The organism is Ensifer oleiphilus, from assembly GCF_013371465.1.
GTDB lineage: Bacteria > Pseudomonadota > Alphaproteobacteria > Rhizobiales > Rhizobiaceae > Ensifer > Ensifer oleiphilus.
In genome coordinates this window covers 114796-170759 of the sequence record NZ_JABWDU010000011.1, presented here as the reverse complement: position 1 = coordinate 170759, position 55964 = coordinate 114796, and the positions used below count along the sequence as shown (strand labels likewise).

Annotated in this window: 54 protein-coding genes and 7 pseudogenes; 39 read left to right on the top strand and 22 right to left on the bottom strand. The window is 59.1% G+C overall.

The annotated features are described in order from the left end of the window. Positions 1-45 precede the first annotated feature (45 nt). The 3 genes and pseudogenes from HT585_RS29195 to HT585_RS29190 form a co-directional block, all read right to left on the bottom strand. Positions 46-480, bottom strand: coding sequence for a hypothetical protein (locus HT585_RS29195; protein ID WP_176356278.1), 435 nt, complete (start codon positions 478-480; stop codon positions 46-48). 147 nt (positions 481-627) lie between these two features. Next, positions 628-704, bottom strand: a pseudogene (locus HT585_RS32330) (RidA family protein); the annotation flags it as partial. A 77-nt stretch (positions 705-781) separates the two neighbouring features. Continuing rightward, positions 782-1351, bottom strand: coding sequence for a TetR/AcrR family transcriptional regulator (locus HT585_RS29190; RefSeq protein ID WP_244611136.1), 570 nt, complete (start codon positions 1349-1351; stop codon positions 782-784). Between the two features lie 267 nt (positions 1352-1618). On the opposite strand from HT585_RS29190, the gene HT585_RS29185 reads away from it, so the two are divergent. Both HT585_RS29185 and HT585_RS29180 read left to right on the top strand, forming a co-directional pair. Next, positions 1619-2455, top strand: a complete 837-nt coding sequence (locus HT585_RS29185; RefSeq protein WP_210270611.1) for an alpha/beta hydrolase family protein — start codon at positions 1619-1621, stop codon at positions 2453-2455. Positions 2456-2548: 93 nt separating this feature from the next. Beyond that, positions 2549-3298 carry an SDR family oxidoreductase gene (locus tag HT585_RS29180; RefSeq protein WP_115422312.1) on the top strand — a complete coding sequence of 250 codons (750 nt, stop codon included), beginning with the start codon at positions 2549-2551 and terminating at the stop codon, positions 3296-3298. Positions 3299-3948: 650 nt separating this feature from the next. On the opposite strand, the gene HT585_RS29175 is transcribed toward HT585_RS29180, so the two are convergent. Further along, entirely contained in the window at positions 3949-4875 is a 927-nt protein-coding gene (locus tag HT585_RS29175; protein ID WP_176356276.1) for a LysR family transcriptional regulator, read from the bottom strand. A gap of 144 nt (positions 4876-5019) precedes the next feature. Between HT585_RS29175 and HT585_RS29170 the strand changes: the two genes are divergently transcribed. The 4 genes from HT585_RS29170 to HT585_RS29155 all read left to right on the top strand — a co-directional run bounded on the left by HT585_RS29170 (position 5020) and on the right by HT585_RS29155 (position 8529). Continuing rightward, positions 5020-6009 carry a zinc-dependent alcohol dehydrogenase family protein gene (locus tag HT585_RS29170; protein ID WP_176356275.1) on the top strand — a complete coding sequence of 330 codons (990 nt, stop codon included), beginning with the start codon at positions 5020-5022 and terminating at the stop codon, positions 6007-6009. 70 nt (positions 6010-6079) lie between these two features. After that, complete coding sequence (locus HT585_RS29165) at positions 6080-7066, top strand: LLM class oxidoreductase (protein WP_176356274.1); 987 nt, start codon at positions 6080-6082, stop codon at positions 7064-7066. Between the two features lie 111 nt (positions 7067-7177). Next, on the top strand, positions 7178-8200 hold the full coding sequence (locus tag HT585_RS29160) for a zinc-dependent alcohol dehydrogenase family protein (RefSeq protein ID WP_176356273.1): 1023 nt from the start codon (positions 7178-7180) through the stop codon (positions 8198-8200). Further along, positions 8197-8529, top strand: coding sequence for an antibiotic biosynthesis monooxygenase family protein (locus HT585_RS29155; protein WP_176356272.1), 333 nt, complete (start codon positions 8197-8199; stop codon positions 8527-8529). Before HT585_RS29160 ends, HT585_RS29155 begins: the two co-directional genes overlap by 4 nt. Positions 8530-8766: 237 nt before the next feature. Here HT585_RS29155 and HT585_RS29150 read toward each other — a convergent pair. After that, positions 8767-9007: pseudogene (locus HT585_RS29150) on the bottom strand (DDE-type integrase/transposase/recombinase); the annotation flags it as partial. Between the two features lie 232 nt (positions 9008-9239). On the opposite strand from HT585_RS29150, the gene HT585_RS29145 reads away from it, so the two are divergent. From HT585_RS29145 to HT585_RS29120, 6 genes are all read left to right on the top strand, one after another. Further along, complete coding sequence (locus HT585_RS29145) at positions 9240-10238, top strand: substrate-binding domain-containing protein (protein ID WP_176356271.1); 999 nt, start codon at positions 9240-9242, stop codon at positions 10236-10238. A 41-nt stretch (positions 10239-10279) separates the two neighbouring features. Further along, positions 10280-11584, top strand: a complete 1305-nt coding sequence (locus tag HT585_RS29140; protein WP_246708001.1) for an ABC transporter substrate-binding protein — start codon at positions 10280-10282, stop codon at positions 11582-11584. A 74-nt stretch (positions 11585-11658) separates the two neighbouring features. Then, the gene (locus HT585_RS29135; protein WP_176356270.1) at positions 11659-12591 is read left to right on the top strand and encodes a carbohydrate ABC transporter permease; all 933 of its coding nucleotides are present in this window, start codon (positions 11659-11661) and stop codon (positions 12589-12591) included. Continuing rightward, complete coding sequence (locus HT585_RS29130; protein ID WP_176356269.1) at positions 12584-13477, top strand: carbohydrate ABC transporter permease; 894 nt, start codon at positions 12584-12586, stop codon at positions 13475-13477. The genes HT585_RS29135 and HT585_RS29130 overlap by 8 nt, the downstream gene beginning before the upstream one ends. A gap of 2 nt (positions 13478-13479) precedes the next feature. Continuing rightward, positions 13480-15186, top strand: a complete 1707-nt coding sequence (locus tag HT585_RS29125; RefSeq protein WP_176356268.1) for a GH32 C-terminal domain-containing protein — start codon at positions 13480-13482, stop codon at positions 15184-15186. 13 nt (positions 15187-15199) lie between these two features. Continuing rightward, on the top strand, positions 15200-16246 hold the full coding sequence (locus HT585_RS29120) for an ABC transporter ATP-binding protein (RefSeq protein ID WP_176356267.1): 1047 nt from the start codon (positions 15200-15202) through the stop codon (positions 16244-16246). Positions 16247-16905: 659 nt separating this feature from the next. Here HT585_RS29120 and HT585_RS29115 read toward each other — a convergent pair. The 3 genes from HT585_RS29115 to HT585_RS29105 form a co-directional block, all read right to left on the bottom strand. Further along, entirely contained in the window at positions 16906-17862 is a 957-nt protein-coding gene (locus tag HT585_RS29115) for an NADP-dependent oxidoreductase (RefSeq protein WP_176356266.1), read from the bottom strand. A 186-nt stretch (positions 17863-18048) separates the two neighbouring features. Continuing rightward, the gene (locus tag HT585_RS29110; protein ID WP_176356265.1) at positions 18049-18504 is read right to left on the bottom strand and encodes a carboxymuconolactone decarboxylase family protein; all 456 of its coding nucleotides are present in this window, start codon (positions 18502-18504) and stop codon (positions 18049-18051) included. A 4-nt stretch (positions 18505-18508) separates the two neighbouring features. Next, entirely contained in the window at positions 18509-18925 is a 417-nt protein-coding gene (locus HT585_RS29105; protein WP_176356264.1) for a cupin domain-containing protein, read from the bottom strand. Between the two features lie 108 nt (positions 18926-19033). On the opposite strand from HT585_RS29105, the pseudogene pdxR reads away from it, so the two are divergent. Continuing rightward, positions 19034-20455: pseudogene (gene pdxR / locus HT585_RS29100) on the top strand (MocR-like pyridoxine biosynthesis transcription factor PdxR). 483 nt (positions 20456-20938) lie between these two features. Here the strand turns inward: pdxR and trxB are convergent. Then, positions 20939-21922 (bottom strand): thioredoxin-disulfide reductase, encoded by a 984-nt coding sequence (gene trxB, locus HT585_RS29095; RefSeq protein ID WP_176356263.1) that lies wholly within the window; start codon positions 21920-21922, stop codon positions 20939-20941. Positions 21923-22643: 721 nt separating this feature from the next. Between trxB and HT585_RS29090 the strand changes: the two genes are divergently transcribed. The 4 genes from HT585_RS29090 to HT585_RS31965 all read left to right on the top strand — a co-directional run bounded on the left by HT585_RS29090 (position 22644) and on the right by HT585_RS31965 (position 26633). Then, positions 22644-23594 (top strand): YeeE/YedE thiosulfate transporter family protein, encoded by a 951-nt coding sequence (locus HT585_RS29090; RefSeq protein WP_246708000.1) that lies wholly within the window; start codon positions 22644-22646, stop codon positions 23592-23594. A gap of 200 nt (positions 23595-23794) precedes the next feature. Continuing rightward, on the top strand, positions 23795-24523 hold the full coding sequence (locus HT585_RS29085; protein ID WP_176356262.1) for a hypothetical protein: 729 nt from the start codon (positions 23795-23797) through the stop codon (positions 24521-24523). 360 nt (positions 24524-24883) lie between these two features. Then, complete coding sequence (locus tag HT585_RS29080) at positions 24884-26014, top strand: oxidoreductase (RefSeq protein WP_176356261.1); 1131 nt, start codon at positions 24884-24886, stop codon at positions 26012-26014. 325 nt (positions 26015-26339) lie between these two features. Beyond that, positions 26340-26633 (top strand): hypothetical protein, encoded by a 294-nt coding sequence (locus HT585_RS31965; protein WP_246707999.1) that lies wholly within the window; start codon positions 26340-26342, stop codon positions 26631-26633. A gap of 74 nt (positions 26634-26707) precedes the next feature. Here the strand turns inward: HT585_RS31965 and msrA are convergent, their stop codons facing one another. The 4 genes from msrA to HT585_RS29055 form a co-directional block, all read right to left on the bottom strand. Continuing rightward, positions 26708-27223, bottom strand: a complete 516-nt coding sequence (msrA, locus tag HT585_RS29070; RefSeq protein ID WP_176356260.1) for a peptide-methionine (S)-S-oxide reductase MsrA — start codon at positions 27221-27223, stop codon at positions 26708-26710. After that, on the bottom strand, positions 27224-27667 hold the full coding sequence (gene msrB, locus HT585_RS29065) for a peptide-methionine (R)-S-oxide reductase MsrB (protein WP_176356259.1): 444 nt from the start codon (positions 27665-27667) through the stop codon (positions 27224-27226). It lies immediately after the preceding gene. Between the two features lie 126 nt (positions 27668-27793). Next, complete coding sequence (locus HT585_RS29060) at positions 27794-27949, bottom strand: DUF1127 domain-containing protein (RefSeq protein WP_176356258.1); 156 nt, start codon at positions 27947-27949, stop codon at positions 27794-27796. Positions 27950-28039: 90 nt separating this feature from the next. After that, the gene (locus tag HT585_RS29055; RefSeq protein WP_246707998.1) at positions 28040-28609 is read right to left on the bottom strand and encodes a YkgB family protein; all 570 of its coding nucleotides are present in this window, start codon (positions 28607-28609) and stop codon (positions 28040-28042) included. 235 nt (positions 28610-28844) lie between these two features. On the opposite strand from HT585_RS29055, the gene HT585_RS29050 reads away from it, so the two are divergent. Both HT585_RS29050 and HT585_RS29045 read left to right on the top strand, forming a co-directional pair. Beyond that, positions 28845-29483 (top strand): TetR/AcrR family transcriptional regulator, encoded by a 639-nt coding sequence (locus tag HT585_RS29050; RefSeq protein WP_176356257.1) that lies wholly within the window; start codon positions 28845-28847, stop codon positions 29481-29483. A 45-nt stretch (positions 29484-29528) separates the two neighbouring features. After that, positions 29529-30431, top strand: coding sequence for a LysR substrate-binding domain-containing protein (locus HT585_RS29045; protein WP_176356256.1), 903 nt, complete (start codon positions 29529-29531; stop codon positions 30429-30431). Positions 30432-30433: 2 nt separating this feature from the next. On the opposite strand, the pseudogene HT585_RS29040 reads toward HT585_RS29045, so the two are convergent. The 3 genes and pseudogenes from HT585_RS29040 to HT585_RS29030 all read right to left on the bottom strand — a co-directional run. Further along, positions 30434-31195 (bottom strand): annotated as a pseudogene (locus HT585_RS29040) (alpha/beta fold hydrolase); the annotation flags it as partial. Further along, positions 31191-31502, bottom strand: a pseudogene (locus tag HT585_RS29035) (helix-turn-helix domain-containing protein); the annotation flags it as partial. The pseudogenes HT585_RS29035 and HT585_RS29040, both read right to left, overlap by 5 nt. 246 nt (positions 31503-31748) lie before the next feature. Next, positions 31749-32120 (bottom strand): hypothetical protein, encoded by a 372-nt coding sequence (locus tag HT585_RS29030; protein ID WP_176356255.1) that lies wholly within the window; start codon positions 32118-32120, stop codon positions 31749-31751. Positions 32121-32511: 391 nt separating this feature from the next. On the opposite strand from HT585_RS29030, the gene HT585_RS29025 reads away from it, so the two are divergent. The 3 genes from HT585_RS29025 (at position 32512) to HT585_RS29015 (ending at position 34145) form a co-directional block, all read left to right on the top strand. Continuing rightward, the gene (locus tag HT585_RS29025; RefSeq protein WP_176356254.1) at positions 32512-32934 is read left to right on the top strand and encodes a SyrB-like regulator; all 423 of its coding nucleotides are present in this window, start codon (positions 32512-32514) and stop codon (positions 32932-32934) included. Between the two features lie 120 nt (positions 32935-33054). Then, positions 33055-33570 (top strand): hypothetical protein, encoded by a 516-nt coding sequence (locus HT585_RS29020; protein ID WP_176356253.1) that lies wholly within the window; start codon positions 33055-33057, stop codon positions 33568-33570. A 32-nt stretch (positions 33571-33602) separates the two neighbouring features. Next, entirely contained in the window at positions 33603-34145 is a 543-nt protein-coding gene (locus HT585_RS29015; protein WP_176356252.1) for a hypothetical protein, read from the top strand. 97 nt (positions 34146-34242) lie between these two features. Here HT585_RS29015 and HT585_RS29010 read toward each other — a convergent pair. Continuing rightward, a pseudogene (locus tag HT585_RS29010) lies at positions 34243-34389 on the bottom strand (cold-shock protein); the annotation flags it as partial. A gap of 474 nt (positions 34390-34863) precedes the next feature. Here HT585_RS29010 and HT585_RS29005 point away from each other — a divergent pair. Together HT585_RS29005 and HT585_RS29000 are read left to right on the top strand one after the other, a co-directional pair. After that, positions 34864-35799: an ArdC family protein gene (locus tag HT585_RS29005; protein WP_176356250.1), complete on the top strand. Its 936-nt coding sequence runs from the start codon at positions 34864-34866 to the stop codon at positions 35797-35799. 537 nt (positions 35800-36336) lie between these two features. After that, the gene (locus HT585_RS29000) at positions 36337-37248 is read left to right on the top strand and encodes a nucleotidyltransferase and HEPN domain-containing protein (RefSeq protein ID WP_176356249.1); all 912 of its coding nucleotides are present in this window, start codon (positions 36337-36339) and stop codon (positions 37246-37248) included. A 134-nt stretch (positions 37249-37382) separates the two neighbouring features. On the opposite strand, the gene HT585_RS28995 is transcribed toward HT585_RS29000, so the two are convergent. Genes HT585_RS28995 through HT585_RS28985 form a run of 3 tightly spaced genes read right to left on the bottom strand, consistent with a single transcriptional unit; the run spans position 37383 to position 40187 of the window. Beyond that, positions 37383-39050, bottom strand: coding sequence for a type IV secretory system conjugative DNA transfer family protein (locus HT585_RS28995; protein WP_176356248.1), 1668 nt, complete (start codon positions 39048-39050; stop codon positions 37383-37385). 42 nt (positions 39051-39092) lie between these two features. After that, positions 39093-39386: a mobilization protein gene (locus tag HT585_RS28990; protein WP_176356247.1), complete on the bottom strand. Its 294-nt coding sequence runs from the start codon at positions 39384-39386 to the stop codon at positions 39093-39095. Between the two features lie 9 nt (positions 39387-39395). Then, complete coding sequence (locus HT585_RS28985) at positions 39396-40187, bottom strand: NYN domain-containing protein (protein WP_176356246.1); 792 nt, start codon at positions 40185-40187, stop codon at positions 39396-39398. A 191-nt stretch (positions 40188-40378) separates the two neighbouring features. Between HT585_RS28985 and traA the strand changes: the two genes are divergently transcribed. From traA to HT585_RS28970, 3 genes are all read left to right on the top strand, one after another. Beyond that, positions 40379-43693 (top strand): Ti-type conjugative transfer relaxase TraA, encoded by a 3315-nt coding sequence (gene traA, locus HT585_RS28980; protein ID WP_176356287.1) that lies wholly within the window; start codon positions 40379-40381, stop codon positions 43691-43693. A 532-nt stretch (positions 43694-44225) separates the two neighbouring features. Beyond that, entirely contained in the window at positions 44226-44522 is a 297-nt protein-coding gene (locus HT585_RS28975) for a type II toxin-antitoxin system HigB family toxin (protein ID WP_176356245.1), read from the top strand. Beyond that, complete coding sequence (locus HT585_RS28970; RefSeq protein WP_176356244.1) at positions 44522-44917, top strand: helix-turn-helix domain-containing protein; 396 nt, start codon at positions 44522-44524, stop codon at positions 44915-44917. Before HT585_RS28975 ends, HT585_RS28970 begins: the two co-directional genes overlap by 1 nt. Positions 44918-44936: 19 nt before the next feature. Here HT585_RS28970 and HT585_RS28965 read toward each other — a convergent pair whose 3' ends face one another. Further along, positions 44937-45197 (bottom strand): WGR domain-containing protein, encoded by a 261-nt coding sequence (locus tag HT585_RS28965; RefSeq protein WP_343214110.1) that lies wholly within the window; start codon positions 45195-45197, stop codon positions 44937-44939. A gap of 615 nt (positions 45198-45812) precedes the next feature. Here HT585_RS28965 and HT585_RS28960 point away from each other — a divergent pair. From HT585_RS28960 to HT585_RS28930, 7 genes and pseudogenes are all read left to right on the top strand, one after another. Beyond that, a complete protein-coding gene (locus tag HT585_RS28960; RefSeq protein ID WP_176356242.1) occupies positions 45813-46211 on the top strand; it encodes a cupin domain-containing protein in 399 nt (132 codons plus the stop codon). Positions 46212-46239: 28 nt separating this feature from the next. Continuing rightward, positions 46240-47562, top strand: coding sequence for an epoxide hydrolase family protein (locus HT585_RS28955; protein WP_176356241.1), 1323 nt, complete (start codon positions 46240-46242; stop codon positions 47560-47562). A 202-nt stretch (positions 47563-47764) separates the two neighbouring features. After that, on the top strand, positions 47765-48499 hold the full coding sequence (locus HT585_RS28950; RefSeq protein ID WP_176356240.1) for a response regulator: 735 nt from the start codon (positions 47765-47767) through the stop codon (positions 48497-48499). 451 nt (positions 48500-48950) lie between these two features. After that, positions 48951-49169, top strand: a complete 219-nt coding sequence (locus HT585_RS28945; protein WP_176356239.1) for a hypothetical protein — start codon at positions 48951-48953, stop codon at positions 49167-49169. A gap of 190 nt (positions 49170-49359) precedes the next feature. Next, a pseudogene (locus HT585_RS28940) lies at positions 49360-49759 on the top strand (IS5 family transposase); the annotation flags it as partial. Positions 49760-49974: 215 nt separating this feature from the next. After that, a complete protein-coding gene (locus tag HT585_RS28935; RefSeq protein WP_176356238.1) occupies positions 49975-50232 on the top strand; it encodes a hypothetical protein in 258 nt (85 codons plus the stop codon). A gap of 721 nt (positions 50233-50953) precedes the next feature. Then, positions 50954-51586 carry a response regulator transcription factor gene (locus HT585_RS28930; RefSeq protein WP_176356237.1) on the top strand — a complete coding sequence of 211 codons (633 nt, stop codon included), beginning with the start codon at positions 50954-50956 and terminating at the stop codon, positions 51584-51586. Positions 51587-51614: 28 nt separating this feature from the next. Here HT585_RS28930 and HT585_RS28925 read toward each other — a convergent pair whose 3' ends face one another. After that, a complete protein-coding gene (locus HT585_RS28925) occupies positions 51615-51980 on the bottom strand; it encodes a response regulator transcription factor (protein ID WP_176356236.1) in 366 nt (121 codons plus the stop codon). Between the two features lie 459 nt (positions 51981-52439). On the opposite strand from HT585_RS28925, the gene HT585_RS28920 reads away from it, so the two are divergent. From HT585_RS28920 to HT585_RS28900, 5 genes are all read left to right on the top strand, one after another. Next, positions 52440-52910 (top strand): cupin domain-containing protein, encoded by a 471-nt coding sequence (locus HT585_RS28920; protein WP_246707997.1) that lies wholly within the window; start codon positions 52440-52442, stop codon positions 52908-52910. A 215-nt stretch (positions 52911-53125) separates the two neighbouring features. After that, positions 53126-53302 (top strand): DUF3311 domain-containing protein, encoded by a 177-nt coding sequence (locus tag HT585_RS28915; protein ID WP_176356235.1) that lies wholly within the window; start codon positions 53126-53128, stop codon positions 53300-53302. Further along, positions 53292-54788, top strand: coding sequence for a monocarboxylate uptake permease MctP (mctP, locus tag HT585_RS28910; protein WP_176356234.1), 1497 nt, complete (start codon positions 53292-53294; stop codon positions 54786-54788). Before HT585_RS28915 ends, mctP begins: the two co-directional genes overlap by 11 nt. Positions 54789-55001: 213 nt before the next feature. Further along, positions 55002-55430 carry a cupin domain-containing protein gene (locus HT585_RS28905; protein ID WP_176356233.1) on the top strand — a complete coding sequence of 143 codons (429 nt, stop codon included), beginning with the start codon at positions 55002-55004 and terminating at the stop codon, positions 55428-55430. A 3-nt stretch (positions 55431-55433) separates the two neighbouring features. Next, a complete protein-coding gene (locus HT585_RS28900; RefSeq protein ID WP_176356232.1) occupies positions 55434-55889 on the top strand; it encodes a carboxymuconolactone decarboxylase family protein in 456 nt (151 codons plus the stop codon). Positions 55890-55964 lie beyond the last annotated feature (75 nt).

Genomic DNA, 55964 nt, shown 5'->3' with positions numbered 1-55964 from the left:
CCTTCCCGCCTCCTGGATTTTCAGGGCATTCATGGGAGTGCTGACCTAGCGGACCATGCGGGGGCTCACACAGGCGAGCATCTTGATGACGTCGTCTTCCAGCTTCTGACAGAGATCCTCATATTCGGCCAAGATCGAAGGGTCTGGCGTCGGTTGCTCTCGTAACTCGTCGCGCTTTATTGCGGCCATGCCGTAGGCTTCCAGCAAATCGGTAATCGCCAAGAAGTTGGCATCAGAGATCTGCTTCCGGTGCCTCGGCAGCCGCATCATCAGGCGGGCCCGCCCGACCTTTTCGAAATCCATCGCCCGCTCCTCACTCCCTCGGACCAGATTGTCCTCCACCAAAACGAAAGTAGCAACAAGACCTTGAGCCGGCGGAACAATATTGCGGAACTCGCGCTCGTCAGGCCGAAAGCTGGGGGAAGAGGAGCAACTTGCCGTGCCTGAATTTCCTGGATCCCGGCCGTTGGCCGTCGCCATGCTGATCCTCCGAGACGAGGCTTTTAACCGACCAAACCGCGCGCGAACGGGCTCTGGCAGCAAAGCCGCCGGCGCTTGGTGCGCTGTGCGAAGGATCATCAGCGTTTCGTTACAGAAGATCGCATGATGTATCGAATGGGATGGGTCTCAACCCCTGGCTGGAATTCGAGCGATCACTTGATCTCAAAATCGAAACCGGCGAGCCAGTTGACGCCGATCGCCGAGCTGGATCAGGGATACCTGGCAGGACATTGAAGCCTCGCGGCGAGCCTTCGACGATTCCGGGCGAGATTGAGTGACGCTACGATGAGTCCCGGTTCGCCTTTGTCGCCCCATAGCGCAGGCCATCCAGCAGCAGCATGAGCATGCGTTCGGTATGCGCTGGTCCATCCTCCCCGGAAGCCACGGCGAGGTTTCCGATCGCGCGCAGCAGATCATAGGGCGCGACGTCGGCACGGACTTCGCTCGCATCGGCAGCGGCATCCAGCAACATCGACAGTGCTGGTTCAAACCGGCTGCGGAAATAGTCCGGCAAGGTAGCAAAGGCCGAATCGCCAGAATGGAGTGCAGCGGCCAATCCCCGTTTCGTGGCCAGGAAGCGTGTATAGAGCATCAGCCACGCGGCCAGCGCCTCGGTTGGACCCCGCTCGGCGGCAAGGGGCGCTGCCGCATCCGCGCAGGCATCGACCTCGCGGCGGAACACGGCGGCCACCAGGTCGGCACGGGTTGGGAAACGGCGATAGAGCGTACCCAGCCCGACACCCGCTTGTGCCGCGATCTCTCGGATCGGCGCATCAACCCCCGAACGGGCGAACACGATCTTAGCAGCTTCCAAAACCGCTTCCTCGTTCCTGCGCGCATCGGCACGCATTCGCGGTGCAGAGGGCTCGGCTTCGCCCCTTTTCCCTGACTCGGTCTCGGTCACATTCCGGGATTTGGGCACAGCCGGCTTCATCCTCTTGATAAACGGATCATCGATCCGTATATGATCTAGCGGATCATTGATCCGGTTCATAATTAAGAGGTTCGCGTTCCTATGTCCAGTTCGTTCGCTGAAGCCCCAACGCAGGCCGGTGCTTTACCCGCCGTTGTCTCCATCGCTCCTATTACCTTGCCGTCCCCGGGGCGGGGCGTTGACTTGCATGTCAGGGTTTCCGCGCCGATCGCCGGCGACTCGCTGCCCGTCATCCTTTTCTCGCATGGCAACGGCCAGTCGCTTCACGCCTATGGCCCCCTCGTCGAGTATTGGGCGGCCCATGGCTTTGTCGTGATCCAGCCGACGCATCTAGATTCGCGGATGCTCGGCCTTGCCCCAGACGATCCTCGCCGCCCGAATTTCTGGCGCTTCCGCGAGCAAGACCTTGCAGCCATTCTCGACAGGCTTGATCACATCGAGGGCGAAGCATCGATGATCCGCGGGCGGCTCGATCGCTCGCGGATCGCGGTTGCCGGGCATTCATGGGGCGGGCAGACCGCCAGTACCTTGCTCGGCGCCACCCATCCTGACCCTGAGAGTGGATCGGTGATCAATAGGACGGACAACCGGGTGAAGGCAGGCGTATTGCTGGCGGTACCAGGTAGCGGCAACGACCTCACTGAGCATGCAGCCCGTACCTTCCCGTTCCTGTATCCCGACTTCTCGACCATGACGGCGCCGAGCCTCATCGTCGCGGGTGATCAGGACCAAGGCGGCCTGACCATGCGTGGGCCAGACTGGTGGCGTGATGCCTACGATCTGAGCCCATCGCCAAAGGCGCTGTTCACTGTCTTCGGCGGCGAGCATGCGCTTGGCGGCATTCCCGGCTACGAGGCGCGCGAGACGACGGATGAGCGGCCCCAGCGTGTCGCCGCCATCCAGCGCCTTTCAACCGCCTTCCTCCGTAGTGCGCTCTATCCATGCAATCCCACATTCTCCGAGACGGTCGCCAAGCTGGCGGCCGATACCGCACCGGAAGGCAGCGTCGAGACAAAGTAGGCCGTCGGACGCACCTTGTTTCGGCCACCCGCGCAGCGCGCGCCAGCCCCTTCCACGGTCGCGCCATACCAGCACTGCAAACAGGAGTTTCACATGGACACGATCCTCATCACCGGCAGCTCGTCCGGCTTCGGGCTAGAGACTGCTCGCTATTTCCTCGATCGCGACTGGACCGTCATTGCTGCGATGCGCACGCCGCGCGCGGACGTACTGCCCAAATCCGAACGCCTTCGTGTCGTTGCCCTCGATGTGACCGACGCCCCTAGTATTGCCCGCGCCGTCGAAGAAGCAGGACCGATCGATGCCCTGGTCAACAATGCCGGCGCCGGCCTCATGGGCGCGCTTGAAGGCGTGTCTATTAACGCTACGCGCCAGATTTTCGAGTTGAACACATTCGGCACCATGGCGATGACGCAAGCCGTGCTGCCCGGTCTTCGTGAGCAAAGGTCGGGCGTGATCGTCAACGTGTCGTCGGCCGTGACGCTCAAGCCGCTGCCGATGCTGTCGGCCTATACCGCCAGCAAGATGGCCGTAGAAGCATTCAGCGAAAACCTTGCGCTGGAGGTGGAATCATTTGGGGTGCGCGTGCGGCTAGTCATCCCCGGTCGAGCGCCGGGAACGTCCTTTAGTGCGGCCGCCCGTGCCCGCTCGCAGACCAGTATACCCGAGGCCTATGCCGACTGGGCGAAACAGGTGTTTTCTGGAGCGTCGCAACAGCCGGCCGACATCACCACTGCAAGCGACGTGGCGGAGGCGGTCTGGCAGGCGGTGACCGATAGGTCTTCGCCGTTCCGCATACCCGCGGGCGCGGACGCGGTATCGCTTTATGCGAAAACTGCGTAACGGGTGATCTTCGACGCGACAGGCGACGTCCGCGCGCCTGAGAGGTTCAGCCTGAGTTTAGCAGGGTCGATGATAGCGCGGAAAATGGGTGTCGACATCGGCACCCAACGCTGCCGGCTGGTTGTCGATCCAGAGAGAGATAGCAAGCCGGGCGCCATTGCAGCAGCTTGTACCGTGAAGAAGGCATTTTTTCCCTGCCTGGCTGGACAAGCCCAGCCATGCCATAGTGACGACGAACGACCGGGTGATCAATCCTGACCTGCAGCGATCCATGTGCGCGCGCGGGCAGCATTGTCACCGAGGTCGATGCAGGCCACCAATCCGCTCTCCGTGCTACGAGACGTTCCGGTGCTTCATTGGCATGGCGATACATTCGACCTGCCGGGGGGGGGCGGCAGGGTCCTCGCATCGACATCGCTTTGCGTAAACCAGGCGTTTTCGCGCGGGCCAAACGTCCTTGGTCTGCAGTTGAATCCGGAAGTTCTGGGAATACGGTTCGAGCACTGGCTTTTGGGACACGCCAATGAATTGGCGGCAGCCGGCATCAGCCCCATCACGATGCGCAATGATGCGAGGCGATATGCCACCGGGCTGCTGATGTGGGGTGCAAAGGTCAATCACCTGGTGAAGATCCTGCGTGGAAGTGCGTGTCATCGACTGTTATCCAAGATCCTATCCAAGCCTTTGTCCCAGTACGGTTGATGTCCAAATCGGTCGACGAGCCAGTCGATGAACACCCTTACTTTTGGCGCCAGCTCGCGGGAACTCGGATATAGCGCCCAAAGCGTCTGGGTTGAGACCAGCGGGTATCCGGGAAGGGCTGGCACGAGGGCGCCCGATCGGAGCTCTTCCGATGCGCACCAAGTGGCCATCAGAGCGATACCAAGCCCAGCAGAGGCTGCGTCGCGCACGGCGCTGCCGTCATTGATGCGGAGGCTTGGGGTAACTCGCCGCTCGATCACCTCTGCATTTCTCCCTCGAAACGTCCAGAGATCGAGCGTGCCGACGACGAGGCAGGCATGTTCCGTTAAGTCGTCGGGGGTGTTCGGCCGCCCGCGTTGCTCGACATACTGGGGCGACGCAACCAGCACTCGATTGTCCGGAGCAAGCCGCCGAGCGACGAAGGACGTGTCGCTGGGCTCTGTATAACGAACCGCCACATCGAAGGCACCTTCGACGAGGTCGACGATGCTGTCCGAGATGCGCAAATCGAGCGCCAGTTCGGGATATTGTCTGCAGAACTGCGGCAAGCCGGGCACGATGTGCATCCGCGCGAACGAGGCCGGAGCCGCCACCCTCAGGGTGCCGCGCGGCGAGGCCTGCTCTCGCCCAAGCGCTGCTTGGGCGGACTCTGCCGCATGCACAACATTCTCTGCATGGGGCAGGAAGGCGAGGCCGTCCTCGGTCAAGGTCGCCTGGCGCGTTGTGCGATGGAGAAGCCTGGCGCTGAGCTTTCGCTCGAGTGCCGCCAGTCTGGCGCTGGCTCCCGCTGGCGTGAGACCCATGTCGCGAGCCGCGGCGCTGATGCTGCGCAGTTGGGCGATACGTACGAACAGGCGCAAATCGTCGACGTCCATGAGGTCGCTTTCAAAGGTTTGTTGAAACTGATCCTAAAACAGGTCTTCTACTCAAGGCAATCGAGATAAATCAAATAGGAGACATCGAGACGGCGCCATAGCCTATGGGGCCGTCAATACTTCTCCTGACGAAAGGATATCGTTATGGCCAACTCAATGAAGGCCGCCGTTCTTACCCGTTTCGGCGGCCCGGACGCATTCGAACTGCGCGACGTACAAGTGCCGGCGGTCGGTCCGCGCCAAGTGCGAGTGCGGGTGCATGCCACCGCTATCAACCCACTCGATTACCAGATCCGCCGCGGCGACTACACAGACTACGTGCCTTTGCCCGCAATCATCGGCCATGACATCTCAGGCGTGATCGAGGAGCTGGGCCCAGACGTTCATGAGTTCGCAGTCGGTGATGAGGTCTATTACACCCCGAAGATCTTCGGCGGGGCCGGCTCATACGCAGAGCAGCACGTCGCCGACGTCGAGCTCGTCGGCCGAAAGCCCCGGAACCTAACGCACCTTGAAGCGGCGAGCTTGACGCTTGTTGGCGGTACGGTTTGGGAGGCGTTTCACCAGCGCGCGCAGCTGGAGGCTGGCGAAACGATCCTCATCCACGGCGGTGCGGGCGGCGTTGGCACCATCGCGGTTCAGGTAGCCAAGGCGATCGGCGCACGGGTAATCACGACGGCGCTTGCCCGCGACCACGAGTTCGTACGCTCGCTCGGGGCCGACGAGTCAATCGACTTCACGGCGGAAGACTACGTGGAGGCCGTCGCCCGGCTGACCGGAGGGGAAGGTGTGAACGTCATTTTTGATACGATCGGCGGTGATACGCTCACTCGAAGCCCGCTCGCGCTGGCGGATGCCGGACGCGTGGTCAGCCTCGTCGATATCGCGCAGCCGCAGAACCTCATCGAGGCCTGGGGCAAGAACGCGGCATACCATTTCGTGTTCACCCGCCAAAACCGAGGCAAGCTTGATGCGCTCACAGATTTGGTCGAGCGCGGGCTGGTCAAGCCCGTGATCGGCGCCACGCTTCCGCTGGCCCGCATGGGTGAGGCGCACGAGCTGTTGGAAAACGGCTCCGCGCGGGGCTTGCGCGGCAAAGTCGTGATCGACGTGTCGGGTGAGGCGAGTGCCTAACTCGACATCCGGAACAGTGCGCGGGCGGTCGAGGATCAACCCGGCCGTCCGTTTCAGGAAGGAAAGAACGATGACTATCGCCCCATCGCCGGCCGAGAACGCCGGTCTGAACCCTTTCGGCCGCGGCTACGCGTCAATGTTCGCGCCCGAGCAGTTGACTGTCGGCGTCTATTTCCCGATCGAGTCTTTCGACGGACCCGAGCCGGCTATGCAAGACCAGATCGAGCTCGCCCAGCAAGCAGAGCGTCTCGGCTTTGCCGCGCTCTGGGCGCGGGACGTGCCGCTGAACGACCCGAGCTTTGGCGATCTAGGCCAGATCTACGACCCTTTCGTTTGGCTCGCAACGATCGCGGCGCGCACGTCTACCATCGCGCTCGCCGCAGGTGCCGTCATCCTGCCGCTCCATCACCCGATTGATGTCGCCAAGGCGGGGGCGTCGCTCGATGGTCTATCCAACGGACGCTTCGTGTTCGGCGTCGCTTCGGGCGACCGCCCGGTCGAGTACCCGGCCTATGGCCGCGACGCGAACCTGCGTTCCGAACTCTTCCGCGACGCGTTCGACTACGTGGAGGCGTTGCTCACGAAGCGTTTTCCGGTCCACGCGTCGGCGCACTATGGGTGGCTCGCGGGCGGCGGCGATCTCGTGCCCAAACCTCTCTCGCCCCGGCTGCCCACCCTCGTTACCGGGCAAAGCCAGCAATCTCTGGACTGGATCGCGCAGCGTAGCGATGGTTGGATCACTTACCCGCGCGGCGTGACTGAGCAGGCGCAGGTCGCCTCGCGTTGGCGCGAAGCACTCGACCGCCTAGGAGCAGGATTCAAGCCGATCGCTCAATCGCTCTACATCGACCTGGCCGCAGATCCGGATACGCCGCCCAGCCCCATCCATCTCGGATATCGGGTCGGACGACGTCGGCTGGCCGACCTATTGGACGACCTGCGAGCAAATGGGATCAACCACGTCGCACTGAACCTCAAGTTCAGCCGGAGACCGGTCGCTGATGTTCTCGATGAGATCGGAACTGAAGTCATACCGCATGGACGCTGTCAGCACTAAACCTTGGCAGATCCTCTGATCAGCGCCTGCAAATCTATCAGCAAGCCCCCCACTGCCAGGACGATGTCGGCAGTTTGCGATTTTTAGCTATGCCAAAACAAGGAGCCTACAATGAAAGCGATGACACTCAAATCTTTCGGCGGTCCAGAATCGTTTGAGCTCTCCGAAGTTCCAAAGCCCGTTCCGCAGGCGGGACAAGTCCTCGTTCGCGTCCATGCCACGTCGGTCAATCCCCTGGATTACCAAGTTCGGCGCGGCGACTATCGCGACTATGTACCACTGCCGGCCATTACCGGTCATGACGTGTCCGGCGTCGTCGAAGCCGTCGGTCCAGGGGGCAAGGTGTTCGCTCCGGGAGACGAGGTATGGTACACGCCGCAAATCTTTGACGGCCCGGGCAGCTATGCCGAGTACCACGTCGCGGACGAAAACATCATCGGACGCAAGCCCAAGTCGCTAAGCCATCTCGAAGCAGCAAGCCTGAGCCTGGTTGGTGGTACGGCGTGGGAGGCTTTGGTCTCGCGTGCGGCTCTCAGAGTAGGGGAAAGCATTCTGATCCATGGCGGCGCAGGAGGGGTCGGTCACGTGGCGATCCAAGTGGCGAAAGCCATAGGTGCGAAAGTGTTCACGACCGTCCGCGAAGACAACTTCGACTTCGCACGGAGCATCGGGGCGGATGTGGTCATCGACTACAGGAAAGAAGACTACATCGACGCCATCATGCGTGAAACGGATGGCCGCGGGGTCGATGTCGTGTTCGATACGCTCGGCGGCGATACATTAACCCACAGCCCAAAAGTGCTCGCGCAACTCGGCCGTGTCGTCTCCATCGTAGACATCGCACAGCCACAGAACCTCATCGAAGCTTGGGGTAAGAATGCAAGTCTTCACTTCGTGTTCACACGGCAGAACCAAGGCAAGCTCGATGAACTTAGCACATTAGTGGAGCGTGGTCAGCTGCGGCCGCACGTTGGCGCTGTCTATTCGCTCGCCGATCTCTCTCTCGCCCATGCTCTGCTCGAGACCCCGAACAACGGTGTCCGAGGCAAGATCGCAATTGCAGTCGAACCGTCGGCCGGCACTGCGCGTGCTAGCGAATACCCGTCTAAATTCACTTCAAACGTGCAACCATGATTTACGAGATCGCTCAGCTACCCGTTCACAAAGAACGGACTGAAACGTTCAGACGAGCATTCGCTGAGGTCGTTCCGTTGCTAAGCCGCGCGCGGGGTTACCGAGGCCATGTTCTGGCGCAAGGGATCGAAACGCCCGAAACTTTCAATCTTATCGTGCAGTGGCGCTCGCTTGAGGATCATACGTCGGGCTTCGAAGCGAGCGAAGATCACGAGATATTCATGGGAGGCATACAGGAATATTTCTCGGATGAACCGAAGGTCTATCATCTCGAAGGCACAGCTTTTGCCGTAACCGGATATGATGATGGGGATGCCGCAGCAACATAGGCAACGCCGCTCAATAGAGGAATGTGCGGATTCAAAACTCGGGTGGTTGTCGGGCCATCTTGACGGCCACCCGATTGCTGAATGCATGTCTCGTTGTCAGTCGGTGAAGGAAGGCATTCGGCGATGTCGCTATTGGTTTGCAACAACCTGTTCTGGCATACTCGATGCTGTCGGAGGGCGCCATCCACCACATCACTTTGTCTGGCTATTAACGCGCTGAGACTTGCGGCACTGTTGTCAGCTGACCACGGACACAGCTTTCCACTCCGCCATGGCCTGCAGGCGGTGAATATGTGTGGCGAGCGCGGAGCGTTATCAGCGAGGTGGAACGAAGAGGTGGCGTAGAGCCGAGAAGCGATCGGAAGCCCTGCATTACCCGCTCTCGTTTTCGCAGCTGCACATGGGAATTCTCGGCGCAGTTGTTCAATCCTTTGTGTGACCGGTGTTCGACGTTCGGCATTACCTGACGCTTGGCCGCCTTGGCGTTGCAGTTCTGGACGATCTCATCGAACACATATCCGTCCTGATCGACGGCGCGTCATAGTCAGTGTTTTTTTTGGCCAGGCGGCTCGGTTTTTCAGAGCACCGCAGTAAATCCGCGATAACGAGCTGGGTGCTGAGGCCCCCACCGGCACCAATCGCCACGCTTGACAAGCAACCGGCGTTCGAACTATAGGGTAAACGATAACCCAAATGAGGTCGTGAAGATCGTGGCAATTTCGCTTTCTGACATCGCGGAGCGTGCAGGCGTATCGGTAAAGACGGTTTCCGGCGCGTTGCATGGCGGCTCCGCCCGCATGTCGGATGATACGCGCCAGAAGGTCAAGGCGATCGCAGAAGAGCTGGGCTATGTCACCAATCTTGCAGCGCGCGGCGTGCGCCAGGGGTGGCTGCCACTGGTTGGTGTCATTTCTGATGGCCTTATTACCTCGCCCTTTGCCACCGAAATCGTGCGCGGGCTCGATGGCGCCGCACGCAGTGCCGGCATGGCCGTATTTGCGGTCAACCACAGCAGTGGGCAGTCGATCGGCTCGGTGATTGATGAGGTGCAGCAGTTCCGCCCCCGTGCTGTCGCCTATGCTGCCATGTACCACAAGGACGTTGACCTGCCGCCGGCCGTCGCCGGTTCGGTCGGCGTGATGATCAACTGCCGCGAGGCCTCCGGCCGTGTCACGTCGTTGGTCCCGGACGAAGAGGGCGGCGCGCGCGAGATCGTGCGCTACCTGCTGGCCGCAGGACGGCGTCGCATCGCCTTCATCAACCTGCCCGGTATCCTCGCCGGGACGCTGCGAGAAAAAGGCTTTCGCGCAGCGCTTGAAGGGGCCGGCATCAATCCGCTCGTTGTTGTCCCGGCCGTGCGCCGCAGCGTCTACAGCGACCGCGCTCCGAGCCTCGTCGCGGGGCATGTGGAGGCACTGCTGGCCACCGGTCAGCGGCCGGACGCCATCCTGTGCGGTAACGACCGCGTGGCGATGGAAGTCTATGCGGCGCTTGCGCGCGCGGGTCTAAGAATTCCGGACGATGTTGCGGTGGCCAGTTTCGACAATCAGGTCGAGCTGGCCTCGCGGCTCGACCCGCCTTTGACCACGATGGCCCTGCCGCACCGCGCGATGGGCCGCCTTGCCATGGAGATTCTTCTGGCCGGGGAACCTGAGCCACCGCGCCTGCGAAAGCTGCCGTTTCATCTGGTCGAGCGAGCATCGGTCTAACAACCAGCATTGTTGTCGCATTCAACAGGAGGAGAAAATCAATGAGTGCATACTTGGGTAATCGTTTACTTATCGCGCTTTTCGCGCCTTCCGCATTCTTCTGGTGCGCCGGTTATGTCGAGGCAAAATCCGTCATCCATGTGATGCACCAGGGCGACCCGGGCTGGGTGAAGGCCTATGGCGACGTCGCCAAGCGCTTCGAGGAAGCCAATCCCGATATCGACGTCGAGATGATCTACGCGCCGCACGACGCCTATAACGAGAAGTTCAGCGCCGCCGTCATGGCCAAGCAGCTGCCGGACGTGATGGAACTCGACGCGCCGTTTCTGGCCAACTACGTCTGGTCCGGCTACCTGCAGCCGATCAAGCCACTGGTCGATCAGGACGTGCTCGATGACATGACCGGCTCGAACATCGCGCAGGGCACCTATCCGATCGACAAGGATCTCTATGCGATCGGCCTTACGGACTCATCCGTCGTGCTCTACGGCAACAAGAAATATCTCGAAGCCATCAGCGCGCGCATTCCGAAATCCGTCGACGATGCCTGGACGCGCGAGGAATTTGAAGGATATCTCGAAAAGCTCTCCAAGCTTGAGGGCGTGAAGTGGCCGATCGATACGTTTCGCGGCTATGGCATCAAGACCGAGTGGATCACCTACGCCTACGGACCACTGCTCGAAAGCGCCGGCTGCGACCTGATCGATCGCAAGGCTTGGAAGGCAACCGGAACGCTCGACGGCGATGCCTGCGTCAAGGCGCTGACAATGATGCAGACCTGGGTGAAGAACGGCTGGGTCGTTCCGACGTCGTCCGGCACCAACCAGTTTTATGCCGAAGGCCAGCCCGCAGCTCTCGCCATGGGGGGGCACTGGTTTTACGCGGAAGCGGCCGCTGCGATGAAGGAAAATATCGTCGTCATGCCGTTGCCGAAGATCGGCGAGAAGGGCGTCAGCCCGAACGGTACCTGGATCTGGGGCATTTCAGCGACATCCGAAAACCCCGAAGCCGCGGGCAAGTTCCTGAGTTTCCTGTTGAAGGACAAGGAATACCGCGACTACGCCAAGACCCAGTCGGCCTATCCGGGTTTGAAGAGCTTCGCTGCCGAATCTCCGCTCTACTCGGAAGGCGGGCCGCTTGCCGTCGCCTTCGAACAGGCCTCGAAAACCGCCGTCGCCCGTCCGCCGCATCCGGCCTATCCGACAATCACTTCTGCCTTCATGCAGGCGGTCGACAAGATCTTCAACGGCGGTGATGCGCAGGAGGCGCTGACCGCTGCGGCAAAGAAGATCGACCAGGATATCGAGGACAACGCCGGCTACCCGCCGTTCGACGAGCAGCAGTAGGGCGCTTTTTCCCGGGGCCGTCCTTCTGGCCGGCCCTGCGCGATTTCGGGAGGATGAGCAATGAGGAGGAGACAATGACCTTGCAACAGACGTCCATGCCCGCGCTGCCGCGCCCCGCCAGGCGACGCGACCGGCAGCGCTTCTGGCAGGAGGTTGCGATGATCGCACCGGCCGTGCTGCTGCTCGCCATCTTCCTGATCACGCCGTTCCTTCTGTCCTTCTGGACGGCGATGACCAATCAGCCGCTCGTCCCGCGTCCGACGCCGGTGCGTTTCGTCGGCCTCCTGAATTTCCAGCGGGTCTTCACCGACCCTCTGTTCTGGACGTCGCTCTGGAACGTCACCCGCTTCACGGCCTGGGTGCTGCCGGTCCAGTGCGGCCTTGCCTTCCTGACGGCACTGCTATTGCACCAGAAGCTGCCGATGCAGAACCTTCTGCGCGGCATGTTCTTCCTGCCGGCGATCACATCCATGGTGGTCGTCTGCGTGATCTGGGGCACGCTCTTCCAGTACCCGAGCGGTCCCCTTAACCAGATTGTCGGCTTCTTGTCCGGTGGCACGATCCAGCCGATCGACTGGCTCGGCGACCCCAGTTGGGCGATGTTCTCGATCGTACTGCTCTCGGCCTGGCAGGCCTATGGCTTCCAGATGATCATCTACCTCGCCGGTCTGCAGGGCATTCCGGAAGAGCTTTACGACGCGGCCCGCATCGATGGCGCGAGCGCGCTGCGCCGCTTCTGGCACGTCACCATGCCGGGCCTGCGCCCAACCCACGTCTTCGTGCTGGTCATCACCACGATCCAGGCCTTCAAGCTCTATACGCAGGTTGCGATCCTCACGCAGGGCGGGCCGAAGGAAAGCACGGAAACCGTGGTGCACTACATGGTGCGCGCCGGTTTCGAGGAACAGAAGCTCGGTTACGCGTCCGCCGTTTCCGTCATTCTCTTCGTCATCGTCCTTCTGATAGCGCTTCTCCAGCGCAAACTCCTGAGGCGCTTCGATGTCTGATCTCGTGCTCAGCCAGCCGGCCCCGCTGGCCATACCCCGGGGCAACAGCAAGACGGGCCTTCGCATCGTCCAGACCGTCTGCATATTCATGATCGCCCTGGTGATGATCTCGCCGCTCTTCATGCTGCTCATCGCCAGCCTTAAGGACGATCGCTTCCGGATCCTTGCGGATATGGGCAGTTTTCGCGCCTTCTGGGTCAGCGATCCAACCCTGTCGAACTACCGGGAGATCGCAAATTTCTCCGGCGAACTCGCCTATGGCCGCTATCTCTTCAACTCACTGGTGATCCTCGTCGTCACCGTCGTGTCCGGATTGATCATCAACTCGATGGCAGGCTTCGTGCTCGCCTGGGGGTCGCTGCGCGGCAAGGCGATTTTACTTGCCCTCGTTGTTGCGCTCTACGTCATTCCGCAGGAGAGCATTATCATGCCGCTCGTTGTCATGATGTCGCGAGCGGGACTGACGGACACTTTCGCCGTGCAGATCCTGCCCTGGGTGGCAAGCCCGCTCTATGTCTTCCTCTTCTACCAGTTCTTCGCGCAACTGCCGAAGGAGTTGTACGAAGCCGCGGAGATGGACGGGGCGTCGGCATTCCGCATCTATCGGTCGATCTTTATCCCGCTCAGCCTGCCGGCGCTCGCGACCGTTTCGATCCTCATGGGGATCGAAAGCTGGAACCAGTATCTCTGGCCAACGCTCGTCACCCAGACCGACTATGCGCGTCCGATCGCCGTCGCGATCGCCACCTTCTTCGGACAGGACAGCATCTACTGGGACCGCGCAATGGCTGCGTCCGTGCTGATGATGATCCCCGTCCTCATTCTCTACCTCGCCTTCCAGCGCTGGTTCGTAAGCTCGTTCGTCGGCTCCGCCGTGAAAGGTTGACTATGACTGTCCAAACAAGATCCGTGCGCTCCGCGCTTGAAGTCATCGAGGCCGAGCTTCCAGCCGGCACGGTGCTGCATCTCTGGCTGAAGGCGCGAGCGGCTGGCGGTGAGGCGAAACTCTTCGTCACCACCGATCGCGGCGATGTCGCCGAACCGACCACTCGGCGCGCGGAGGAGTTCGAACTTTTCCCGGTGGTACTGGAAAGGGGCGGGCGCACAGCGCTCGCCTATGATGCGAGCACGGCCGCACTGTCGGTCACCTATGCCTTTCATCCGGATACGGTATTGGCAGAGGGGATCTGCGTGCTTCATCACGATACCCGCACGGCCCCGCCCGAGGTGCCAGCCGGGTATCATTTCCGCCCACCCTTCGGCTGGATGAACGACCCGAATGGTTTCGGCCGGTTCGCCGGACTCGGCCATCTCTTCTACCAGCACTACCCACACGGGATGCGCTGGAACACCATGCACTGGGGGCACGCCGTCTCCAAGGATCTGATCCACTGGACCCACCTGCCGATTTTCCTCTTTCCGGCAGAACACCTGTCCGAAAAAAACGACGGACGTGGTGGCGCGTTTTCCGGTTCAACCATCCCCGTTTCCGGGCTAGAAGGCGATGAGATCCGCGTCTTCTATACCGAGCACGTCCGTGACCGGCAGCCGGAAGAGCAGATCCAGCTCTCCGCTTGCAGTCGCGACGGGATTGTCGTTGGTCCGTCTGAGGTAGTCCTGCCACTGCGACCGGCGGGCCTGAACCTCACGACCGACTTTCGTGACCCTTACGTCTTCAAAGGTCCGGATGGCCTCTGGAAGATGGTGCTCGGCAGTCGAGACCGATCGGGCGGCGTCGTTCTGCTCTACGAGACGGCAGACCCATCGGGTGCGTCGGGTTGGGTGTTCCTCGGCATCGTTCATCGCGAGGATCGTTTTGGCATGACGGCGGCGGAATGCCCCTGCATGGTGCCGGTCGGCGGCAAGGCGGATGATCCGGAGACCCCCTGGGCGCTGATCTTCGGCTTGCTCACCAGCCGCGACCCGGCCACCGGTCGGCGCAATCTAACCTCCGTCACGGTCGGCCGCTTTGATGGCCGCGCTTTCACGGCGGAGTTCGAACAGGAATTGGATTTCGGCTCCGACGCCTATGCGTTCCAGGCTTTTGTCGACGGCGACGAGCCGGTCGGCATCGCCTGGCTTGCCAACTGGACCGATTTTTCTAAGAAGGACGACTTTACGACCGCCATGACCCTGCCGCGTCGCGTGCTTCTCGATGGAGACGCCGTGCTGACCCCGCCCGTCGCCGCGTCCAAAAGCCTCCGACACATGCTGCTCGACGAAGCCGCGCTTGCCGCCGGCGGGACGGTTGCGCTTGGCAGCGGCGCTGTCGAGATCGTGCTCACGCTGCCCGAGCCTGGAGCACCGTTTGCGCTCGCCTTCGATCACCCGGACGTCGAACTCGGCGTGAAGCTTCACGGTAATGGTCTTGAGATCGTCTTCGATGCCGGTACCGACAAGGCGCCGCCGCTGTACCTTGCGTCCGGCGCAAGGCCTTCGGAACTGCGCATTTTCCTCGATGCCGGCTCCATTGAAGTCTTCGCCGACAACGGCCGCTGGACCGGGACGAAGCGCATTCCCGGGTTTTCCGCGGTGCGCTCTGTCAGGCTGACCGGCGCCGTCACTAGCGCGGAAATCTGGCAACTCAAGCTTTGAGGGAGGAAGAAAAATGGCTTCGGTAGCGATCGATCACGTACTGAAACAGTATGGCGCAGCCTCTGTCATCCACGGCGTTTCCGTGGATATCGAGGACGGCGAGTTCGTCACGCTCGTTGGACCTTCCGGCTGCGGAAAGTCCACGCTCTTGCGCATGCTGGCGGGGCTGGAGGACATCAGTGGCGGTGAAATTCGCATCGACGGCCGCGTCGTCAACGAGGTCGCCCCTAAGGAACGCGACATCGCCATGGTGTTCCAGAGCTATGCGCTCTATCCGCACATGACCGTCGCCGAGAACATGGGCTTCGCCCTCAAGCTCCAGGGCCGCGACAGGGCGACGATCGAGAAGCTGGTAAAGGAGGCTGCCGGCATTCTCGCGCTTGAGCCGCTGCTCGACCGCCTGCCCAAGCAGCTCTCCGGCGGCCAGCGTCAGCGCGTCGCCATGGGCCGCGCTATCGTCCGCCACCCGAAGGTGTTTCTGTTCGACGAGCCGCTCTCCAATCTCGATGCCAAGCTGCGCGTGACGATGCGTAGCGAGATCAAGGAACTGCACCGGCGGCTCGGCACAACAATCGTTTACGTGACCCACGACCAGATTGAGGCGATGACCATGGCCGACAAGATCGTCGCCATGCGCGCCGGTCGCATCGAGCAGATCGGCAAGCCGCTCGACCTTTACGATCGCCCGGGCAATACCTTCGTTGCGACCTTTATCGGCTCGCCGGCGATGAACCTGTTCGAGGGCGGTATCGGCGAGGGGGGATTCCAAATCGAAGGTGGGGTTGTCCTGCCGCTACCGGCATGTCCGAGCAATAGCGCGGCCATGACCTATGGCATCCGCCCGGAAGATCTCGAGCTTGCCGAAGCCGGAATTCCGGCAATGGTCTTGACCGTTGAGCCGACGGGTGCGGAGACGCATCTTTCTGTGCGAGTCGGCACCCAGACTGCGGGGATCGTGCTGCATCGACGTGTAGACTTGCGCCCCAACCAAGTGATCCATCTTGCGCCGAAGGCTGAGAAAATCCATCTCTTTTCTGCCGAAGGCGCACGGATCAACTGATGCCCCGGCATCGGCTGATATTGCGCGAGGCGCGACTTCACTGCGCTTGAGACGGAAACTATTCCGATTGGGCTGGATCCCCGTGAGGCAAACGCCGCATTACCACGGGATCGCGACGTGTCGTCGATCGAGAGGATCGGAACCATTCGCTCAACGTCGAATTTTAGAATTGCATCACAGATGGAGCGGATCAGGCACACCCCAGATTGCGCCTGGTGTCGACCAGCACCTAGCTGCTGTGCCGCCTGTCTCGCGTATTCTTTTCGCTTGCGGTCGCGTCGCCAGTTGCTTTCGATGGTGGACGGGATCGGAGATAAAGTAGCTGCGACCGTCAAAGTGATGCGGTGGTTGGGGATAACGATGTTCTGAGCGTGTAGTGGCGCCTGCAGCACCGCTTCAACTCCAGAGATGGTCAAGGGGGGTTACAGAAGATCGCATAATGTATCGCCCGGAACGAAGGAGGATGCCTTGCCAATCATGATGCACGGGATGGCCGGTTCGGTGTTGGCGCTGTGCGGTTGGCTTCACCTGTGAAGACCGTCCCAACGATAGATTTCTCGGCATGGCAGGCATAGGGTAGACGCGAGGGCCAAACCCGCGTCGTTCTGTTTTCGCCGGAACGTTGCGCGGGTCGGCGCGACCTGCGCGGCCTCGGTGACTTAATCCATCGTCAGGACGGTTTTGCCCTTCTGACGCGGCAACTGGCCCTCAAGCATCAAGTGCGCCTCTTTCGCCTGCTCGAACCCCAGTGTCGCCCCAACATTCATCTTGAGGGCATTTCGGGAAATGAGAGACGAAATGCGGGCAAGGCTCGAGGTCGACACGTCGACCAGGAAGAACTTTGCCAGGACCTGATGCTGCGCCGCCAGCATCTGGTCGGGCACGGAAACGGCCGAAATCATTCGCCCGCCCTTTTTCAGCACGCGAAACGATCGCGTTTGGGTTTCGCCGCCAACCAGGTCGATGACGGCATCGACATCACGAATTTCGTCGTCAAATCCGGTCTTGGTGTAATCGATGACCGTTTCACCGCCAAGCGCGAAAACACTGTCGGTGTCGCCGGAGGAAGCGGTGCAAATCGTCCGAAGGCCCGCCTCTCTGGCGAACTGCACGGCATAAGCGCCGACGTTTCCCGCCGAGCCATGGATCAGGACGGACTGACCTTTTTTCAGGCCCGCCTGATCGAACAGGGCTTGCCATGCTGTTACCGCGATCACGGGCAGCGAGGCCGCACCGACGTGGTCAATGGAGACTGGTTTGTGATCGAGCATGGTGGCTTCGGCGACCGCGTACTGGGCATAACCACCGCAAAAGCGCTTGTTGGTGACGCCATAGACGTCATCTCCAACCTTGAACCGCGTCACTCCCGTGCCGACGGCGGCCACCTCGCCCGATATGTCTGAACCGAGGATGAGAGGGAGCGGCTGGGGAAGGGCACTGTTGCCCGCGCGTATCCACCCGTCCCAAGGCCCGACACCCGCTGCACGGACCTTGACGATCACCTCGTCCGCCCCCGGCGCGGGCGTCTCGGAGAGTTCCAGCTGCATGACATCGGGCGGCCCGAACTGATGGACGCGCCATACCTTTCCCGTGAAGTTCCTTGAAACGTCCGGCATGTGGTTTCCTTTCGAATTTTTCGGGCGGGGATGCTGATTTCACACGCTTGCCCGGGTTCTGTCGTGCACTCGAGTTACGCCGATCTGCTGTGCAGCGCGCAACCCGCTGGAGCGGAGACACGGAGAGATGGCTGCCGGCATCTGCAAATGAGTGATCGCCGGCAACCAGCAAGCCCTGGCTCGATGCTATCTGCCGATTGCCGCGTGCGGCACATTCCTGAAGCTGATGGCCATTCGATTGTATGCGTTCATCAGGCTGATCGCGATGGTGAGATCGACGCGTTCACGCTCGCTGAACGCAGCGCTGACAGCGTCATAGGCGTCATCCGGTACACTTGTCTCTGCTACGCGCGTCACCGTTTCCGCCCACGCAAGGGCGGCGCGCTCACGCGCGTCGAAGAGGCTGCCGGCTTCGCGCCACGCCGGAAGAAACGCTATCTTCTCGATCTGCTGCCCCTTGTTCAAAAGATCGCGCGTGTGCATGTCGAGGCAATAGGCACAATTCTTGATCTGCGAAACACGCAGATAGACCAGCTCGAGCAAGACGGCCGGTAGGCCGCTTTGCATGACGTAACCATAGACGCCACCCAGCGCTTTTGCGCCGGCAGGAGCGATCTGGTTATAGTCCAGTCGGGCGCTCATCCGTTCACTCCTTGGGGGTCGTCAGTTCCTTATCCTCGGTGTCGACGATAAAGACTGCCAGGAGTTTTGCCGGTTCGCTCTTGCTCGCATTGCGGCTCACGAGGTGGCTGGAGCCAGGGGTTTCGTAGAAGCTTTCGCCGGGACGATAGATCCTTGTCGGCTCGTCATTCACCTTTGACTCGATTTCGCCCGAGAGAACATAGGCAAAAATGAACGCCGATTTCGCATGGATATGCGGCAGCGAGGCGCCGCCCGGAGCGTAATCGACGACTACGGCGCGAACCGACTTGCCGGGGATATTCGGGATGTTCTGCTCGAAAGTCGGCGTAACCGTTTCGAGGGGATCGTGCGCGGCCGCTGGCATCGCGCTGGCGATGACGACTGCGGCGACGGCTGTACCAATGAGGGATCGTGCGTTCATGATGACATTTCTCCTTTGTGGGCTGTGCATCTACCCGCTATAAATACCCCTCCTCTGGTCATGTAATTAGCACCAAGAACGCACAAAAATCCTGTACCACGATATGCAATGGCTAAGCCGCTTGAGCTACAGATTGATCGCACCGCGAAGAACCTGTTGGCGGACCAGATCTGCATGGGTATCACCGCCGCGATTGACAGCGGGGTTCTGACATCAGGTGCGCGACTGCCGTCCTGGTGAGACTTGGCCGCCCAACTCGGCGTCGCGCGTGGTACCGTGCGGCTGGCCTATGATAAGCTTTCTTCAGCTCAGCTCATTGCTGCATCTCGGGCAACGGGGACGCGTGTAACAGAGCGACCGATCTTGTCCCGGCGGCAGGATTCCCCACCAGAGCCCGGCTCCTTCATGGAACGGTATCAGGAAATGATCGCAGGCCCGGCGATTTTTCAGATGGGCGTGCCGGCGAAAGAGACCTTTCCCGCCAAACTCTTTGCCAGGATCCGGTCCCATAGTGTGCGCGCCGAAGCGAGCGCACCGGCCATGTATCCTGATCCGCGCGGCGAACTCGAGCTGCGTCGAGAGATCGCCGCCTCTCTCACCATCGCGCGCGGGATCGAGTGTTTGCCCTCCCAAATTCTCGTGACATGTGGCTATGCAAGCGGCCTGGGATTGACGCTGCACGCGCTGGGCCTGGAAGGGCGCAAAGCATGGATGGAGGATCCCGGGTTTCCCTTCACGCGGCGCGGCCTTGAACTGGCGAGACTGCTGCCCGTCCCTGTGCCGGTTGACCGCGACGGCATGGATGTCGACTACGGCCTTCAGAATGCCCCGGAAGCGGCACTTGCCGTCGTGACGCCGGGACAGCAGGCGCCGACTGGAACGACACTGTCGCTCGCGCGACGGCTGCGTCTTCTCGCGTGGGCGGTCGAGCGCGGGGCCTGGATCATCGAGGATGATTATTTGGGCGAGTTGCAGCTCCAAGGCCCCGCGGCGCCGGCGCTCGCCTCAATCGATCGTGTTGGCAGGGTCATCCATATCGGCTCGTTCAGCAAAACCATAAGTCCGACATTGCGCCTTGGCTTCGTCGTCGTGCCCCCGTCTTTGGAAGCCCGCTTCACCGAAGTGGCCGCATGCCTGGCGCCGCCGCCCGGGCCATCCGTGCAACTCGCCACAGCAGAGTTTATTTGCGAGGGACATTTCCTGCGGCATCTGCGCCGCACCAAGCGGGTATACGCCGCACGTCGAGACGCACTGTTGCAATATTTGGGAACGCGCGCAGACGGCGACACCGTCGCGACGGCGGGTCTGGCTGTTCTGGTGCGGCTCCCCGATGGTGCCCCGGACGTTGCCATCGTGCGGGAAACTCTACCGTTCCGCCTGTCGCCTGCTCCCCTCTCGGTGTGGTACGTGTCGCCGATGCTCGCCAAACCCGGCCTGCTTTTGGGTGTCGCCACGTGCCCTCCGCAGTATGTCGAGCGATCCTGTGACCGCCTTTTCGAAATCATTCATCGTTGCACGTCCGCGCGATGAAAACACACCTGCTTAAACGGCTTGCGCTTTTCCGATGGGCCAATCATTGCGCCGATTACGGTGCTGGCCCTTTGAAGGCGACAGGCATGGAGCGATATCGAGGTCGATTTCAGCCGACGCTCGTCAACTAGAAACGCGAGGTCTCGGGTGCGAACTCCTGATCGAGATCTTCGAAATGAAAAGGCGGAGCGAGTGTTCCGAGGCGTTCGGTTTGTGGGAACGGGCCCTCGCTCTGGCGACCGATTGGCGGGAACTGAGCTATGGTGGAATCGCCCGAGCAAAACATTGACACCGCTGCGACGAGGCAGAAGGCTAGGGGAAGGATTGGCGATGCTGGCATTTCACTTGCCTCGTTCCTGTTTTGGCGCCGGACTTTACCCCCGATGCCGGCCCGCTAACTTTCATCTTAGTAAGATAGTATGCTGCGCGACCCGCAAGATTTTGACTTGCCGTCGGCTAACACTAACTGGCCTTCCCGTATCGTCAGCTCAAAGCGTCCACGCTCCGTTGCGCGACCCAGAGCGGTGAATGCTCGGCAAGGTATTTGTCGGCTTCCAGAGCTGCCATGCACCCCATGCCGGCCGAGCTGACGGCCTGACGGAACACCGGATCGATGACATCGCCGGCTGCGAAGCAACCAAGCACCGAAGTCTTGGTCGACCAATTGCCGACCCTGATGTAACCGGCCTGGTCCATTTCCAGCTGTCCGCGGAACAGTGCGGTTGCCGGATCGTGTCCGATGGCAACGAAAAGACCGTGTGTGGACAGAACCCTTGTCTTGCCCGTATCCACGTCGCGGATTCGAATGCCCGTCAACGATTTCTTCGGCTGAAGCTCACCGACTAGCTCGTCGATGACGTGGTTCCAGATGACTTCAACATTCGGTTTGGCAAAAAGCCGGTCCTGCAGGATCGGCTCCGCACGGAAGCGATTTCGGCGGTGGATGATGGTTACTTTGGAAGCGATCTTCGATAGGTACAATGCTTCCTCTACAGCCGAATTGCCCCCGCCCACGACGACAACCTCTCTGTCTCGATAGAAGAAGCCATCACATGTTGCGCAGGCGGAGACGCCGAAGCCGTTGAATGTCGATTCCGAAGGAAGACCGAGCCAGCGGGCCTGGGCTCCCGTTGCAATAATGAGTGTGCCAGCGATGTAGGTATCGCCGGAGTCCCCCCGGGCACGGAACGGACGCGTGGAGAGATCGACGGAGGTGATGGTGTCGTACACGATCTGGGTTCCGACATTCTCCGCCTGCTGCCGCATCTGTTCCATCAACCATGGCCCCTGGACCGGCTCTGCAAAACCTGGGTAGTTCTCGACATCCGTAGTGATCGTAAGCTGGCCACCGGGCTGGATGCCGGTCACCAGGATTGGTTTTAGGTTAGAACGGGCAGCGTAAATCGCAGCCGTGTAGCCGGCTGGACCGGCCCCGATGATCAAAACCTTGGTATCGTGCGTGTACATGGTGGGAAATCCTTCGTCACCCCGTCCTGCGGGAGCCGCCGGAAAAGCCGCGGTCTTCACTTGCGGGCATTCTGCCGCCCAACTTGCAATCAATACCGATCTGTATCGATAAAAGAGAAAGTATACTGATCTGTAGCGTTTATCAATGCCTCATGCTGAAATGTTCCTCAAAGCGGCATGGCGCGCTATTCGAGCCCGCCGCCGCCATCCGCCCCAGTTCACTCCTTCTGCCGAGTGGCGTCGCATCGGACGCGTTCCATGTCCACTGTTGCAGGCTACAGGTACCGCCGCCTATGGGCACGTTTCCAGCCATTGGGAGCAACAGATGATCCCGGATTTCGCAACGGCGCATTTCTAATCCGAGATATCAAACAGGCCTGTATCTTTATTCAAGGGTAAGTTACCGGAGACGCAAGACCGTCTCTCCGGCACTGTTCGTTTTTTGGAAGCGAGCATTCGCCTCTTCCGGTGGCCGGGCCGATCGAGAGGCGTGAAGGATGGTTGGAGCATAGCGCTGCTACCGCCCCCACGGGCTTTCGATCGAGATGGCTCTGCCGGCGCGATGAGATCGGTGAGGTCTGTCCAGCCGACACGATTTAAGGCACAGTTCAGCATCCGTCGGAGTAGCTTATTGTCGGGGCCGCTGGCTTGTCAGCGACGGCGATCAATATGAAACTTTGTATGCGCCGCAAACCGGAATAGACGCGAGTCCGTTTGGCAAATGAGCGAAACGCACACTTACATATCAGGTGCGGGCAACGACACCACGATTTGGGCAAATATGGCCCTGATAGCGGCACTCGGATTTATTCTCGGTTTCGCTATGAATCGGGGCTCGATCTGCACCGTCATTGCCACGAAGGAGTTGGTATCCGACAAGAGGCCGGCACGTTTCATCGCTCTGGTCGAATGTGCCGCGTGGGCGGCACTCGGATACGTAATCCTAGACTCGCCACCTATGATACAGGAGGGCTGGTCGACACTCGGCTACCTGGTTCCAGCAGCCATCTTGCTTGGGATCGGCAGCTATGTGAACGGCGCGTGCGTGTTCGGATCGGTTGGCCATATCGGAAACGGCGAAGTCGAATTCGCATTCACGTTTCTCGGGATTTATGCCGTGCTATTTATCGAATCCTGCTTTGATCTGCTTTCGGGTCAGCCGCCGATAAGTGCTTCCACTTCACTGGGTGCAGTGTTCTTAGCGTTTGCGTTGGTGGCCATGATGGCGCTGAGGCTCAGCCTTTCCCGCAGGTTGAAGTCGCACTTCCGGCGGCTGACGATGGCGATGGGGTCGGTCGGCATCACCTCCACCATCCTGGCAGTTCTTGCGCCCGGGTTCGCAATTGTCGCGTCGGTTGGATCGGTCGCTTCGATACCTGTCACCGGCGCTGTGATTTCGGTTTGCATGTTCGGCGGCAGTTTCGTTTCCGCTAGGCTTCGCAAGGATGGATTTAAGTTCAAGCGGCCAGCAATGAAAACCATCGTCAAGAGGACGTTTGCAGGCATATTCATGGGAGCGGGTGCGCTACTTATTCCTGGCGGCAACGATACACTGCTCCTGGTCGGTCTCCCGGCGGAGGCCTGGCAAGCGGTGCTCGCCTATTTGCTGTTCGTCGCGACGCTTGCGGCGCTCATTCTTGCGATGGGTTCGGAGGCAAAACCTTGGTCGTGAAATTCCGGTCCCGAACTGAGCTGTCGGAGGCGGCTTCCTATTATGCACGGATTTGTGGCGCGGCCACAATATCCTCGCCTCCCACGCGTGGCTTACAACGAAGATCGACGCGATGCCTCATTAAGAATGGCGTGCATGAAACATGAGCCAAAACCCCGACCTTTGAATAACAGTCAGAAACTCAGCCGAGGAGAAAATCAATGAGTGGCAAATTGCACCCATTACTGGGCGAGGTTTTGGAAGAGCATGGTGGGCACGAGCGCTGGCGCAAGTTTAAGGGAATATCCTCAACAATACTGACCGGTGGCAAGTTATGGGCGTTGAAAGGTGCTCCTTTGATTGCTGTACCTCGGCGTGCGACAAGCGAGTTCCACCGCCAGTGGACTCGTGTCACTCCGTTCGGAGAACCAGATTGGACAATGACCTGGACGCCCGAGCATGTCGATATCAGCGCTGGAGATGGATCGATTGTCGCCGCGCGCGACAATGGACGTGAAGCATTTGATCGCAGCTTCACCGGACAGTGGGATCCGCTCAACCTCGCATATTTCAACGGTTATGCAATGTGGACCTACTTTGCGACTCCTTTCGTTTTCGGCGAACCCGGCTATGAAGCTCGCGACATTGCCCCAATAGAGAACGAAGGTGAGACGCTTCGCGGCGTAGCCGTGAGGTTCCCCGAGAGCGTACACAGCCACACACGGGAACAGCGCTTTTACTTCGGCTCGGACAGGCTACTGCGTCGTCACGATTATTCGGTCGATGTTTGGGCGGACGCGCCCGCTGCACACTTTGTGTCCGCTTACATAGATGTTGACGGTCTTAGGTATCCGACCCGCCGCAGCGTGTTCACCGTCAAGCCGGATGGTACGCTCGACCGCGATTTCAATGCCGTCACAATCGAACTGTCGGATTACACGCTGTTCTGAGATGCCCTGGCGAGGGTTTGCGTGTCGTCGCCTACCGCGACACACGTCCGGTCAGGTCAGGACGCATGGTCAGGTCTGCCGAGATGTCGTGGTGACGGCTACACGCTTGGTGAGTGTGGCACCGGTCCCGAAATATGAGAGAATGACTCTCAATGTCGCTGAGTAGCGCGTGCTGAGCTCGGCCCTTAGATCGCGCTCACTGGATCGTCCATATTCGTCACACGATTTCCGGCGAACCAGGGTGCCTTCAGGTGGACGAACAGAAATGGACGTGGAGTTTCAAATGCAACGTGCAACTTTGTTCGAACCCTCCAACTGCCTTGTGGCATAACCCTGAGCAATCGGATTGCAAAGTCAGCAATGTCCGATGCCTTGGGCGACGGAACCGGTCATCCGACAGCCGAACAGATCAGGCTTTATCAGCGCTGGGCGGCAGGTGGGTTGGCCGTATCCATAATAGGCGAGGTGCAGCTTACCGCCGGTTACGCCGAGAACCCTGGTAATCTGGTATTCAACGAGGCCTCCGACCTTGAGCGGTTCCGTGAACTTGCCCGACATGGCGGCGAAAACGGCACCCAGCTCTGGCTGCAGCTCGGTCATGCTGGGGCGCTTGCCTACGCGCCAACCAGCAACCCGAAAGGCCCGAGTGCCTTCAATCTGCCGGGTCTGCGTTGCGTGGAAATAACACGCGACGAAGTACGCCAATTGCCGGAGCACTTTGCCAGAACAGCCCGGTTGGCGCAGCAGGCAGGTTTCGGTGGTGTGCAAATTCACGCGGCGCACGGGTTCCTGCTTAGCCAGTTTCTTTCGCCACTGTTCAACAAACGGAACGACGAATACGGAGGGGCAATCGCCAATCGGATGCGACCCTTGCTGGAAGCTGTGGAGGCAACACGCGACGCCGTCGGACCGAGTTTTCCAATCGCTTTGAAACTCAATTCCTCAGACAAGCTTGAGGGCGGGTTCGACGAGGAAGACGCCCTCAAGGCGGTGGCGGCGCTCGACGGGTCTTCGGCCGACCTGATCGACATCAGTGGTGGGACCTACTTCCCAGGAGCTAAGTCCGCCTCCGACAGAGCGGGACACGGACCCTACTTCCTCGAATTTGCAAGGCGTGCGCGCGCCGTAACGACCAAGCCGCTTATGTTGACAGGCGGTTTCAAAACGCGCGCGCATGCCGAAGACGCTGTGGCGAGTGGTGCAGTTGATATTGTCGGTCTTGCGCGAGCGCTCGTCCTGGAGCCTTCACTTCCCATCCTGTGGAAGGCGGATCGGAAACCCGAGCCGCTCTTTCCCAAATTCTCCGACGCCCCGGACGGCAGCATCACCGCGTGGTACACGATGCGGCTCGCCGAGATTGGCGCTGACAAGGAAACGCCGGATTTTGGCGGGCTCGAACAGGCAATCCTTAAGTACGAAGGGGGCAACAAATCTCGGACACAAGTTTGGTTGCGTCATTTTTCCAATGAATCCGGGCATACCCAAGAGTGATCGGTACCAGCGCCAGCGACCCTCCGCTTGTGCGGCCGCCCGCTCGCAGGTTCCACTACATTATTGTCTTGTGGGGAAACGGCGGCGTGCGTTTCATCGAGTGTTGTGCGACTCCATCTCGATTTTCCTCTCTCCTGTTTCTCATCGAGGCGGAGGAGATTAATCAGCCGGCAAGTGCACGCGATCTTGCCGAGCTGCAGAAGATTCCCCCCGAATTGGTTGCGAAGCTTTTCACCAACTCCCGAAGGTGGGAATCGTCGCCGCCCGCGAAGGAATTGGTGGGTTCGCGCTTGCGCGACCGTCCGCCTAGATCACCGCGCTTGACGTGATCGAGGCCATCGACGGACGCAAGCCGCTGTTCGAATGCATGGAAATCCGTGGGCAATGCGCGCTGTTCGGCGATGGGACGCCTGCCTGGGCAGAGGACGGCGTTTGCTTCATTCACGCCGTCATAGCTGAAAAACGGGCGAGTGAAGTGATGGCCGGCCATACGCTGGCGAGCATCGACGTGCGCGCGGCCGCGAAGGCGCCCAAGGAGCATGCCGGCGACACTAAGGTTTGGCTCGCTGTCCGAACGCCGAAGCGCCGCCGTCGCGACAGCGTAGCGGAAGCCGGCTGAAGCCCAGCGCCGCATGAAGTCGGGCAAGCTGGCGGCTTGTCCGACTTCTTTCCGGCATCGACCTCAGCGATCCGCTATTCAGAGGCGGACCGCCGTGGCAATACCCAATTGGGACGGATGAAGTGGCAGGTGTAGCCGTTGGGATAGCGCTCCAGGTAATCCTGGTGCTCCGGCTCCGCCTCCCAGAAGTCTCCCGCCGGCTCCACTTCGGTCACGACTTTGCCGGGCCACAGGCCTGAAGAGTTGACGTCGGCGATGGTGTCCTCGGCGACCCGTTTCTGCCCGTCATCGACGTAGTAGATCGCCGAGCGATACGACATGCCGATATCGTTGCCCTGGCGGTTCCTGGTGGTCGGATCGTGGATCTGGAAGAAGACCTCCAGGATCTGCCTGTAGCTGATCGTCCCGGGATCGAAGGCGATTTCGATGCCCTCGGCGTGGGTGCCGTGATTACGGTAGGTGGCGTTGGGCACATCGCCACCGGTGTAGCCGACCCTTGTTGTAATGACGCCCGGGAGGTTACGGATCAAATCCTGCATCCCCCAGAAGCAGCCACCGGCCAAAACGGCTCTTTCAGCTCGATCGGTCATTCAGATATCCTCCACCTGGTTGATGAGCGCGCCGTAACCCTCCGCCTCCATCTCCTCACGGGGAATGAAGCGCAGGGCGGCGGAATTGATGCAGTAGCGCAGGCCGCCACGATCGCGCGGCCCGTCGGGAAAGACATGGCCAAGGTGACTATCACCATGCTTCGAGCGCACCTCGGTGCGGATCATTCCATGGGATCGATCCTGCAGTTCGTCGACGTTGGCGGGCACAATCGGCTTGGTGAAGCTCGGCCAGCCACAACCGGAATCGAACTTGTCGGAAGACGCAAACAGAGGCTCGCCGGATACGATGTCGACATAGATCCCTGGTCTCTTGTTGTCGTTGTGCTCGCCCGTGAATGGACGTTCGGTCCCGCTTTGTTGCGTTACGCGAAACTGCTCGGGTGTCAGTTTTCGGATCGCGTCGTCAGTCTTTCTATAGGTCATTTCCTTGTCTCCATAGGGGCGGCTTCCGCACCACATCCGCAGCGCGGGGCCTCGTCCCGGCCACAACGCAGGCCCAGTGTGCCTTTGCGCAACACCTTGTTGCACCGGCCCCGCGTCATGGCTTCGTCACAGGTTGAATTGCCGGCGTGCGATATCGTCGATTTCGAAGCGGTGGACGCCGATGTCGTCCAGTTGCTGATCGCTATAGCGCCCAAGTTCGAGAGCGGTCTGGCGGTAGCGCTGGTGCGCGCGGATCCGCGATAGAACATAGTGCATGATCATGAGACGTTCCTTTGTTCAGCCGGCCAGTTGGCCGGAGATGGTGTTCGGATAGCGAAAGCATGCGGGCGGCCCGTCGGGCCGCGCTCTTCGTCAATCAGCCCGTGCCGCACGGAGCGCCAAAAACGAGTCGATGGCGATCCACAAGGAGAGGGCGAAGAGCCCGACATCCTTGAGCAGGAATTGCCCGGGCGCGACCGAGATCGCCGGAAAGCCGAGCTCGGGTACAAACACGCCGGGTGTCGTCACCATGAAGCTGAGGGTCGTTGCGAAAAGCCCGGCCGAAAGCAATCCGCCGACGAGCGAATAGATCGGCTTTATGAGCCGGGCCACGACGAGGGCGGCGATGCTCAACTCGAGAATGCCGAGTAGGTTTGAGAAGCCTTCCACGCTGAATAGCGAATAGGTCCAACTCAGCAAGGGATTGTTGCTGACCAGGCCAACCAGGCCCTCCGCTTCGTAACGGGTGAACTTCATGCCGCCGAACCAGCCGTAGATCACGGCCAGCGAGCCATAAAGGCCAGCCGTGGTGACGGCTTGGCCGTGGCTATCGATCAGGTCCAGCGTGCGGGCCGCGGAACGAGCGTGGACACGCGGATGCGCCGCGCTTTGGTATGCGAGATCACGAGGCATAGTCTTCTCCTGGTTGGTGGCGTCGGGCAAATCTCCCGATTGTCCAATAAACGATACAGGTCCGTATCGATACCGGCTTAAATATACCGATCTGTATCGTTTGGCAATCCTGTGCCCGGGAATTTGTAGTCGTGTTATACGAAGGGCGCAGTTTGAAACGACAGGATCATTTTGAACTTGGCGCCTGGGCGGTGGCGACGATGGCTTGCATTTCTCGCTCAATACGATAAAATGATACCATTCTGTTTCGTTTTAAGGAGTAAGCATGCGCCGCTCAGAGATCCGCGGACATCTGCTGGACACCGCCCTGCGCCTGTTCAACCTTCACGGCTACCACGCGACCGGTATCGATCTTCTCATCGCCGAAGCCGGCGTGGCCAAGACCACGCTCTATCGGCACTTCGAAACCAAAGAAGATCTCATCCTGGCGGCGCTGGAGCGGCGCGACGAAGAATCCCGTGCCGAGATGCGCATCTTTGTCGAGCAACGGGCGAGCGAACCCTACGAGCGGCTTCTGGCGACCTTCGATTTCCTGGAGGCCTCGGTCCGCGACAAGCAGTTCCGCGGCTGCATTTTCATGAGCGCTGCCGGAGAACACAAGGAAGCCGTAGATCCGGTGTTCCGCGCTGCCTTGATGCATAAGCGCCTAGTCCTTGCCTATTTCGAAGAGCTCGCTCATGCGGCCCGGTTCGCGGAACCGAAACGCATCGCAGACGCGATCAACCTCCTGCACGAGGGGGCGACCGCCATCGCGCAAATGACGCGAACCGGCGAGCCGGTTCGGCAGAGCAAGCGCATGGCGACGAGCCTGCTTGCCGAGGAGGCGCGGGTTCCTAACGAACCGCCGGCCCGGCGCGAAGGTGCAGAACAGCAGGCGAAGGTTTCAGACACAGGCAGAGCATAGGACCATAATGTCGTAAGCAACGTCGAATCGCCCGCGGGGGATACAATGGATCGCCTTGAAGCAATGAAGATGCTGCTGGCAGTCGTCAATGCCGGCAGTATCTCTGCAGGGAGCAGGAAGCTGAATGCTCCCTTGCCCAGCGTCAGCCGCAAGGTTGCCGAACTCGAACGGCACCTCGGCGCGAGCCTCATCGTGCGCACCAGCCGCAATCTTCAGCTCACCGATGCCGGCCGAGAATATGTAGAGGCGGCTCGAAAGATTATCGCGGACCTCGATGAGGCGGAGCGTCGGGCGTCAGGCGAATACCAGACGCCGCGCGGCACCCTGACGATCACCATGCCGTTAGAGTTCGGCGCCCGCTATGTGATGCCGATCGCGATCAGCTATATGCAGATGTATCCGGAGGTGTCTCTGAACCTGCTCTCGCTCGACAGGACCGTGCATCTCGTGGAGGAGCAGGTCGACATCGCCATTCGCCTGGGTGACCTCGCCGACAGTTCTCTCTACGCGGTCAAGGCTGGTGAGTTCCGCCTGCTGACCTGCGCCAGTCCGGCCTATTTGCAGCGCCGCGGCGTGCCGGAACATCCGAGCGATCTGGTAGACCACGACGGAATACTCTTCAACAAGCGGACCTTCTTCTGGACTTTCAATGTCGATGGCAACCCGGTGGAGGCGGTTCCGCGTGCACGCCTTGAGGTCAACACTGCCACCAATTGCGTGACTGCAGCGGTCGGCGGCGCTGGGATCGCCCGCCTGTTCGATTATCAGGTCCCGGACGAGCTAGCTTCAGGCGCTCTCGTGCCGGTTTTGGAGGCTTTCGACCAGGCGCCCAGACCTATCCGCATTGTCTATTCCGGACAGGGTCAGTTGACGCTGAAAGTGCGGTCCTTCGTCGACTGGGCACTGCCTCGCCTTCGCGCTGCCTGCAAACGAGGCGAGGTTTCGTAAGGCTAGTCCGCAAAGGCGGCCCGCACCTCTTCGATTGTCCGAGCAGGATCCTGCAGGTGCGGGAAGTGGCCGATACCTGTGAGAAGTTCGAATTCCGAATGGGTGCGCTCGGCGAACTCCTTGCCCATTTCCGGCTTGATGTAGATGTCGCTGTCGCCCCAGATCACTTTCACGGGAGTCTTCAGCCTGTGAAGATTGGCTTCGAGATAGTCTTCGTCGCGGGTGAAATGGGAGTAATAGGAGGCGAGGGCGTCGGCGCTGGATACGCCCTCACGTGTCCAGCAATCCTTCATGTCCGCTTGCAGCTCGGGGGGCAGTTCGTACTGGGGTTCCGGTCTAAGGCCGCGACGATGGACGTTCTGCAGGATCTCGTCGCTGGTCTTGTTCATGAAGGTTCGTGTTGGCGTCGCCGTCGGCTCTGCCTTGAGATTCTGCAGGTTCTCGTACATGTACTGCGGCCGATTGAACGGGGCGAAGTCGCCGACGATGATCTTCCTTGCCACGGTTGGTTCTTCGATGGCCAAAAGCAGTGCGGGAAGGCCGCCGATATCCGAGGCGTAGATGACGAGGTTCGATCGCTCGACGCCCGCCGTCTCGATATAGGCCTTGAGAACTTTGGCGTAGTCCTTCGGCGAATAGGAGAGCCGTGAAACCGACGGGCGCGAAGGCTGGCCGTAACCGGGCCAGTCGAAAGCATGCACTTCGTAGTCCGTGCCCAATGTTTCCGCGATCTGCTTCCAGGCCGTCAGTGTTTCCGGGAATCCGGTGCAGTTCGATGAGCTTCTCGCGCGCTAACGTCGGACCAAAATCCAGATAGCGTTCGCGGATCAGATCCAGCGCCGCATTGCGGAAATCCTCGCTGTGGCGCCGATTGCTCGGCCGGGATCGCTTCTTCGAAACAAGACCGGCCGGACCATCTTGATCATAGGCCTGCAGCAGTCTGTGGATCTGACTTCGACTGAGCTTGAGCAGTTCGGCAGCCTGGACAACGCTCAGGCGCTCGTCACGGATCTTCTGGATGACTTCGAGGCGATGCAACTCTTTCTGCGACATGGTGATCAAACAGGACATGACGACTCCGACCGCTCATGGTCTCGACCAGGCTGAAGGTCGTCATCCTTGCTCCCAACGTTGGCATTGACCAGTGCGTCGAGAGGCGAGTCTCGCCCGCCCGGATCCCTTTTGTCATCCGGCGTCCCAGCGAGGTGGAGCGAAATGCGAGGATTTCCACAACGCAATCGCCGCTTTTCGGTGAAATTGGCCCCCGAGCATGCAAGTGCCCGTTCGATCGATGGCGGGATATCCAGATGTGTCTGGTCATCTCATGCAGCAAGGTATCGCCCGCCAACCAGAATGACGCGCGTTGAGCAAAGTCGAATTGCCATCCACCACGAGCCACAGCTCGTTGCCTAAGGACTGAACAGTGAGGGGTTTGCGTTTTTCCAGACTGCCTTTCGCTGCCGCGACCATGTGGCGGTTGGCATTGACGATGCCTCTTTCGCGCGCACGCGCGTTGACCAACTGCTCGAGCGGAACGAGGAGATGTGGTTCGCTCAGATCGAAGTAGAGCGAAGGATCATCCGGAAGCCGCGCGAGCGAAGCGGCGATTTCCTGATTGAACTCGATCTCCACAATAGCGCCGTCGGGCCGGAGAGCGGAATACCTTAGCGAAATTTCTTCAGCTTTCATGCAGTGCCTCTCGGAGTATCCTGATGGCTGGCTCTAGCGACGGGAACTCTCGTGCCGGAAAGAAAGGCCTCGCCGGTAGGCGGGGCGAGTATAGCACCCATATGGCTCACTGGGAGCGGGGAGGATTGCAGTCCAACAGAAACTGCTCATGTACGCTAAGCGCATAACTCAGCGGATAGAAGGTCTGTTTCCTCGATTCCGGTACGCTGCCGCAGAAAAACTCGACCACGAACGTTGCAGCGTGAACCCCGCTGCCGGCGCCTAGTAGCCTTCGGTTCCCGCATTGACCGGCAACCGTGTAATGCGCCAACGCATAGAAGATGTCGCGATGCGTTGACTCTGCTTTCCGCGCAATGGAAAAAGATGATCGGTTCGAGAGGGAAACAAACTCATGGCAGACGAGAGCAATACCGAAATCGTGGAGACCGCGCCGCCGGCGGAAGTCGCACCGCCCAAGAAGCGTCGGGGGCCGCGACCCAAGAATGTCGTTGCGGACGCGACTGCTGAAGCACCGGCGGCCGTTGCTGCCCAGCCGGAGAGGGGACGCAGGAAGCGTGCAGACAAGTCTGTAGACGTTAAGCTTTCGCTAGAGGCGCCGGCCGTTCGCGAGACCAGGGCAAAGAAGGTCGCCAAGGGCGCCGGCGAAACCCGTGGGGCAAAGCAGCCGACGGTGACGACGGCTCCAGCTCCAGTCCTCGACGACATTGCAGATCTTCGCCAGCTCGAAGAAGAGAACGCGCGGCTGCGCAAGGCGCTGGCCGAAAAACTGCGGGCCGAGAACGCGGAACTGCGCAAGCGGTTGGGCCTTGCCTGATCAATTGATAGAGGGCCGATCGGATAGCCTGATTGGCCCTTGTCATCGCATTCTGGCTGGAGTTCCTTTGAGGGCTGCTGCCGAGGATGCCGGTGCCATTGATCGGGTTGGCGGCGCATTATGAAAGCACCATGGAAATATCTGGTCCAGCTGGCGTCCTTGGGACGAACGGTCAAGGCGCCGGAAAATCCTCCTGAAATCGAGACCACGGACCCGGAACGAGAGGTTGCTGACCCCATTGTGGAGGCCCCAAACGAGGAGGCAAGCAGTCTCGACGCTCCGAACATCGACACCGAAGTTGCTGCGGTTGACGAAGGTGACGGGACGCTCGCTGCAACAGTTGACCGATCACCTGCCGACGCTCAGGTGGTGCTTCCGGAACCCGCCGGACCGCCACAGCCTCCGCCGACGAAAAGGCCGAGGCGCAGCCGGAAAACGAGCGCTGGCGATGTTGCAGTGGCCGAGGTCGTCGAGTATGGAGATGGCACCTCCGGTGCCCCACAGCCGCCGATGACCTTCGATGAGATGACCGCACTGGACAAGGACATCCGGCAACTAAGACGCCGGCTTGCAGAAAAGTTGCGGTTGCAGAATACGCAGCTCAAAAAAATGCTTGGGCGGTATGACACGCCGTAAACTGATATCGCATCCTTAAACGTTGGAGCCGCATGAAACCGCAACAGCGAACGTTTATCGTCGAAGTCAAATCGGCTCGCCGGCGGTTGACTACCAGCCAGTCTTCAATTTGGGGCGACACGGACCTCAAGGCCCTGGTGCGCGCGGCGGAGACAGAAGCACCGCATCTGTTCGAACCGGCTCAGCGAATGGACCTGCCTGCTCCAGAGACCACTGCTGAAGTTTTGCCAAACGAGGGCGCCGTAATCGAGGCTGCTGCCCCAATCGCAGATCTGGCGGACCCGTCAGAAAGCGGCGCTGGTAGCGTTGATGTTTTTTCCGGTTCTGCTCCGATCCTACCCTTGGAAGTGGATCGCCCCAAGGCTATCCCACAAAAAACGAAGCTGACGCGTCAGGGCTCAGCGCGCCGGGCTCGTCCTATTGGCAGCCGGACGGTTATCGTTACTCCCGAAACAATTGACGACCTTGCCGCGCTCGAGGAAGAGAACCGCCGTCTGAAAGGGCTGCTCGCGCAACGGCTTCGGCAGGAAAACACCCTGCTCCAAAAAATGCTTGAACGGTTCGAAACAAACTGAATTGTGGTTTGCTGACCTTCGCTTCGAAGGCCAGCGAGTCCTTCGTTGAACCACAGCTCGCGACTTTCGTCGGTGTCACTGTTGTACAGTTGGCAACTCAGGCTGACCTGACGTTTTCGGCTCGTGATTTTCCTGTCTTACGGTCCTGGCCAATGTCGTAGCTGACCTTTTGGCCTTCTCGAAGCGGACTGCCGCCTTCAACCGCGGACACATGGACAAACACGTCCGTTCCACCGTTCTCAGGGCATCAAGAGCGAAGACGTGCAGGACCTCGTGATCACGGCCGTCGAGAACTGCATCGGTCGCATCCTTCAACCTCTATGTGCTCTCTGACGCGAGCACTATCCTGAAGCCCTGCGAAATGTCTTCATCCAAGGTCATCGATTTCGTGCTTGGCTTGGAACCCACCTGAACCGTTCATCTGCTCTCGGTGTCATGCCGGGTTATCTAGCGAGATAGTGCCCCGGGACCGTCAGAGGGTAGCTTGTCGGCGCGACTTGCGCCCCATTCTTGCATAAGGCGAAGGGCCGGGGGGCGCTGCCCCCTTCGCCCCTTCCAAGCGCCCGCCGCCCAGCTTCCTCCACTCCACTGTTGTTTCGTTTCGTGCAGCCGGTTCCCCGCGCGGATCGCTTGCACCCCAATCCCCCGCTGCTCCGCGCGAGCTCGAAAGCAGGAGCGAACGGCTCCCGCTTCGCGAGATCAGGGAAAGGGCAAGGCAATGGCAAGGAAGACAGAGGCAGCAATCGCAATTACCACCAGCGATGTTTACGAGCGCATCACCAACCGCATCGTCGAGCAGTTGGAGGCAGGCACACGGCCGTGGATGCAGCCTTGGGGCGGGGGAGGGACGCCGGTCCGTCCGCTTCGTCATAACGGCGTTGCCTATCGCGGCATCAACACCGTACTTCTCTGGATGACGGCAGCAGAGCAGGGATATTCATCAAGCTATTGGATGACGTACAGGCAGGCGGCGGAACTCGGCGCACAAGTGCGCAAGGGTGAGACGTCGACCCTTGTCGTCTACGCCAATGCCATCGAGCGAAAGGAGACCGACGACGCCGGCGAGGAGATCGAACGTCGGATCCCGTTCATGAAAGGATACAGCGTCTTCAATGCCGATCAGATTGACGGCTTGCCGGAGCGCTATCATGCAACACCATCCGCGTTGCCTGAGAGCGGCAAGGAGCGCAACGACGTAGCCGACCGGTTCTTCGCCAATCTCGGCGCCGACATTCGGCACGGAGGCAGTAAGGCGTACTACCACCCCGTCGGAGATTTCATCCAGATGCCGCGTTTCGAAGCGTTCGTGTCGGCTGAAAGCCACGCGACCACCCTCGGGCACGAGGCAATCCATTGGACCATGAGCCCCACCCGGCTCGATCGCAATCTCGGCCGCGCAAAGAGGGGTGATGAAGGATATGCCAAGGAGGAGTTGGTTGCCGAACTCGGAAGTGTGTTCCTCGCCGCCGATCTCGGCCTTGCGATCGAGCCGCGCGACGATCACGCCGCCTACATCGCCTCATGGCTGACGAAATTGAAAAACGACAGGCGACTTGTGTTCCAGATGGCCGCCCATGCCGAACGAGCCGTCACCTTTCTGCACGGCCTGCAGCCGATGGCTGGCAAAGTTGCGAATGAAGACGTGGACGAATGAAGACGTGGACAACCGTGCGGCCGCTTAAGCGGCTGAGTGGGCGAGGGATATTCGAGCGCGCCGCCTCGTATCGTTGCACCGAATATCCCCACGGCTGCCACCGTGTGCCAGTCTCTATTCTTCCGTCGCTGTCGGTGCCATCCCCCAAATGAGGGAGGCGACCAAGTTCGGCATCCCGAAAAAAAAATGCGGCCCGCAGCCGGGCTGCGGGCCGATACACCGCGACTGCGGTGCGACGGACACAGACATGAGCCTCGCGGCGAAACGGAGCGGATTGCCGGGCCTAGGCTTCCCGGATCCCGGCCTGTGGCCGTCGCGATGCTAATCCTCCGAGACGAGGCTTTTTACCGGTCAAGCCGCGCGCGAACGGGCTTTGGCAGCGTTGCTGTCGCCGCCTGTTACGCTCATCATCTTTGGGACAAGTGGCACGCTCCAGAGTCACGCGGTCGGCCGGATCAAACGGCGCGGATCGCAGACGCGCCACCTTTCTTGTTCCTTGTGGTAGACGACGAGTAGCCTTTATCCTATCGGTTGCATATGAAAACGAGCCTGGATCACCTGCCGGAGAAAAAGCAGCGCGAGCTTGCCCGCCTCGTGGAGATCATCCACGAGGAGTTTGCCGATGCGCTCGAGGGCGGGACCGCCCCTTTCAAGAAGCGCGGTCGGATCCTGAAGATCATTCTGTTCGGTTCGTATGCCCGTGGAACATGGGTGGACGAACCGCACACGATGAAAGGATACCGTTCCGACTATGATATCCTTGTCATCGTTAACACCCGCAAACTTGCCGAGCCGGAATATTGGGACAAGGCGACCGATCGGTTGATGTGGGACAAGGGCGTGTCGACGCCTGTCGGGCTGATCGTCCATGGACGACGTGAGGTCAACACATTCCTCACCGAGGGGCAGTATTTCTTCGTCGACATCCTGCGCGAGGGTATTTTGCTCTACGAGCTCGACGACCAGCCGCTGGCACAGCCGAAGCGGCTTTCTCCTGTCGACGCGCTCAGAGTGGCAAAAGAGCATTTCGAAAGACGGTTTCCCGATGCGGTGGATTTCGTGAAGACCACGGAATTTCTTATCAACAAAGGAAATCTCAGGCTGGCGGCCTTCCAATTGCATCAAGCCATCGAGACCGCATACTCGACATTCCTTCTAACCGTCACAAACCACAGCCCACCGTCCCACAACCTCAAATTCCTTCGCGGGCTTGCAGAAGGCCAGGATCAGCGGCTCGTCGAGGCCTGGCCGCGCGACCAGCACCGCTTTATTGCCTGGTACAACACCCTGAACGAGGCCTATGTGAAGGCGCGCTACGCAAAGCACTTCGAGATCAGCGAGGAGGCACTCGGGTGGCTTCTCGACCGGACCGAGCACCTGCACCGCCTCGTCGAAACCATTTGCCAGGAGCGGCTGGCGGAGTTGGCCAAGGCTGCCGGCGCCACCTGAGCTTTTTCTCTTCGCGGACTGGTCCGGCAGGTCGGTGTTTTGATCCCGTCGACAACATCATGCCTTGGGTGGGCGGGACGGGGAGGTGTCCCACATCAACTTTGCTGCGTTGCCTCCGCCTGGCGCCCTCAAGATCACCCCGGATCGAACTGGCCGGCGAATTCCTTGTCGCTGTAATAGACAAGCTTGCCTGCCATGATGGGGCGCTGGCCCGAAACGAACAACAGCTGTGCGCATGCGGGTATGTTGCGGACCTCGTCAGGCGTGAGCAGGGCGCGGGCTGCGCGTTGTTCACTGAAGCTGAGCCCGGACTTTTCCGCATCGAGCGCACGGCTCATCGTCTGGAACAGGACGGTTTCCTGCCCGAGCAGATCGGAAACCAGACGAGCGCTTTCGTGATCGTTGACCCCGAACACCTGGAGAAGACCGGCGTTGGAAAGAAAGGTGCCCGCGCGCTTGCCATAGATTGCGCGCAGCTGATGAACGTCCTGCAGGATCGGCCAAAGTTGGACGCCGTAGCCGGCCATCAGACCCATGGCGCGTTCGACCGGGGCGAGATATCCGAGCGCGGCGAACTCGTCGAGCAGATACAGTACCGGCAGGTCGGGTTTGGCGGCATCACGCGCCATGTCAGCCAAGCTCTGCGTCACCAGCAGGCGTAACCAGCGCGAGTAGGTCAACAGCCGATCGGGTGGCAGGACCAGGAACACTGTTGCGTTGTGGTGCTTCAGGTCGGCGAAGCGAAACTCTGATCGATTGAGGACGGCTGTCATGCGCGGGCTGTCAAGGAAATGGGTGTGGCGTTGCGCGGCCGAGAGCACGCCGGCGGCTTCACGATCCGCCTTGGCAAGATGACGGTTGGCGGCCCGGGCGACCAGCCCAGCCGCGGCGTCTGACGATTGCATGTTCTTGAGCAGTGCCAGGAAGGCATCCGGCGCCAAAGTCAGCCTTTCTCGAAGCGTGGTCAGCGTTCGCCGCTCGGGAGCCTCCGCCGTAACGACATGCAGGATCAGTCCAGCGATCAGCGCTTTGGCTTCTTCGTTCCAATGCGCCTCTCCCGCCATGCCCGGCTCGTCGACGACGAGCGCGTCGGCCAGGCTGCTCGCGTCTTCCGCCAGGTCGAGGCCGGCGGCGTCGAGCATGTCGAGCGGGTTGAAAGCGGCCGACGGCTCGCCGCCGACGGCGAAAGGATCGAGGACATGAACCGGGCCAAATCGCGCTCGCGCCCGGCTGGCGATCCTTGCATTTTCACCCTTCGGATCAATACAGATGACGGAGCGATCGCAGGCGATCAGATTGGGGATGATTGTGCCGACCCCTTTGCCCGACCTGGTCGGCGCCATTGTGAGCAGATGCGCCGGACCGTCATAGCGCAGAAGCTTTCTCGTCTTCAGATCGCGGCCGATCAATACGCCAGTGCTGTTCCGAGTGTGGGGTGCGACCTCCCTGGCGGTAGCGAAGCGCGCCGAACCGTGGGTGTGGGCGTCGGCAAGACTGCCGAAGCGTTCGATCAATCGATTGCTGGCAAGCCAGAACAGGATGAACAACAGCAGCAACAGCAAGAACAAGTTCAGGGCGATGATCGGGATACTGCCTAGTACAAAGCCGAGCTGTTTCAAGGCGAAGGTGCCGCCCTGTCCAACAAGGACGACGACCCCGAACAGGATGACGGTTGCACTCGCTGCTGGCATGAGGGCGCGCAACGGCAGTCGGATCAGCGCTACAATGGTCCAAACCGGTTCTCGTGCTGCAATCCGCATCAGGTTTTTCAGGGCAATCCAGGTGAGACGTATTCGGTCCATCACGCTAGCTCGATCTCTTGCGCAATCCCCGCGCGGCAGTGTTCATTCCGCCCTCCCGCCGCTTTCGGTCGCGTCAGGCTGACCGAGCACGTCGTCGAACAGCGCCTTGTCGGCGTCGCGAACGAGGAAGCCGGGCAATTCCTGACGAAGCCATTCCCGCAAGCTTCGGGTGAACACCAGGTCTTTGGAATGCTCCAATCGATGCAGCACGAGTGCGCCGATGAGGATCTTGCGACGCGTGTCTTGAACACGTTCCTGTTTTCCGAGGCGCGCCTGCAACATCTTCTTGCGCACTTCCAGTTCGGCGATGCGTTGTTCGATCGACTTGCGCGCCATCTTCATCCCCTATTTCGGATTGCCCGCCGACGTCTTTTTGAGACGAACCAGGATTGCCTTGGGGTTATCCGCGGCCCGCTCGACATCGACGAGACCCGAGGCTCTGACGAGATCGCTCAGCCTCGGGAAGCCGTAGTTGCGGGCATCGAAGTCGGGCGCTTGCTTGGCCAGGTGCCCGCCCACTTGGGACAGATTGGCTCGTCCGTCTTCGTCGGCCGTTGCGATGACCGCCTTGGTCAGCATCGCACGTGCCGCCTTATCGAGACCTGCCTTTCGCGGCACGGGCTTGGCAGCGGCAGGTTTGACTTCCGTCGGTTTCTGGCGGTCGGCAACCGCGGCTTCTTCGATCTCTTCGACCGGTGCACTGAGCACATCGAAATAGACGAACTTGTCGCAAGCGGTAATGAATGGGCGAGGGGTCTTGCGTTCACCGAAGCCATAGACCGTGACACCCTGTTCACGGATGCGGGCAGCAAGCCGCGCGAAGTCGCTGTCACTGGAGACGATGCAGAAGCCGGAGAAGCGGCCCGTGTAAAGCAGGTCCATGGCATCGATGATCATAGCGCCATCGGTTGCGTTCTTTCCGGTTGTATAGGCGAACTGCTGAATGGGCTGAATGGAATGTTCGAGAAGGCATTCTTTCCAGCCCTTGAGGTTGGGGCCAGTCCAGTCGCCGTAGATACGTTTGACGCTGGCGATCCCGTAGTTGGCGATCTCGGCCATGAGGCCAACAACGATCTTTGGCGAAGCGTTGTCGCCGTCGATCAACAGTGCCAGTGTTGCGGAATTGTCTGTTGCCATTTGACCCTCCACCGGTTGCACTGAAACTAGGCGCTTCTGCTTTTTGCGCAACCCTGAATTGGCATGGGGAGCGTACGTCTTGCGTTATCCCGAACGTAGGGAGCGTAGCGAACGAAGTTTACAAGGGCGCACTTACGAGTTGCTGCGCAACTCAGTGCTTGGTATGGTTGTGCGACTTTGGAGGGTGTCACTTGGCCATCTACCATTGCAGCATGAAGCCGATCGCAAGAAGTGGCGGCCGCAGCGCGGTGGCGGCCATCGCCTATCGCACCGCGACGAAGATCGTCAACGAGCGCGACGGCATCGTGCACGACTTCACGCAGAAGCGAGGTGTCGAGCACTCCGAGATTGTTCTTCCTGACGGCGTCGAGGCGTCCTGGGCACTGGATCGCTCGACGTTGTGGAATGCCGTTGAGAAAGCCGAGAACCGAAAGGATGCGCGGGTCGCCCGCGAGTTCGAGATCGCACTTCCGCATGAGATGAGTGCTGGCGATCGCCTGGCGCTGACACGCGACTTCGCGCGGGATCTGGCAAACCGCTATGGCGCCGCGGTCGACTTCTCCATTCACCAGCCACAGGGTGAAAGCGATATCCGGAATTTCCACGCCCATGTGGTGATGACGACGCGGGTGGTGAGCGAGCAGGGGCTCGGTGAGAAGACACTTATCGAGCGCGAGAACAAGTGGCTGTTGAACCACGACCAGCCGACCTCGCACATGCAGCTTCGCGATATCCGGCAACTCTGGGAACACCAAACAAACCGACAACTGGCACGGCTTGGACTGGATGCTCGGGTCGATCATCGTTCGCACCTGGAGCGCGGTCTCGAGATCGAGCCGACCGAGCATATGGGTGTGCATGCCTCGCAGATGGACCGGCGTGGGCTGGACGTGTCGCGTGAACGGATTGACTGGAAGGCGGCGCGATCCAATGCCGAGTTGATCCGCAGACAACCGGAGCAGGTTCTGTCGATCATCACCGGCGAGAAGAGTGTGTTTGATCGCCACGACATCGCCCGCGCTCTGCATCGTTACATCGACGATGTGGACGGGTTTCGCAATGCCTTTGCGGCCGTCATGGCATCACCGGCATTGGTCGAGTTGAAGCCTGAAACCGATCGAGAACTGGCGCGGTATTCGACGCGCGAGATGGTGGAGATCGAGCGTGCCATGGCCGCGAGCGCGGAGCGCATGAGCCAGTCATTGCGCCACGGTGTTCATCGCCAGCACGTCGATCAGGCACTGCACTTACAGGACGATGCGATCAGGGCTAGAACCGCTGCCTCACTCTCTGAAAAAGTCGAACGCGGTGAAATGCTGCTCACCGATTGGGAGCGGGCAATCGAGCGTTCCGGGTTGAGCGAAGAGCAGCGTGTTGCCGTGCGCCACATCACCGGGCCGGCGCAGATTGCGGCGGTGATTGGCTTTGCCGGCGCGGGTAAATCCACCATGCTTGCCGCAGCACACGATGCCTGGGTGAGGCAGGGTTGCAGGGTTCACGGTGCAGCGCTTGCCGGCAAGGCGGCAGAAGGTCTGGAGGAATCCTCCGGCATTGCGTCGCGCACGTTGGCCTCGTGGGAGTACGGTTGGCAGGCGGGCAGGGGGCAGCTTGGCAAGGGCGACGTACTCGTCATCGACGAGGCTGGCATGGTCGCAAGTCGGCAGCTTGCGAAGTTCGTCATTGAGGCCGAAGCGCGTGGCGCGAAGCTCGTTCTGGTTGGTGATCACGAACAGCTTCAAGCGATCGGGGCAGGGTCTCCGTTCCGCGCGATTGCCGAGCGTGTCGGCGCGGTCGAACTTTCTGAAATCCGCCGGCAGAACGAGAGCTGGCAGCGTGAGGCGTCGATAGCGTTTGCCACCCATCGAACCATTGAGGGGTTGGCGATCTATGCCGATCGCGGCGCGGTTCAATTCTCCGACAACCGCGACGAGGCGCGAGACGTTTTGGTTCGCGACTACATTTCCGATTTGGAAGAACGCTCGTCCGGCTCACGGATTGCATTGGCGCATCGGCGCGTCGACGTTCGGGCGATCAATGCCGACATTCGTGCATCGCTTCAGGAGCGCGGTCGGTTGGCGCGTGGTCAGGATGGTGAGGGCGCGCTGGGGCGTGAAGTGGTCTATCAGACCAATGACGGCAAGCGCGCTTTCGCACCAGGCGATCGAATTGTGCTTCTCGAAAACAACCGCGATCTCGGGGTGAAGAACGGAATGCTCGGTACCGTCATCGCCGTCGAGGCGGACGCACTACAGATACGTCTCGACGGCAGCGGGCAGAACAACGCCTGTGCGGTGTCCATACCCGTCAACAGTTACCAATCCTTTGATCACGGCTATGCGACCACCATCCATAAGTCTCAAGGCGCGACGGTCGATCGCGCCTTCGTCATGGCGTCCGGTACCATGGACCGGCATCTGACCTATGTGGCGATGACGCGTCACCGCGATCAAGTGCAGCTCTATGCCGGTTGTGATGAGCTGAAGGACATGAAGGCCCTTAGCGCCAGCATGAGCCGATCGGGGGCAAAGGAAACCACGCTCGACTACACCAGCAAATTTGCCGAGCGGCGGGGGCTGGCGGAAGAGTTCGGCGTCGCAAGCGAGATCGCTGTCACCCTTTCGCCTGGTCGGGCGGACGAGCGGCTGGCACTTCGCTCCGGTGCTGGCGAGGAGCGTGCTCATTCGGCCGCCCCTCAGTCTCCAGCCATCGACGAGGGGCAGCGAGCCGGGCAGAGTGTGGCGAGGGCGACGGAAACAGTTGAGCCGCTTGTGCCGGCGCTGACGATATATTCCCGCAGCGTCGAGGACATTGCCCGGGAGAAGGCCAGGCCGGATTTCGATCGAGCGATGGAGGCGGTGCGGTCTATTGGGCGCAATGTCTATGCCGATCCGGACGGTGTTGCCGTGAAGCTCGGGGCGGCCATTGTGGATAAGGGCGCAGACGGTCAGGCTTTGGCGAAATCGGTCGCCGAGCGTCCGGAGCAGTTCGGGGAGCTCCGCGGCAAGGCCGGGCTTTTGGGCGAGAACAAGGAGCGCAAGACCGCGCGTCATTACGCCAAGGCGCTCGGCCATCACGTCGCGTCGGCCGGTCAAACCTGGGAGCGCCGGCTTGAGGCCGAGTACCAATCAGAAAAGTGGAACCGCGAGAAGCGTGATGTGGTCGAGGTTCCGGGGCTCACACCCCGAAGTGAGGCCATCCTGAAGCAGCTCGACGGACTTTCCCCTGCCGAGAAGCCGAAATTCCTCGAGCAGCTATCCGGCACGCCGGAGGGAAAGCAGGCGCTCGAGGAGGCCAAGAACATCGCGCATGCGCTCGAGCAGCGGTTCGGTAGCGCCGATCCGCGCGACTGGAAGAGCCAAACCGTGCTGCTCGGGCCGGAGCTCTCCACGAAACTTGATCGCATCAAGGATGTCGCCCGGTTAGCTCATCGAGCGCAGGGGGCGGAGCTGACCCGCAAGCACGAGCTCACTCGAGGGCTGAAAAAGGGACTGGGTCTGGGGATGTGACGGCGTCACCGCCTTGAGGATCGCGGGGCGCCGTGCTGTTTTAACGCCTGCAAGATCTGTACGACATCGCTCGCCGTCGCGCCGTGTATTTCGAAACTCTCCGTTTTTAGGGACGCAGGGGGAACCAGGCGCAGTACAGCCGCTCCGCGTTTCAGCCATTCGTTCAGCATTGCAAGCCACTTTTCTCGAAACATCCAACCGTTCCCAAGTTCGTGTGGCGAGAGTACCGCGGAACAGGTTGTCGCCACAAAGCACAGGTCCCGACCAGTCTGCGTGGCGTTTGGGTGCGTTAAGTGCGAACCGCGGTTTTTCGTGTCTGCGGTCCGATTCGAGTGGGCACCGCGCAAATTTTCAGGGTTGAGTGCGATTGCGCATGTGCCCAGAAACATAATCGGTCGCCAGGCCCACTCCCGATACCGCCGTTTGGGCCGGTCCCGCGGGCGGTGGCAACCCACCGGGTGCATCGTCACTAAGGGGTTTGCGTGTTGACAAATTTGTAGACTTGTTCCCAATATGGGAATACACATGACGCATGCAAATCATAGCGAAGTCCACGTTGAGAGCCTTCTGGGGAAGGCATCCCCAAGCGGAAGTACCCCTGAAGACCTGGTACGCAATGGTGAGCAGCGCCGCGTGGACGGGGCCGGCGGATGTGAAGACGATGTTCGGTGCCAACATCGATTTTGTCAGCGATAATCGCATCATATTCGACATTTCCGGCAACAAGTATCGCCTGATCGTCCACGTTGCCTATCCATATAAGCGGGTGCTGATCAAGTTTGTTGGCACCCACAAAGAGTACGATCAGATCAACCCGGAGACGGTGTAATGGACAACATTCGAGCCATCAGGAATGACGATGACCTTGCATGGGCTATTGCAGAGGTCTCGGCATATTTCGAGAACCAGCCGGAACTCGGGACTGAAGAGGCTGAGCGCTTCGACGTTCTATCGGCCCTCATCGAGGCATATGAAGACGCGCACTACCCGATAGAGGCACCTGAACCCGTTGAGCTTATCAAGGCCCACATGGAAATGTTCGGCCGCACGCAGGCCGATCTTGCCGTGATTTTAGGTTCGCGCTCTCGGGCCTCTGAGGTTCTGAATAAAAGGCGGACTCTGACCGTGGAGATGATCCACCGGCTTCATAAGGCGTGGAATATTCCGTCCGACTACCTTGTGAAGCCTTATCATCTTGTCGGTCGCGAAAGAGAGGTAGCCTGACAAGGCGGGCTTGAAATCCTCACGCCACGGACTGCGCCACAGGTAAAGCGACGCCTCGGATGTCGCTACACAGCGTCGATCTTCCAAGACTTGCGGTGGACACGTAGCCCTTCGCTGTCTTCTGACGGGCGAATACGTGAAGGAGCGCCACTGCCTCAGTCTCGGACGCAAAATGGTGGCTTAGTTGTTGGCCAAGGGTTCCGACACGCCCCCACGACCGAATGAGGCAGATTTCACCAAACAGGTTTCGCTGTATCGAAAGCGCATAATAGCGCGCCATGTTTCGGCTTGGATCTATCCGTTGCAAGTACAGGCTGGAGCACGGCTGGGTCATGGGCGCGATGATCGCCGCTCGGAGACCCCGCGTCCAATGAGAGTTTTGAATCGATCATGACGAACTGATTCATGTTGTTGATGTGCGGACGCCAACAGAGCGTGGACCTGATGACGCAGCCAACCGACGGGTAATTTGCTGTTGGGGCTTCGTTAAAAAGTAAACAAAATCAAGTAGTTAGTCGCGTAATTGGTATTATGGAACGGGACTGTACTTTAGTTGCCCTGTCACCGAGCTGCACAAGTCCAGCCGCTTTTTGTAACCGACTGACGATTTTCGGGAAGGATGCTTATTGCCCTAGCAAATCGCATTCAGTGCGATTGACGGAGAAGTGTTTCTGCTCCCGACGAAACCGTCATGGACGAATTTTGTAACTAAACGTTTCAGCCCCTCCATCTGCGCACGTTTGATACAAACTCTAGTCCAACGCGAAACAATCCAGACACAAACAGCGCGTCAACTTACCACGGTAATAGAAACGGATTTGGTGAGGATTGAGGTCCCGACGCAAAAGCGCGACTGCATCCTCGGCTGCACGCTTCAAACTGGAAAGGGTTCCAAATGAAAATTATGCATAACATCGCGATCGCTGCCGCCGCGGCTTCAATCAGTTTCGCGCTGGGCGGCGTTGCCCAGGCCCAGGAACTCAAACGGACTGGTCTGGTTCAAAGCGATATCAGCGTGCCGGGCAAGGAAACGCTTCAGGTCCGAGTAGATTTCCCGCCAAAGGCTGCATCTATCAACCATAAACACCCCGGCGAAGAAATTGCATATGTTCTCAAAGGTACGCTGGAGTACACGCTCGAAGGTCAGAGGCCGGTAACGCTAAAAGCCGGTGAAGCCCTCTTCATTCCGGCGGGTGTTGCGCACATCGCCAAGAATGTTGGTGATGGCGAGGCGTCGGAGCTTGCGACTTACATCGTCGCGAAGGATACGCCTCTTGCTGTCCCGGTGAAATGAGTTCGCTGCGATAGGGAGCGATCCACTCATGAAACAGTCAAATACCCTCACCAGGTCACTGTCTAGGCGAGGTCTGCTTTTGGGCGCTGGCGCTATTGCGATGTTACCCGCCGTTGTGCCGATGCTCGCCAACGCTTCTGCAGTAGGATCCATGCGATCGACCGGTAGCTCCGTTGGAGATGAAATCAGGCCGTTTCGCGCCGAGATCGCGCAATCCGAATTGGACGATCTTCGGAAGCGCATCATCGCCACCAGATGGCCAAGTGCTGAAACCGTTGTGGATCGAACGCAAGGTTCCCAACTCGCGAAGATGAAAGAGTTGGCAGACTATTGGGCGCATCGATACGACTGGCGGAAAGCCGAGACGAAGTTGAATGCCTTTCCGCAGTTTATGACGCGTATTGACGGGGTTGACGTCCATTTCATTCACGTCAAATCCAAGCATGCGGATGCACTCCCCCTGATAATAACTCATGGATGGCCAGGATCCGTATTCGAGCTATTGAATATCATAGCTCCGCTTACTGATCCCACCTCCCATGGTGGAACAGCAGCCGATGCGTTTCACTTGGTCATCCCGTCCGTTCCCGGCTTCGGCTTTTCGAGCATACCCACGGAGGGAGGGTGGAACCCAGCGCGAATTGCCACCACTTGGGACGTCCTGATGAAGCGCCTTGGGTACGCCAGCTATGTGTCGCAAGGGGGAGATTGGGGAGCGATAATCTGCGATGCCCTTGGACGCATTGCGCCAGAGGGTTTACGTGGAATCCATGTCAATCGAGTAGAACGCGGAACAACGTTCCCACCAGACGTGTCGAAGGCCCTTCGAAACGGCGATCCGGCTCCCAAGCATCTGAATGAGGAGCAAACGGACGTGTTCAACCAGGCCAGGGACTTCCTTAACAACGGCTTCGGTTACGCGGCGATTATGGGGACTCGGCCACAAACTATTGGCTATGGCCTTTCCGACTCACCGATGGGACTCGCGGCTTGGGCGTATGACAAGTTTGCAGACTGGGTTTTGACGCGAGGAGATCCAGAAGCGTCATTTACGCGGGACGAACTGCTCGACAACATCACATTGTATTGGCTTACCAATACCGGCTCGTCGAGTTCCCGTATTTACTGGGAGAATAGCGCTGCTCCAAAGCAGACGAAGCCCATCACGGTCCCCACTGGTGTGACGGTCTTCCCGGGCGAGGTTTACAAACCACCCAAAGAGTGGGCAATGAGAGCCTACCCGAACCTGATTTACTACAACAAGGTCACAGTCGGAGGTCATTTCGCAGCTTTGGAAGAGCCGGACGCGTTCTCTCAAGAAGTTCGCGCAGCGTTTCGCTCGCTTCGCTGATCCCTCGAGGCTGCTCCCACGGAGCGGCCTCTTCCCACAGTGCATCTCCGAGAACCAATTTCGGTTGATGACTGCTGGCTGATTGCTACCTTCGTGTAAGGGGAATCCCTTCGAAAGTTCCTGTATTCTAGCCCCATTTCGTCATCCACCTACTGCGATCGCCCTAGTGCGATCGGCGTTCTGGGAAATGGGAACGACAAACATGCAACACACCGATCATATTCTGGTCGTGGATGACGACAGGGAAATCCGCGAACTTGTCGCAACCTATCTTAAGTCAAACGGACTGCGCGCGACCTCCGTGCCAGACGGTCGGCATATGAGGACCTTTCTCGAGGCAAACAGCGTCGACCTTATTGTCTTGGACATAATGATGCCTGGCGACGACGGCTTGGCCCTTTGCCGCGACCTGCGTACTGGGAAGCACAAAGGCACACCAATTCTAATGGTGACCGCGCGCAGCGATGAGACGGATCGAATCCTCGGGCTTGAAATGGGAGCGGATGACTATCTCATCAAACCGTTCGCAGCCCGTGAACTGCTAGCACGTATTAAGGCGGTATTGCGAAGAACACGCATGCTTCCGCCAAATTTTCGCATAGCAGACGAAGGCCAAGTCGTCTCATTCGGAGTTTGGCGACTTGATCCCGTGACCCGCAATCTCATTGATCAGGAAGGAACTACCGTCGCGCTGAGTGGCGCCGAGTATCGGCTGTTGCGGGTATTCATCGATCATCCGCAACGCGTGCTCAATCGTGATCAGCTCTTGAACCTTACGCAAGGTCGTGGTGCAGACCTCTTTGACAGATCGATCGACCTTTTGGTGAGCAGGATACGACAGAGACTTCGCGACGATGCGCGGGAACCGGTTTATATCAAAACCGTACGCAGCGAAGGCTACGTTTTCTCCGTGCCGATTACAGTATCTGAGGTCTAGCGTTTCGCAGGCGCCCCAAAACCTTTCGCCAGGCAGCTGTCCACGTCGACGATCTGGCCAGCGTTTCTGATCGGGCTCGATGTGTGCTCGAACTCCGGCAACGCGCCGGAAAGCCACTCGCCAGGCGGAGGATTGCGGAAACGCGCTGGGTCTTTTCCCCGCAGCCGCCATCGGCTCCATGACACGCCATTTGAGCCGAAAAAGGCCGCCTCTCCAACGCAGAGAGGCGGCCAACCAGCTTCGGGGCTTTCGGGAGGGGAGACCGAAGGGGCGGGCGTAAGCCACCGAGCCGAAGAATGTTTTACAGTACATCTCGCCAATATGTAATTGCACTAAGGTATATACCGTCATAAACCGCATCGGTTGTATCAATATATCACCGAAACGTATAATTTTTAAGTGATAATCCTCGTGTTAATCTAACGCATGCGATTGTTTGAGGAGTGGAATCATGGAAAACAATGGTAATAATGAGGGAGGCAAACAGTCGCGCGCAATTATATTCTTTGTGACAGCCTGGATTTTGGTCGCCATCGGGGCCTATTTAGCACTCGAACTTGAGCTTCATGCGAATGAGACCGCGATAAAGGTCTACTTGCCACAAGCATCTCCTCAAAGCTTGCCACACACTTACAGCACCGTATCAAAACCACAGGTGCGCACTCCTTGAGCCCGAGTGCCGTCAGACCTCGAGGCGTTCTGAGCCGACGCTACTGCCAAGTCGAGCTCTGTCGAATCGCGCACGTGGACAGCGGAACAGCAGCCACCTCGTTCCATTGATTAGAACCCACTCACCCTTGTGATCAGTTCGTATGCGCCTGCGCGGCGACAATCACGGTGATCCGTCTCATCCTGATCGCCGCGCTATACTTACGAGCAAAATCAATACGCTCGTCGACGCCGAAGGTCGCCCGATCACCCTCCGTCTGACCGGCGGACAAATCGCCGACACAGGCCGACGCGCTGACGGACGAGCTCGGCGAGGGAGACATCCTGCTCGCCGACAAGGGCTATGACACGAATGCTATTCGGGCCAAGGCCGCCGAGCGAAAGGCCTGGGCCAACATCCCGCCGAAGACAAACCGCAAGGGCTCTTTCGTGTTCTCGTGCTGGGTCTATCGGCAGCGGAACCTGGTTGAAAGATTCTTCAACAAGATCAAACAGTTCAGAGGCGTCGCAACCCGATATGTCAAATGCCCCGAAAACTACCTCGCCGCCGTAAAGCTCGTCGCCGCAAGAATTTGGTGTCAAAGTTTATAAGTCGACGACCTAGTTGAGGCCGATTTTGCCAAGGCATGCCCGGCACTTTTTTGTATGTCACTGTGTCTCGCCCGAAGCCGATTACGGAGCGATACCTTTGCCCGCATTTTTAGACATCGCGCAGATACGGACGCGTCGAATAGTGGCGACATGGTTGGGTTGTCCAGCCATGACGCTGGCGGGAGCCAGGTCCTTCACAAGAAAGGCAAAGTTCGATGTATAAAGCACTTAAGTTCTTCGCGAGCACTGCGATCGCCACTTCTTTGATGACCGGGGCGGTTATGGCGGGTAGCCCGATTATCGGCGACTACTATGACGGCATTGATTCCAATGCACCACGCGGCGCACTGCGCCAACAGACAAAAGTAGACCTATTCACAACCGGGAGCATAGAAAGTCGCGGCGGCAAACATCGGTCTCCCGCGATCAAAGGCGGAGAAGGTGAATATTACCCGGGGATCCAGCGAAACTAACTGTGCGCCCCGCCCCAGAACGGCCGAGTACCTTTCGGCCGTTCTGACCCACATCACTAAGCAATGCCGGAGGCTGATTTCTCGCAACGACCGCGGGTTCGCCGATATCCGGTAAGCGTGAACGGAGATAGGCGGATTTGCAGCCGCGGAATGATGCCCAAGCCTATTCGAACGAACGTTTATCGCACCGTCTCCCGTCGCTTTTTCACTGCCTCTCGCGGATAATTCCCTTGTAATAAGCCCCTGGTCGCGGAGGGGGGCGATTAACTCCCCGGTGCGTCGGTCTGTATTTCTTACTAAGATGTCCAATATTAATCTTCGTCTTGGAAACTCCTTCATAATGATTTGACGCCCCCGCTGCTGATGCATTTGCTAGTCCAAAGACTATTGCCATCAATAGCGTTGAAACTATTCTGTCAAACGTCCTCATGCTAAACCTCCTAAATCGGTACGAGTGCATTAACCGGTTCAGGATCGGATGTTATTTGAACTATTTCCATTGTACGATGGTGTGTAGATGGTGAGGGTAACCTATAAGAAGCCCGACTTGCTCAACCTTGACGATTTGCAAATTCGACCTTAGCCTTTTTCAGCAATGCCACCGCTGTTACTGGAGTGTGGCGATGGGGTAAGAGCGTAGTTGCAAGAAAGCGCAAGGACCACGCGGCACACTTGCCGCATCCGGTTACGTGTTGTCGGCTTCTGCTTAGGATAGCGAACTATGACGCAGGCAGTGCCTATTGTATTCGTCGTTGATGACGATATTTCGGTTCGGGAATCGCTGGATCTCTTAATCCTCTCTGCAGGTTGGCGCCCGGAGACTTTCTCGTCTGCTAAGGAATTTTTACTCCGACCTGCGCCTTCTCACCCCAATTGTCTGATACTTGACGTAAACCTGCCGGACCTGAACGGCCTTGACTTGCAAACACTGGTTGCCTCAGAACGCACGGAGATGCCGATCATATTCGTCACAGGGTACGGAAGTGTGCCTTTGACTGTGCAGGCGATGAAGGCCGGTGCGGTGGAGTTTCTCACAAAACCCTACAGCGATGATGCAATGTTGTCCGCCGTTAGTCAGGCGCTTGAAAGAAGTAGACAAATCCTGGCCTTGAACGCAGAGGTTGGTCTGCTGCAGGAACTCTACAGTCACCTCAGCAGAAGAGAACAGGAGGTCATGACGCTTGTCGTTGAGGGTCTGTTGAACAAGCAAATTGGGTTTGAGCTTGGCATCAGCGAAGTCACGGTCAAAGTGCACCGGGGCCAAGTAATGCGGAAAATGCGCGCCCGCTCCCTTGCCGACCTAGTCAAAATATCAGCGAAGCTCCGCCTCGAGCCGAATAAACCCAATTGCTAAGCTGTCAGCTGCCGCCTGACACTAGCACCTAGTGGAGCAGGTTCTCCAAGAGGACCATCAAAGCTTCGATATCGATGGGTTTCCCAAGAAAGCCGACGGCGCCTCCCTCCGCGGCGGTTGCCCTAGATTTAGCATCGTCAAACGAGCTGATGAAAATGATGGGCTTTACCTCGGCTGACCTGTTGAGCTCCGCTTGGAGCTCGAGGCCCGATTTTCCAGGCATCATAATGTCCAGGAGAAGGCAGCTAACCCTCGCGTGCTTCCCGCTCGACAGATATTCCTCCGCGGAAGAGAAACTTTCGGCGGAGTAGCCACAGGTCCGAACGAAGTCCACCAACGCTTCTCGCACGGCGATATCGTCGTCGACGATCGCGATGAGTGGTTCTGAAGACAACGACGCCCCCTACTCTGCTAGCACTCCCGACCTACGAAGAAAATTGCGGGACACCACTCTGCAACCTAACACGTACAGCGCAGCATGCGCACTTTCCAGCAAAACAGGCGCACTACGCTTATGTTCCGAAACATCTTTCGGCTGTTATCTGGCAAAGGGCACCGCGTCATTTCGCATCAGTATGGCTGCTCCGGTCGAAGCCAATACTCCAAGGCAACTTCTCGCAGTAGTAAAGCATGATCATATCTCAAGGTTGCCGTATCTGCCACTTATACCGTGGTCTAATTGCAACGCGCCGCAATACCTTCTTCCCGTCCGCGCCACCCGGTCCTCAGTTAACTCTCCCAAAATAGCAGCCGCGAGAATACCAACGTACAATAGATTTAACGCCGGGCTAAGGCTTAGCATCGATGCGTGCAAACGTTGATGTAACAAAGCAATCGAATTGAGGATGAGCCGATGTCTGCCGACAAATCGCTGCTATTTTGGACCCTCGCCGCTGTTATCTTTATGGCAGGATATCAAGTTAGCGAAGCACACGATGCTAGCTCATCTTCCGCAGCCGGTAACGTTGCATTAGCGTCAGTCAAAGCCGTCGGCGAAAGTGTCGAAACGGCTTTCGAAGAAGCGATCCCCAATGTTCCCGGAAAACGGCTTGTCGCCCTTGAGGTCCTCTATGCTCCGGGCGGGAAGTCGCCCTCACACCGTCACGCGCCGTCGTCCTTCATCTACGCATATGTCTTGTCGGGCGCCATACGAAGTCAGGTCGATGACCAGTCTCCCAGAGTGTACAGGGTCGGTGAGAGTTTCTACGAGAACACAGGCTCTCATCACCGCATCAGCGAGAATGCCAGCACCACAGAGCCCGCCAAGCTGCTGGCAGTGTTCATTGTCGACACACACGAAAACCCACTGACTACACCGGATTGACCAAGGGCGACACCCGGTAGCGCACCTAATCCCAGTTGATGCATGGCGCACGTTTGCGGGCGAGCCGTATGACAAATGCGGTCACACTTTTTGACCGCTTGACGCTGCGACTGCCTGCTGAATTTACAACACCACGACGGCGTACCGGCCATCTCTTGCCGCCGGGTTGACCTTGGAACATTACAAGCCGCCGCTCAGAACTATAGGAGAACGTTGTGATCCGGTTACTACTTTTGGCACCGTATTTGGGGCTGCTTTTTGTGCCGCTCTACAACTTCCGAGATCCCGCGCTTTTGGGCTTTCCGTTCTTTTACTGGTATCAGTTCGCATGGGTGCCGCTCACATCGCTGTTGACCTATGTCGTTTACAGGAGCGTTCGTGATGAGCAGTGAGATTGATGGGGCCGCGTTGGCAGTATTCGTCTTTTTTTTCCTCCTTGTGACTGTGATGGGTTTTTTGGCTTCGCGGTGGCGGCAAGCCGCCTCACTCGATCATCTGGACGAATGGGGACTCGGGGGCCGAAAATTTGGTACGTGGATAACCTGGTTCCTTGTGGGCGGTGATTTCTATACCGCCTACACCGTCATAGCTGTCCCCGCTCTCGTGTATGCCGTCGGGGCGTATGGCTTTTTTGCTCTGCCTTACACCATAATTGTGTATCCACTCGTCTTTGCAGTGATGCCATTGTTATGGAAGACCGCGAAACAACATGGTCACGTTACCGCAGGTGACGTTGTACGCGGAGCTTATCGTTCGCGGGCGCTTGAGCTCGCGGTGTCCGCTACCGGTGTCATTGCGACGATGCCCTACATCGCGTTGCAACTCATCGGCATGGAAGTAGCGATCAAGGCATTGGGCCTTACGGGCGAAGTACCAATCATTCTAGCGTTCTTGGTACTCGCGCTTTACACGTATTCTTCTGGTCTCCGCGCCCCGGCGCTAATCGCGTTCGTCAAAGACATCATGATCTATGTTGTCGTCCTTGCCGCCATCGTAATCGTCCCATCAAAGCTCGGCGGTTACGGAGCGGTGTTTGCGGCTGCAGATGCGGCATTCTTAGAAAGAGGCCAAGGGGGGATCCTCCTCACTGCAAACCAGTACCTACCTTATGCTTCACTTGCGCTAGGGTCGGCTTTGGCAGCTTTCATGTATCCCCACACTTTAACCGGGATATTCGCATCTGCTGGCGTAAACACCATTCGCAAGAACGCTATCTTATTGCCCGCCTACACCCTTTTGTTGGGCTTGCTGGCATTGCTTGGCTACATGGGCCACGCCGCCAACATTGAAGTACAGAGCAACAACGACGTGGTTCCAGCCCTGTTCAAGTACTTGTTCCCTAGCTGGTTTGCGGGCTTTGCTTTCTCAGCTATCGCGATTGGCGCCTTGGTACCCGCGGCGGTTATGAGCATTGGAGCTGCCAACCTCTTCACGCGAAACTTCTGGAAGGTCTGGGTTAATCCAGATGTTACGGCCGCAGGCGAGGCAAAAGTCGCCAAGATCACTTCGATGCTTGTGAAAGTCGGAGCGCTTTTGGCGATTCTCTTTCTGCCTACGCAGTTTGCCCTCGATTTGCAATTGTTGGGCGGCCTATGGATCCTGCAAACGTTGCCTGCGCTTGTGTTTGGTCTTTACATCTCGTGGTTCCGCGCTCCTGCGCTGCTTGCCGGATGGGTGGCGGGATTTGTCGGCGGTACGTTGCTGGTTTGGAGTGATGGTCTAAAGCCACTCCACACATTTTCGGCGTTCGATACTCAGATCACACTTTACACAGGGCTCATTGCGCTCGTTCTGAATGTCATCGTCTCGAGTGCTCTAAATCTCGTATTGTTGTCCAAAGGCGATGCCCGAGGCGCTTCGCCACGAGGCACAGGCTGACCTAACTGCGAGACTGTCGACTTACGCTACCGCTCCGCCATCCAGTTCAGCAAGCTGAGGAGTCGGAGACCGTTGGTGCGGCGTCATTCGCACAATGAGCGACGGGGTTACTCCCGCGTGGTACAGCGCTTTCCTCCGTTTTCGGTGCTTATTGTAGCACCAACGCATCCGTATCATCCAGGAGTACGCCAACCGCATAGGAGAAATGTACTCATGCATGCACGAAGATACATCATCGGCGCAGCTTTCGCCGCCATTACAGCGATCGCTGCAGGCCCGGCGTCAGCCCATGATCTGGTGGAAACGGTGACGCCCACCTTCGATCAGCTAATTCCAAACATTCCCGGTAAATCGGTACGCGCAGTCGTAGTCGAGTACGCGCCGGGCGCGGCGTCCCCGCCACATGTTCACGCCGAGTCTGCATTTATTTTTGCGTATGTGCTGTCAGGAGAGATCGAATCTCAGGTCAATGATGGCGCCAAGAAGATCTACGGACCCGGCGAGAGCTTTTATGAAACCCCTGGCGCCAGTCACCCCGTAAGCCGCAACGCGAGCAAGACGAAGCCCGCCAAGCTCTTGGCGGTCTTTGTCGTAGACACGGACGAACATGAACTGACCACCCCAACCAAGACCAAGGAATAGCTGATGTCAGCACGTCTTGACTATAATCAAATCGCTCCTGCCGGTGTCAAAGCCTTAGGCGGCGTCTACGGCTACGTTGTGCAGAGCGGACTCCCGCCGGTCTTAGTCGAGCTGGTTTACCTCCGCGTTTCACAGATCAACAACTGCGCGTTTTGTCTCGATATGCACACGCGAGATCTCCTGAAAAAGGGGCAGCAAATCGAGAAGATCGCGCTGTTGCAAGCGTGGCGGGAGGCCGGAAATCTTTTCGATGAACGCGAGCGTGCCGCCCTCGCGTGGGCGGAAACGGTTACGCGCGTCGCCGAGACTGGGGTTCCGGACAGCTCTTACGATGAAGCAAAAACAGTTTTCAGCGAACGCGAACTCGTCGATCTCACAATCGCTATTGGCCTCATGAACAGCTACAACCGAATGGCCATCAGCTTCAGGAATGTCCCGCAAGCTGCAACTGTAAAATAAATGGTCCGGCTAACGCCTGCGGGATGTGCGCTTTGCTCGCCCGCAGGCGTTTCGCCAGCTTCTGGTGGGGATGGG

What these genes read in the sequence shown, in the direction of transcription:
- HT585_RS29005 (WP_176356250.1), top strand. Translation starts at nt 34,864, where the DNA reads ATGGCAAGGAAGACAGAGGCAGCAATCGCAATTACCACCAGCGATGTT.
- HT585_RS29165 (WP_176356274.1), top strand. Translation starts at nt 6,080, where the DNA reads ATGACTATCGCCCCATCGCCGGCCGAGAACGCCGGTCTGAACCCTTTC.
- HT585_RS29130 (WP_176356269.1), top strand. Translation starts at nt 12,584, where the DNA reads ATGTCTGATCTCGTGCTCAGCCAGCCGGCCCCGCTGGCCATACCCCGG.
- HT585_RS29125 (WP_176356268.1), top strand. Translation starts at nt 13,480, where the DNA reads ATGACTGTCCAAACAAGATCCGTGCGCTCCGCGCTTGAAGTCATCGAG.
- HT585_RS29000 (WP_176356249.1), top strand. Translation starts at nt 36,337, where the DNA reads ATGAAAACGAGCCTGGATCACCTGCCGGAGAAAAAGCAGCGCGAGCTT.
- HT585_RS29190 (WP_244611136.1), bottom strand. Translation starts at nt 1,351, where the DNA reads ATGCGTGCCGATGCGCGCAGGAACGAGGAAGCGGTTTTGGAAGCTGCT.
- HT585_RS29015 (WP_176356252.1), top strand. Translation starts at nt 33,603, where the DNA reads ATGAAACCGCAACAGCGAACGTTTATCGTCGAAGTCAAATCGGCTCGC.
- HT585_RS29045 (WP_176356256.1), top strand. Translation starts at nt 29,529, where the DNA reads ATGGATCGCCTTGAAGCAATGAAGATGCTGCTGGCAGTCGTCAATGCC.
- HT585_RS29160 (WP_176356273.1), top strand. Translation starts at nt 7,178, where the DNA reads ATGAAAGCGATGACACTCAAATCTTTCGGCGGTCCAGAATCGTTTGAG.
- HT585_RS29080 (WP_176356261.1), top strand. Translation starts at nt 24,884, where the DNA reads ATGTCCGATGCCTTGGGCGACGGAACCGGTCATCCGACAGCCGAACAG.
- HT585_RS29060 (WP_176356258.1), bottom strand. Translation starts at nt 27,949, where the DNA reads ATGATCATGCACTATGTTCTATCGCGGATCCGCGCGCACCAGCGCTAC.
- HT585_RS29085 (WP_176356262.1), top strand. Translation starts at nt 23,795, where the DNA reads ATGAGTGGCAAATTGCACCCATTACTGGGCGAGGTTTTGGAAGAGCAT.
- HT585_RS29180 (WP_115422312.1), top strand. Translation starts at nt 2,549, where the DNA reads ATGGACACGATCCTCATCACCGGCAGCTCGTCCGGCTTCGGGCTAGAG.
- HT585_RS29170 (WP_176356275.1), top strand. Translation starts at nt 5,020, where the DNA reads ATGGCCAACTCAATGAAGGCCGCCGTTCTTACCCGTTTCGGCGGCCCG.
- HT585_RS29175 (WP_176356276.1), bottom strand. Translation starts at nt 4,875, where the DNA reads ATGGACGTCGACGATTTGCGCCTGTTCGTACGTATCGCCCAACTGCGC.
- HT585_RS29195 (WP_176356278.1), bottom strand. Translation starts at nt 480, where the DNA reads ATGGCGACGGCCAACGGCCGGGATCCAGGAAATTCAGGCACGGCAAGT.
- HT585_RS28990 (WP_176356247.1), bottom strand. Translation starts at nt 39,386, where the DNA reads ATGGCGCGCAAGTCGATCGAACAACGCATCGCCGAACTGGAAGTGCGC.
- HT585_RS28950 (WP_176356240.1), top strand. Translation starts at nt 47,765, where the DNA reads ATGCAACACACCGATCATATTCTGGTCGTGGATGACGACAGGGAAATC.
- HT585_RS29140 (WP_246708001.1), top strand. Translation starts at nt 10,280, where the DNA reads ATGAGTGCATACTTGGGTAATCGTTTACTTATCGCGCTTTTCGCGCCT.
- HT585_RS28995 (WP_176356248.1), bottom strand. Translation starts at nt 39,050, where the DNA reads ATGGACCGAATACGTCTCACCTGGATTGCCCTGAAAAACCTGATGCGG.
- HT585_RS28970 (WP_176356244.1), top strand. Translation starts at nt 44,522, where the DNA reads ATGGACAACATTCGAGCCATCAGGAATGACGATGACCTTGCATGGGCT.
- HT585_RS28965 (WP_343214110.1), bottom strand. Translation starts at nt 45,197, where the DNA reads ATGGCGCGCTATTATGCGCTTTCGATACAGCGAAACCTGTTTGGTGAA.
- HT585_RS29090 (WP_246708000.1), top strand. Translation starts at nt 22,644, where the DNA reads ATGAGCGAAACGCACACTTACATATCAGGTGCGGGCAACGACACCACG.
- HT585_RS28920 (WP_246707997.1), top strand. Translation starts at nt 52,440, where the DNA reads ATGTCTGCCGACAAATCGCTGCTATTTTGGACCCTCGCCGCTGTTATC.
- HT585_RS29025 (WP_176356254.1), top strand. Translation starts at nt 32,512, where the DNA reads ATGGCAGACGAGAGCAATACCGAAATCGTGGAGACCGCGCCGCCGGCG.
- HT585_RS28905 (WP_176356233.1), top strand. Translation starts at nt 55,002, where the DNA reads ATGCATGCACGAAGATACATCATCGGCGCAGCTTTCGCCGCCATTACA.
- HT585_RS28935 (WP_176356238.1), top strand. Translation starts at nt 49,975, where the DNA reads ATGTATAAAGCACTTAAGTTCTTCGCGAGCACTGCGATCGCCACTTCT.
- HT585_RS28930 (WP_176356237.1), top strand. Translation starts at nt 50,954, where the DNA reads ATGACGCAGGCAGTGCCTATTGTATTCGTCGTTGATGACGATATTTCG.
- HT585_RS28985 (WP_176356246.1), bottom strand. Translation starts at nt 40,187, where the DNA reads ATGGCAACAGACAATTCCGCAACACTGGCACTGTTGATCGACGGCGAC.
- msrB (WP_176356259.1), bottom strand. Translation starts at nt 27,667, where the DNA reads ATGACCTATAGAAAGACTGACGACGCGATCCGAAAACTGACACCCGAG.
- mctP (WP_176356234.1), top strand. Translation starts at nt 53,292, where the DNA reads ATGAGCAGTGAGATTGATGGGGCCGCGTTGGCAGTATTCGTCTTTTTT.
- HT585_RS29020 (WP_176356253.1), top strand. Translation starts at nt 33,055, where the DNA reads ATGAAAGCACCATGGAAATATCTGGTCCAGCTGGCGTCCTTGGGACGA.
- HT585_RS28955 (WP_176356241.1), top strand. Translation starts at nt 46,240, where the DNA reads ATGAAACAGTCAAATACCCTCACCAGGTCACTGTCTAGGCGAGGTCTG.
- HT585_RS29115 (WP_176356266.1), bottom strand. Translation starts at nt 17,862, where the DNA reads ATGCCGGACGTTTCAAGGAACTTCACGGGAAAGGTATGGCGCGTCCAT.
- HT585_RS29135 (WP_176356270.1), top strand. Translation starts at nt 11,659, where the DNA reads ATGACCTTGCAACAGACGTCCATGCCCGCGCTGCCGCGCCCCGCCAGG.
- HT585_RS28975 (WP_176356245.1), top strand. Translation starts at nt 44,226, where the DNA reads ATGCAAATCATAGCGAAGTCCACGTTGAGAGCCTTCTGGGGAAGGCAT.
- HT585_RS29155 (WP_176356272.1), top strand. Translation starts at nt 8,197, where the DNA reads ATGATTTACGAGATCGCTCAGCTACCCGTTCACAAAGAACGGACTGAA.
- HT585_RS29105 (WP_176356264.1), bottom strand. Translation starts at nt 18,925, where the DNA reads ATGAACGCACGATCCCTCATTGGTACAGCCGTCGCCGCAGTCGTCATC.
- HT585_RS28945 (WP_176356239.1), top strand. Translation starts at nt 48,951, where the DNA reads ATGGAAAACAATGGTAATAATGAGGGAGGCAAACAGTCGCGCGCAATT.
- trxB (WP_176356263.1), bottom strand. Translation starts at nt 21,922, where the DNA reads ATGTACACGCACGATACCAAGGTTTTGATCATCGGGGCCGGTCCAGCC.
- HT585_RS28900 (WP_176356232.1), top strand. Translation starts at nt 55,434, where the DNA reads ATGTCAGCACGTCTTGACTATAATCAAATCGCTCCTGCCGGTGTCAAA.
- HT585_RS29110 (WP_176356265.1), bottom strand. Translation starts at nt 18,504, where the DNA reads ATGAGCGCCCGACTGGACTATAACCAGATCGCTCCTGCCGGCGCAAAA.
- msrA (WP_176356260.1), bottom strand. Translation starts at nt 27,223, where the DNA reads ATGACCGATCGAGCTGAAAGAGCCGTTTTGGCCGGTGGCTGCTTCTGG.
- HT585_RS29050 (WP_176356257.1), top strand. Translation starts at nt 28,845, where the DNA reads ATGCGCCGCTCAGAGATCCGCGGACATCTGCTGGACACCGCCCTGCGC.
- HT585_RS29120 (WP_176356267.1), top strand. Translation starts at nt 15,200, where the DNA reads ATGGCTTCGGTAGCGATCGATCACGTACTGAAACAGTATGGCGCAGCC.
- HT585_RS29030 (WP_176356255.1), bottom strand. Translation starts at nt 32,120, where the DNA reads ATGAAAGCTGAAGAAATTTCGCTAAGGTATTCCGCTCTCCGGCCCGAC.
- HT585_RS28960 (WP_176356242.1), top strand. Translation starts at nt 45,813, where the DNA reads ATGAAAATTATGCATAACATCGCGATCGCTGCCGCCGCGGCTTCAATC.